Annotated in this window: 50 protein-coding genes and 1 pseudogene (1 of these 51 cut by a window edge); 23 read left to right on the forward strand and 28 right to left on the reverse strand. The window is 72.7% G+C overall.

Annotated elements, in window-relative coordinates; all coding sequences use genetic code 11:
• Window positions 1-226 precede the first annotated feature (226 nt).
• Together ACIPXM_RS01545 and ACIPXM_RS01550 are read left to right on the forward strand one after the other, a co-directional pair.
• A complete protein-coding gene (locus ACIPXM_RS01545; RefSeq protein ID WP_401652435.1) occupies window positions 227-301 on the forward strand; it encodes a putative leader peptide in 75 nt (24 codons plus the stop codon).
• Between the two features lie 80 nt (window positions 302-381).
• Entirely contained in the window at window positions 382-1,452 is a 1,071-nt protein-coding gene (locus ACIPXM_RS01550) for an isopenicillin N synthase family dioxygenase (protein ID WP_401650618.1), read from the forward strand.
• Here ACIPXM_RS01550 and ACIPXM_RS01555 read toward each other — a convergent pair.
• Window positions 1,431-2,531, reverse strand: a complete 1,101-nt coding sequence (locus ACIPXM_RS01555; RefSeq protein ID WP_401650621.1) for a citrate synthase 2 — start codon at window positions 2,529-2,531, stop codon at window positions 1,431-1,433. The genes ACIPXM_RS01550 and ACIPXM_RS01555 overlap by 22 nt on opposite strands.
• 234 nt (window positions 2,532-2,765) lie before the next feature.
• On the opposite strand from ACIPXM_RS01555, the gene pdxH reads away from it, so the two are divergent.
• The 4 genes from pdxH to griH all read left to right on the forward strand — a co-directional run bounded on the left by pdxH (window position 2,766) and on the right by griH (window position 7,348).
• Window positions 2,766-3,437, forward strand: coding sequence for a pyridoxamine 5'-phosphate oxidase (gene pdxH / locus ACIPXM_RS01560; protein ID WP_401650624.1), 672 nt, complete (start codon window positions 2,766-2,768; stop codon window positions 3,435-3,437).
• 509 nt (window positions 3,438-3,946) lie between these two features.
• Complete coding sequence (locus ACIPXM_RS01565; protein WP_401650627.1) at window positions 3,947-5,356, forward strand: aspartate kinase; 1,410 nt, start codon at window positions 3,947-3,949, stop codon at window positions 5,354-5,356.
• Window positions 5,353-6,138, forward strand: coding sequence for a 2-amino-3,7-dideoxy-D-threo-hept-6-ulosonate synthase (locus ACIPXM_RS01570; protein ID WP_401650630.1), 786 nt, complete (start codon window positions 5,353-5,355; stop codon window positions 6,136-6,138). The genes ACIPXM_RS01565 and ACIPXM_RS01570 overlap by 4 nt, the downstream gene beginning before the upstream one ends.
• A complete protein-coding gene (gene griH, locus ACIPXM_RS01575; protein ID WP_401650632.1) occupies window positions 6,125-7,348 on the forward strand; it encodes a 3-amino-4-hydroxybenzoic acid synthase in 1,224 nt (407 codons plus the stop codon). Before ACIPXM_RS01570 ends, griH begins: the two co-directional genes overlap by 14 nt.
• 150 nt (window positions 7,349-7,498) lie before the next feature.
• Here griH and ACIPXM_RS01580 read toward each other — a convergent pair whose 3' ends face one another.
• The 9 genes from ACIPXM_RS01580 to ACIPXM_RS01620 form a co-directional block, all read right to left on the reverse strand.
• Window positions 7,499-8,803 (reverse strand): MFS transporter, encoded by a 1,305-nt coding sequence (locus ACIPXM_RS01580; RefSeq protein ID WP_401650635.1) that lies wholly within the window; start codon window positions 8,801-8,803, stop codon window positions 7,499-7,501.
• Window positions 8,804-8,954: 151 nt separating this feature from the next.
• Entirely contained in the window at window positions 8,955-9,875 is a 921-nt protein-coding gene (gene griF, locus ACIPXM_RS01585) for a grixazone synthase (protein ID WP_401650638.1), read from the reverse strand.
• A 42-nt stretch (window positions 9,876-9,917) separates the two neighbouring features.
• Entirely contained in the window at window positions 9,918-10,319 is a 402-nt protein-coding gene (locus ACIPXM_RS01590; RefSeq protein WP_401650640.1) for a tyrosinase family oxidase copper chaperone, read from the reverse strand.
• 103 nt (window positions 10,320-10,422) lie between these two features.
• Complete coding sequence (locus ACIPXM_RS01595) at window positions 10,423-11,823, reverse strand: aldehyde dehydrogenase family protein (protein WP_401650643.1); 1,401 nt, start codon at window positions 11,821-11,823, stop codon at window positions 10,423-10,425.
• Between the two features lies 1 nt (window position 11,824).
• Window positions 11,825-12,886 (reverse strand): phenazine biosynthesis protein, encoded by a 1,062-nt coding sequence (locus ACIPXM_RS01600; protein WP_401650646.1) that lies wholly within the window; start codon window positions 12,884-12,886, stop codon window positions 11,825-11,827.
• A 191-nt stretch (window positions 12,887-13,077) separates the two neighbouring features.
• Window positions 13,078-14,433: an MFS transporter gene (locus ACIPXM_RS01605; protein WP_401650649.1), complete on the reverse strand. Its 1,356-nt coding sequence runs from the start codon at window positions 14,431-14,433 to the stop codon at window positions 13,078-13,080.
• A 160-nt stretch (window positions 14,434-14,593) separates the two neighbouring features.
• Window positions 14,594-15,958, reverse strand: coding sequence for an FAD-binding oxidoreductase (locus ACIPXM_RS01610; protein ID WP_401650652.1), 1,365 nt, complete (start codon window positions 15,956-15,958; stop codon window positions 14,594-14,596).
• Between the two features lie 145 nt (window positions 15,959-16,103).
• On the reverse strand, window positions 16,104-17,051 hold the full coding sequence (locus ACIPXM_RS01615) for a BTAD domain-containing putative transcriptional regulator (protein WP_401650654.1): 948 nt from the start codon (window positions 17,049-17,051) through the stop codon (window positions 16,104-16,106).
• Between the two features lie 55 nt (window positions 17,052-17,106).
• On the reverse strand, window positions 17,107-17,724 hold the full coding sequence (locus ACIPXM_RS01620) for an NAD(P)-binding domain-containing protein (RefSeq protein WP_401650657.1): 618 nt from the start codon (window positions 17,722-17,724) through the stop codon (window positions 17,107-17,109).
• A gap of 260 nt (window positions 17,725-17,984) precedes the next feature.
• Here ACIPXM_RS01620 and ACIPXM_RS01625 point away from each other — a divergent pair, with 260 nt between their 5' ends.
• The 3 genes from ACIPXM_RS01625 (at window position 17,985) to ACIPXM_RS01635 (ending at window position 24,683) form a co-directional block, all read left to right on the forward strand.
• Window positions 17,985-19,118, forward strand: coding sequence for a LuxR C-terminal-related transcriptional regulator (locus tag ACIPXM_RS01625; RefSeq protein WP_401650660.1), 1,134 nt, complete (start codon window positions 17,985-17,987; stop codon window positions 19,116-19,118).
• Window positions 19,119-19,352: 234 nt separating this feature from the next.
• Entirely contained in the window at window positions 19,353-20,684 is a 1,332-nt protein-coding gene (locus ACIPXM_RS01630; protein ID WP_401650662.1) for a PAS domain-containing protein, read from the forward strand.
• Window positions 20,685-20,789: 105 nt separating this feature from the next.
• Window positions 20,790-24,683, forward strand: coding sequence for a hypothetical protein (locus ACIPXM_RS01635; RefSeq protein ID WP_401650664.1), 3,894 nt, complete (start codon window positions 20,790-20,792; stop codon window positions 24,681-24,683).
• Window positions 24,684-24,824: 141 nt separating this feature from the next.
• Here the strand turns inward: ACIPXM_RS01635 and ACIPXM_RS01640 are convergent, their stop codons facing one another.
• Window positions 24,825-25,580, reverse strand: a complete 756-nt coding sequence (locus ACIPXM_RS01640) for an SIS domain-containing protein (RefSeq protein ID WP_401650667.1) — start codon at window positions 25,578-25,580, stop codon at window positions 24,825-24,827.
• Window positions 25,581-25,730: 150 nt separating this feature from the next.
• Here ACIPXM_RS01640 and ACIPXM_RS01645 point away from each other — a divergent pair, with 150 nt between their 5' ends.
• Together ACIPXM_RS01645 and ACIPXM_RS01650 are read left to right on the forward strand one after the other, a co-directional pair.
• Window positions 25,731-26,423 carry a metal-dependent transcriptional regulator gene (locus tag ACIPXM_RS01645; protein WP_401650669.1) on the forward strand — a complete coding sequence of 231 codons (693 nt, stop codon included), beginning with the start codon at window positions 25,731-25,733 and terminating at the stop codon, window positions 26,421-26,423.
• Window positions 26,424-26,948: 525 nt separating this feature from the next.
• The gene (locus ACIPXM_RS01650; protein ID WP_401650672.1) at window positions 26,949-27,800 is read left to right on the forward strand and encodes an alpha/beta fold hydrolase; all 852 of its coding nucleotides are present in this window, start codon (window positions 26,949-26,951) and stop codon (window positions 27,798-27,800) included.
• Window positions 27,801-27,824: 24 nt separating this feature from the next.
• Here ACIPXM_RS01650 and ACIPXM_RS01655 read toward each other — a convergent pair whose 3' ends face one another.
• From ACIPXM_RS01655 to ACIPXM_RS01680, 6 genes are all read right to left on the reverse strand, one after another.
• Window positions 27,825-28,310: a nucleotidyl transferase AbiEii/AbiGii toxin family protein gene (locus ACIPXM_RS01655; RefSeq protein ID WP_401650674.1), complete on the reverse strand. Its 486-nt coding sequence runs from the start codon at window positions 28,308-28,310 to the stop codon at window positions 27,825-27,827.
• Window positions 28,307-28,681 carry a hypothetical protein gene (locus ACIPXM_RS01660; RefSeq protein ID WP_401650677.1) on the reverse strand — a complete coding sequence of 125 codons (375 nt, stop codon included), beginning with the start codon at window positions 28,679-28,681 and terminating at the stop codon, window positions 28,307-28,309. The genes ACIPXM_RS01655 and ACIPXM_RS01660 overlap by 4 nt, the downstream gene beginning before the upstream one ends.
• A gap of 67 nt (window positions 28,682-28,748) precedes the next feature.
• Window positions 28,749-29,822: a DUF389 domain-containing protein gene (locus ACIPXM_RS01665; RefSeq protein ID WP_401650680.1), complete on the reverse strand. Its 1,074-nt coding sequence runs from the start codon at window positions 29,820-29,822 to the stop codon at window positions 28,749-28,751.
• An 85-nt stretch (window positions 29,823-29,907) separates the two neighbouring features.
• Window positions 29,908-30,714 (reverse strand): hypothetical protein, encoded by an 807-nt coding sequence (locus ACIPXM_RS01670; protein ID WP_401650682.1) that lies wholly within the window; start codon window positions 30,712-30,714, stop codon window positions 29,908-29,910.
• Window positions 30,715-30,863: 149 nt separating this feature from the next.
• Window positions 30,864-31,097: a DUF397 domain-containing protein gene (locus ACIPXM_RS01675; protein WP_401650684.1), complete on the reverse strand. Its 234-nt coding sequence runs from the start codon at window positions 31,095-31,097 to the stop codon at window positions 30,864-30,866.
• The gene (locus ACIPXM_RS01680; RefSeq protein ID WP_401650687.1) at window positions 31,094-31,918 is read right to left on the reverse strand and encodes a helix-turn-helix domain-containing protein; all 825 of its coding nucleotides are present in this window, start codon (window positions 31,916-31,918) and stop codon (window positions 31,094-31,096) included. The genes ACIPXM_RS01675 and ACIPXM_RS01680 overlap by 4 nt, the downstream gene beginning before the upstream one ends.
• An 81-nt stretch (window positions 31,919-31,999) precedes the next feature.
• On the opposite strand from ACIPXM_RS01680, the gene ACIPXM_RS01685 reads away from it, so the two are divergent.
• The gene (locus ACIPXM_RS01685) at window positions 32,000-32,413 is read left to right on the forward strand and encodes a hypothetical protein (protein ID WP_401650690.1); all 414 of its coding nucleotides are present in this window, start codon (window positions 32,000-32,002) and stop codon (window positions 32,411-32,413) included.
• A 48-nt stretch (window positions 32,414-32,461) separates the two neighbouring features.
• Here ACIPXM_RS01685 and ACIPXM_RS01690 read toward each other — a convergent pair whose 3' ends face one another.
• The 5 genes from ACIPXM_RS01690 to ACIPXM_RS01710 form a co-directional block, all read right to left on the reverse strand.
• The gene (locus tag ACIPXM_RS01690) at window positions 32,462-32,923 is read right to left on the reverse strand and encodes a subtilase-type protease inhibitor (protein WP_401650692.1); all 462 of its coding nucleotides are present in this window, start codon (window positions 32,921-32,923) and stop codon (window positions 32,462-32,464) included.
• A gap of 503 nt (window positions 32,924-33,426) precedes the next feature.
• Window positions 33,427-33,771 carry a hypothetical protein gene (locus ACIPXM_RS01695; protein ID WP_401650695.1) on the reverse strand — a complete coding sequence of 115 codons (345 nt, stop codon included), beginning with the start codon at window positions 33,769-33,771 and terminating at the stop codon, window positions 33,427-33,429.
• Between the two features lie 171 nt (window positions 33,772-33,942).
• A complete protein-coding gene (locus ACIPXM_RS01700; RefSeq protein WP_401650696.1) occupies window positions 33,943-35,625 on the reverse strand; it encodes a transporter in 1,683 nt (560 codons plus the stop codon).
• A complete protein-coding gene (locus ACIPXM_RS01705; RefSeq protein ID WP_401650698.1) occupies window positions 35,622-36,464 on the reverse strand; it encodes an ABC transporter ATP-binding protein in 843 nt (280 codons plus the stop codon). The genes ACIPXM_RS01700 and ACIPXM_RS01705 overlap by 4 nt, the downstream gene beginning before the upstream one ends.
• A gap of 104 nt (window positions 36,465-36,568) precedes the next feature.
• Complete coding sequence (locus ACIPXM_RS01710; RefSeq protein ID WP_401650701.1) at window positions 36,569-37,246, reverse strand: bifunctional DNA primase/polymerase; 678 nt, start codon at window positions 37,244-37,246, stop codon at window positions 36,569-36,571.
• Window positions 37,247-37,549: 303 nt separating this feature from the next.
• Between ACIPXM_RS01710 and ACIPXM_RS01715 the strand changes: the two genes are divergently transcribed.
• On the forward strand, window positions 37,550-38,932 hold the full coding sequence (locus ACIPXM_RS01715; protein WP_401650704.1) for a transcriptional regulator: 1,383 nt from the start codon (window positions 37,550-37,552) through the stop codon (window positions 38,930-38,932).
• 332 nt (window positions 38,933-39,264) lie between these two features.
• Window positions 39,265-40,593, forward strand: a complete 1,329-nt coding sequence (locus ACIPXM_RS01720) for a hypothetical protein (RefSeq protein WP_401650706.1) — start codon at window positions 39,265-39,267, stop codon at window positions 40,591-40,593.
• 89 nt (window positions 40,594-40,682) lie between these two features.
• Here the strand turns inward: ACIPXM_RS01720 and ACIPXM_RS01725 are convergent, their stop codons facing one another.
• Entirely contained in the window at window positions 40,683-41,987 is a 1,305-nt protein-coding gene (locus ACIPXM_RS01725; protein WP_401652437.1) for an ABC transporter substrate-binding protein, read from the reverse strand.
• Between the two features lie 296 nt (window positions 41,988-42,283).
• On the opposite strand from ACIPXM_RS01725, the gene ACIPXM_RS01730 reads away from it, so the two are divergent.
• Together ACIPXM_RS01730 and purU are read left to right on the forward strand one after the other, a co-directional pair.
• Window positions 42,284-42,733: a hypothetical protein gene (locus tag ACIPXM_RS01730; protein WP_401652439.1), complete on the forward strand. Its 450-nt coding sequence runs from the start codon at window positions 42,284-42,286 to the stop codon at window positions 42,731-42,733.
• 100 nt (window positions 42,734-42,833) lie between these two features.
• The gene (purU, locus tag ACIPXM_RS01735) at window positions 42,834-43,685 is read left to right on the forward strand and encodes a formyltetrahydrofolate deformylase (RefSeq protein WP_401650709.1); all 852 of its coding nucleotides are present in this window, start codon (window positions 42,834-42,836) and stop codon (window positions 43,683-43,685) included.
• A gap of 31 nt (window positions 43,686-43,716) precedes the next feature.
• Here the strand turns inward: purU and ACIPXM_RS01740 are convergent, their stop codons facing one another.
• Both ACIPXM_RS01740 and ACIPXM_RS01745 read right to left on the reverse strand, forming a co-directional pair.
• Complete coding sequence (locus ACIPXM_RS01740; RefSeq protein WP_401650712.1) at window positions 43,717-45,105, reverse strand: zf-HC2 domain-containing protein; 1,389 nt, start codon at window positions 45,103-45,105, stop codon at window positions 43,717-43,719.
• Window positions 45,102-45,698 (reverse strand): sigma-70 family RNA polymerase sigma factor, encoded by a 597-nt coding sequence (locus ACIPXM_RS01745; protein ID WP_401650714.1) that lies wholly within the window; start codon window positions 45,696-45,698, stop codon window positions 45,102-45,104. The genes ACIPXM_RS01740 and ACIPXM_RS01745 overlap by 4 nt, the downstream gene beginning before the upstream one ends.
• A 293-nt stretch (window positions 45,699-45,991) precedes the next feature.
• Between ACIPXM_RS01745 and ACIPXM_RS01750 the strand changes: the two genes are divergently transcribed.
• On the forward strand, window positions 45,992-46,366 hold the full coding sequence (locus tag ACIPXM_RS01750; protein ID WP_401650717.1) for an STAS domain-containing protein: 375 nt from the start codon (window positions 45,992-45,994) through the stop codon (window positions 46,364-46,366).
• A gap of 78 nt (window positions 46,367-46,444) precedes the next feature.
• Here the strand turns inward: ACIPXM_RS01750 and ACIPXM_RS01755 are convergent, their stop codons facing one another.
• Entirely contained in the window at window positions 46,445-47,953 is a 1,509-nt protein-coding gene (locus tag ACIPXM_RS01755; RefSeq protein WP_401650720.1) for a class I adenylate-forming enzyme family protein, read from the reverse strand.
• A gap of 145 nt (window positions 47,954-48,098) precedes the next feature.
• Between ACIPXM_RS01755 and ACIPXM_RS01760 the strand changes: the two genes are divergently transcribed.
• The 4 genes from ACIPXM_RS01760 (at window position 48,099) to ACIPXM_RS01775 (ending at window position 52,244) form a co-directional block, all read left to right on the forward strand.
• The gene (locus tag ACIPXM_RS01760; RefSeq protein ID WP_401650723.1) at window positions 48,099-49,289 is read left to right on the forward strand and encodes an amidohydrolase family protein; all 1,191 of its coding nucleotides are present in this window, start codon (window positions 48,099-48,101) and stop codon (window positions 49,287-49,289) included.
• A complete protein-coding gene (locus ACIPXM_RS01765; protein ID WP_401650726.1) occupies window positions 49,289-50,422 on the forward strand; it encodes an acyl-CoA dehydrogenase family protein in 1,134 nt (377 codons plus the stop codon). Before ACIPXM_RS01760 ends, ACIPXM_RS01765 begins: the two co-directional genes overlap by 1 nt.
• Window positions 50,423-50,430: 8 nt before the next feature.
• Window positions 50,431-51,357 (forward strand): acyl-CoA dehydrogenase family protein, encoded by a 927-nt coding sequence (locus ACIPXM_RS01770; protein ID WP_401650728.1) that lies wholly within the window; start codon window positions 50,431-50,433, stop codon window positions 51,355-51,357.
• A 437-nt stretch (window positions 51,358-51,794) separates the two neighbouring features.
• On the forward strand, window positions 51,795-52,244 hold the full coding sequence (locus ACIPXM_RS01775) for an ATP-binding protein (protein WP_401650730.1): 450 nt from the start codon (window positions 51,795-51,797) through the stop codon (window positions 52,242-52,244).
• A gap of 167 nt (window positions 52,245-52,411) precedes the next feature.
• Here ACIPXM_RS01775 and ACIPXM_RS01780 read toward each other — a convergent pair whose 3' ends face one another.
• On the reverse strand, window positions 52,412-53,338 hold the full coding sequence (locus tag ACIPXM_RS01780; RefSeq protein WP_401650733.1) for a cyclase family protein: 927 nt from the start codon (window positions 53,336-53,338) through the stop codon (window positions 52,412-52,414).
• A 124-nt stretch (window positions 53,339-53,462) separates the two neighbouring features.
• On the opposite strand from ACIPXM_RS01780, the pseudogene ACIPXM_RS01785 reads away from it, so the two are divergent.
• Window positions 53,463-54,374, forward strand: a pseudogene (locus ACIPXM_RS01785) (SDR family oxidoreductase); the annotation flags it as partial.
• Between the two features lie 161 nt (window positions 54,375-54,535).
• Window positions 54,536-55,585: a Zn-dependent alcohol dehydrogenase gene (locus ACIPXM_RS01790; RefSeq protein WP_401650736.1), complete on the forward strand. Its 1,050-nt coding sequence runs from the start codon at window positions 54,536-54,538 to the stop codon at window positions 55,583-55,585.
• Between the two features lie 55 nt (window positions 55,586-55,640).
• On the opposite strand, the gene ACIPXM_RS01795 is transcribed toward ACIPXM_RS01790, so the two are convergent.
• A protein-coding gene (locus ACIPXM_RS01795) for a GlxA family transcriptional regulator (RefSeq protein WP_401650739.1) crosses the window boundary here: on the reverse strand, window positions 55,641-56,478 show its 3' portion. The gene runs 167 nt beyond the window's last position; the window shows 838 of its 1,005 coding nt (coding positions 168-1,005); the start codon falls outside the window, past its right edge; the stop codon is at window positions 55,641-55,643.

Here is a 56,478-nt window from a genome sequence, read left to right on the forward strand (position 1 = left end):
GGTGGGGGTGTCCGGACGTAAAGGCGAGGGAGCTCGTGCGCAGCACGGCGGACTCGACAGTCCGGACACCCCCACCCCCACGGAGGCCCCGGCCCCCGCACCAGGTCACGGCCGGGTCAGGAACGCGAGCCGCACCCGGCACCGGCCCGCACCCGGCAACGCGGCCCGCGCCCACCGCGTGACCCGCACCACATCGCTCCCGCCCACCCCGCAGTACGCTGGTCGCATGCTTTCGCTCGTACGTCGCCGCCACGTGGACCTGCTCCGCGTCGCCAGCGCGGGCTGTCGCGGTCGTCACTGACCCCGCCGACAACCCACCCCACCGCCCCCTCACGGTCAGCATGATCGGGGGGCGCCGTACACCCCTCGCGGACGCACATCATGAGCACTTCGTCGTACCCGTCGACCCCGTCGACCCCCTCGTACCCCTCCCAGCTCCCCATCGTCGACCTCTCCGCCGCCGACCGCGGCCCCCAGGCCCGCCGTCTGCTGCACGCGCAGCTCCACTCCGCCGCCCATGACGTGGGCTTCTTCCAGCTGGTGGGGCACGGGGTGACGGAGGCCGAGACGACGGCCCTCACCGACGCCATGCACGCCTTCTTCGCGCTGCCCGAGGCGCAGCGGCTCGCGCTCGACACCACCGGGTCGCCGCACTTCCGTGGCTACACCCGGGTCGGTGACGAGCGGACCGGCGGGGCGCGGGACTGGCGGGATCAGCTGGACATCGGGGCCGAGCGGCCGGCGCACGTGCCCGCGCCGTGGGAGCCGCCGTACTGGTGGCTGCAGGGGCCGAACCAGTGGCCCCAGGCGCTGCCGGAGCTGCGGCTGGCCGCGCTGACCTGGGTGGAGCGGCTGAGCGGGGTCGCCGAGCGGCTGCTGCGGGAGCTGCTGGCGTCGATCGGGGCGGACCCGGGGTTCTACGCCGATGTCTTCGGGGCCCACGCCCACCCGCATCTGAAGCTGGTGCGCTACCCGGGGAGCAGCGGTGACGCGGGCGACGCGCAGGGCGTGGGCGCGCACAAGGACTACGGGTTCCTGACGCTGCTGCTCCAGGACCAGGTGGGTGGGCTCCAGGTGGAGCGGGAGGACGGGCGGTTCCATGACGTGCCGCCGTTGCCGGGCGCGTTCGTGGTGAACCTCGGCGAGCTGCTCGAGGTGGCGACGAACGGTTATCTCGTCGCCACCAACCACCGTGTGGTGTCACCGCCCGGGGCGACCGAGCGGTACTCGGTGCCGTTCTTCTACAACCCGCGGCTCGACGCCCGGATCGCCCCGCTGGAGTTCCCGTACGCGTCGGCCGCGCCCGGGGTGTCGGCCGACCCGGCGAACCCGCTGTTCGCCGAGTACGGCTTCAACGAGCTGAAGGGCAAGCTGCGGGCCCATCCGCTCGCGGCGGCCCGCCATCACGCGGACCTGCTGCTTGCGAAGGGTCAGCCGGCGATGTCGGCGTAGCCCTCGATCTGGCGCGGGTCGCGCTGGCCGGGGCCGGTGTAGCGGGCGGACGGGCGGACGAGGCGGCCGGTGCGCTTCTGCTCCAGGATGTGCGCCGACCAGCCCGCCGTGCGGGCGCAGGTGAACATCGAGGTGAACATGTGCGCGGGGACCTCGGCGAAGTCGAGGACGATCGCGGCCCAGAACTCGACGTTGGTGGCGAGGACCCGGTCGGGGCGGCGGTTGTGGAGCTCTTCGAGGGCGGCCTTCTCCAGGGCCTCGGCGACCTCGAAGCGGGGCGCGGCGAGTTCCTTGGCGGTACGGCGCAGGACGCGGGCGCGCGGGTCCTCGGCGCGGTAGACGCGGTGGCCGAAGCCCATCAGCCGCTCGCCGTTGTCGAGGGCCTGCTTGACGTACGCGGTGGCGTCGCCGGTGCGCTCGATCTCCTCGATCATGCCGAGGACGCGGGACGGGGCGCCGCCGTGCAGCGGGCCCGACATGGCGCCGACGGCGCCGGAGAGGGCGGCGGCCACGTCGGCGCCGGTGGAGGCGATGACGCGGGCGGTGAAGGTGGAGGCGTTCATGCCGTGCTCGGCGGCCGAGGTCCAGTAGGCGTCGACGGCCTTGACGTGCTTGGGGTCGGGCTCGCCGCGCCAGCGGATCATGAAGCGCTCGACGACGGACTGCGCCTTGTCGATCTCGCTCTGCGGCACCATCGGCAGGCCCTGGCCGCGCGCGGACTGGGCGACGTACGAGAGGGCCATGACGGCGGCGCGGGCGAGGTCGTCGCGGGCTTCCTCGGCGGAGATGTCGAGGAGCGGTTTGAGGCCCCAGACCGGGGCGAGCATGGCGAGCGCGGACTGTACGTCGACCCGGATGTCGCCGGAGTGGACGGGGATCGGGAACGGCTCGGCGGCCGGCAGACCCGGGTTGAAGGCGCCGTCGACGAGCAGGCCCCAGACGTTGCCGAAGGAGACATGACCGACCAGGTCCTCGATGTCGACCCCGCGGTAGCGGAGCGCGCCGCCCTCCTTGTCGGGTTCGGCGATCTCGGTCTCGAACGCGACGACTCCTTCGAGCCCGGGTACGAAGTCGGACATGGGGCGGCTCCTCAATCGAACGAGAACGGCTGATCGATGATCAATCATTCGAGGCTTGGCTTGGTGGAACGCAACAGGGATCCAGCGCCTGAGTCTGTACGGTTCCGATGATGCGGGGAAGCGTGACATCCGGCACAGTGCGCCGATCCGGCGAACGAGGGTTAACCGCGCGGGGCGCCGGGCACACTGGGGCGTCCGGGGCCCGTCGCGGTGCCGGAACCGCCCTGCGGCAGGATGGTGCCCGTGACCGAAGCTCTCGATCCCGCCGACATGCGCGAGCAGTACCGGACCATGGAGCTGACCGTGGCCGACCTCGCCCCCGAACCGGTCGAACAGTTCGCCCGCTGGTTCAAGGAGACCGCCGCGAACCCGGCGATCCACGAGCCGAACGCGATGGTCGTCTCCACCGCCGACCGGGACGGCCGCCCGTCCTCCCGGACCGTCCTGCTCAAGCACTACGACCAGGGCGGCTTCGTCTTCTACACCAACTACGCCTCGCGCAAGGGCCGTGAGCTGGCCGCCAACCCGTATGTGGCGCTGCTCTTCCCCTGGCATCCGCTGGCCCGGCAGGTCCTGGTCACCGGGCGCGCCGAGCGGGTCGGCCGGGACGAGACGGTGGCGTACTTCAGGACCCGGCCGCACGGCTCCCAGCTGGGCGCGTGGGCCAGCGAGCAGTCCTCGGTGATCGCCTCGCGGGCCGAGCTGCTCGGCCGGTACGAGGAGCTCGAGGCCCGCTATCCGGCGGGCGAGCAGGTGCCGGTGCCGCCGGAGTGGGGCGGTTTCCGGGTGGTGCCGGAGACGATCGAGTTCTGGCAGGGGCACGAGAACCGGCTGCACGACCGGCTGCGGTACGTGCGGGACGCGGCCGACCCGGAGACGTGGCGGGTGGAGCGGCTCGCCCCGTAGGCGCCGCCGACACGGAGAACAGACACGGAGAACGCAGACGACCCGTGGGCCTTTGGTCCCGTCCGCCTAGGTTCGGACGGGAGCCGGCCGGACTTACCGGCGGCCCACGGGTCGGGTGACTGCGTTGTTGTCGGCAGACTGGCCTGCCGAGGTGCACAAAAGAGTGCGACGGCAGGCCTTAGCCCGCAGTCACCTCACGAGTCCGAAAAGAAATCATGTTTTCGGATCACCTCCTTTCGCGTGTGACCACAGCCTAGGAAGCCCCGCCGCGCGGCTCAACTTCTTTTTTCGACGCTTCCTCTCCCGCTTCCTCGCGGGGCCCTCCCGCTCCCCTCGCGCCCCCTTCGCATCCGCCTCCCCACCAGGCGGAATGTCTCCGTCACGCTCCGATGCGGGTCCGATGCGCTCCGGATAGTCCGCGGGTATTCCAGGCGATACGGGACCCGATACGGCCCTCGGGTTGGCTCAGTGCCACGAGTTCACCGAGGTCACCGACGAGCGGGGGAGTCATGGCAACGGCCGCGACGGCAACAGTGGTGCAGAAGTTCGGCGGCAGTTCCCTGGCCACCACCGAGCACCTGCGCCGAGTGGCCCGCCGGGTCGCCCGGGTCGCCGCGAGCGGCCGGCGCGTCGCCGTCGTGGTCTCGGCCCAGGGCAAGACCACCGACAACCTGATCCGCGCGGCGGGCGAGATCAACCCCGACGCCGACGGCCGCGAGCTGGACCAGCTGCTCGCGACCGGCGAGTCCGCCTCCGCCGCGCTCACCGCCATGGCGCTGCAGCGGCTCGGCACCCCGGCGACCGCGCTGTCCGGCACCCAGACCGGCATCCTCGCCTCCGGCCCCGCCGGGTCGGGCGTCATCGTCGCCATCGACACCGAGCGCGCCGAGCGGCTGCTCGACGCGGGCCAGGTCGTGGTGATCGCCGGGTTCCAGGGCGTCGACCAGCACGGCGACATCATCACCCTCGGGCGCGGCGGCTCGGACACCACGGCGGTCGCCGCGGCGGCCGAACTCGGCGCCAGCCACTGCGAGATCTACACGGACGTGCCGGGCGTGCTCTCCGCCGACCCCCGGCTGGTCCCCGGCGCCCGGCTGCTGACCCGGCTCGACATGGACGTGATGGCGGAGATGGCCTTCGCGGGCGCCAAGGTCATGCACTCCAGGGCCGTCGAACTCGCCGCGCTGTGCGGCCTCGACATCCACGTCGGGCACTCCGCCGCGCGCTCGGTCGGCACCCGGATCCACGCCGCCGACCCGGCCCTGATCGGCGCGGGCACCGCATTGAACGTCACCGGAATCCACGCGACAGACGGAGACACCATGCTCGAGACGCAGGCCGCCGTCATGGCGGTCGTACACGACCAGGACGCGGCACGGGTCACCGTCCGTACCGCGCGGAACACCGGCACCGCCGAGAACCCGGCGCTCACCGTCTTCCGCGAGCTCGGCCGCCGGTCCGTGCCCGCCGACATGACCTCGGTGCACGAGGAGGCCGGCGGCGGCCACACCATCGCCCTGACCGTCCCGCACACCCGGGTCGCGGCGGTACGGGAGTTCCTCGCCGCGCACGCCGCCGACACGGCCGACGCGCTCACCGTCGACGACACCGTCGCCAAGGTGTCGATCGTCGGCAAGGGCCTGCTGAGCCGCCCCCAGTACGCGGCCCGGATGCTGTCGGCGCTCAACGGCCGGGGCATCAGCGCCGGTTCGTTCGCCGCGTCCCAGCTGCGCATCTCGGTGACCGTGCCGCGGGCCGAGGTGGACCGGGCGGTGCGGCTGCTGCACACCGAGTTCGAGCTCGACGCCGTCACCGGCGTCACCACCGCCGACGCCACCACCGCCGACGGCCCCGCCAGCGGCGCCACGACCGCCGACGGCACCCCGCTGACCCTCGCCTCGACCAGGGAGAACCGATGACCGACCAGGTGTCCTTCGCCCGCCGCTTACGGCTGCGGAGGCTCTACCACCACGCCACGGACCGGCTGCTGATCGTGCCGCTGGACCACTCCGTCACCGACGGGCCGGTGACCGGCGGCAGCCGGGTCGGCGCCCTGGTCGCGGACCTCGCCCAGCACCACGTCGACGCCGTCGTGCTGCACAAGGGCGCGCTGCGCCGGATCGACCCGGAGTGGTTCGCCCACACCTCGCTGATCCTGCACCTGAGCGCCAGCACCGTGCACGCCCCCGACCCCAACGCCAAGTACCTGGTGGCGAACGTGGAGGAGGCGCTGCGGCTCGGCGCGGACGCGGTCAGCGTGCACGTCAACCTGGGCTCCGACGAGGAGCGGCAGCAGGTCGCGGACCTCGCGGCCATCGGCGACGCCTGCGACCGCTGGAACGTGCCGCTGCTCGCCATGATGTACCCGCGCGGCCCGAAGATCACCAATCCGCGTGATCCCGAACTCGTCGCCCACGCCATCCAGTTGGCCGCCGACCTCGGCGCCGACCTGGTGAAGTGCCCGTACGTCGGCTCGGTCGACGCGATGCGCGACGTGACCGCGACGGCCCCCGTGCCGGTGGTCGTCGTCGGCGGGCCGCGCAACGACGACGAGGCCGCCACCCTCGGCTACGTCGAGGAGGCCCTGAGCGGCGGTGCCGCGGGCATCGCCATGGGCCGCAACGTGTTCCAGGCGCCGAACCCGGGCGCCCTGACCGACAAGCTTTCCGACCTGATTCACGGCCGCCGTGCCGGTTTCTAGCGCACCTCGCCCCACCGGCGCCACCCGTTCCACCCGTTCCGCCCGTACGGCCCGTTCCGCCCGTTTCGCAGCACAGCACACACCCACAGATCAGGAGAGTTCCGTGAAGATCAGCTGGCTCGACATCCGTTCGCTCGGCGAGGCCCGCGAGGCGATCCTCCAGGAGGCGCTGCACCACCGGGTGGAGGCCATCGTCGCCGACGACACGGCCGACCTGAAGGACCTCCCGCCGACCGTCACCAAGGTCCTCTTCCCGCAGGGCAAGGCCCTCCCGGAGGACTTCGGCGACGCCACCGTGGTCATCGTCGACCCCGCCAAGCACGGCGTGACCCCGGCCGAACTCGCCCTGAAGCACCCCGAGGTGGAGGTGGGCCGGTTCGTCGAGATCATCGACGCCCCGACCCTGGAGGACGCCTGCGAGTCGGCGCGCACCGAGAAGTGGAGCGTGCTGCTGTTCCGCGACCCCACCAAGATCCCGCTGGAGATCGTGATCGCGGCCGCCGCCCGGTCCACCGGTTCGCTGGTGACCGTGGCGCAGGACGTGGAGGAGGCCGAGATCATCTTCGGCGTCCTGGAGCACGGCTCGGACGGCGTCATGATGGCCCCGGCGAAGGTCGGCGACACCGCCGCCCTGAAGCGGGCCGCCGAGGCCGACGTCCCGAACGTCAACCTCACCGAGCTGCGCATCGTGGAGACCACCCACATCGGCATGGGCGAGCGTGCCTGCGTCGACACCTGCACCCACTTCCGCGAGGACGAGGGCATCCTGGTCGGCTCGCACTCCAAGGGCATGATCCTCTGCGTCAGCGAGACCCACCCGCTGCCGTACATGCCGACCCGCCCGTTCCGGGTGAACGCCGGTGCCATCCACTCGTACACGCTGGGCAAGGACGAGCGCACCAACTACCTCAGCGAGCTGAAGGCCGGCAGCAAGGTCACCGCGGTCGACGTGAAGGGCAACACGCGTCTGGTCACGGTCGGCCGGGTGAAGATCGAGTCCCGTCCGCTGATCTCCATCGACGCCGAGGCGCCGAACGGCCAGCGGGTGAACCTGATCCTGCAGGACGACTGGCACGTGCGGGTGCTCGGCCCCAACGGTGTCGTCCTCAACAGCACGGAGCTGAAGCCCGGTGACGTCGTCCTCGGCTACCTGCCGAGCGAGGACCGGCACGTCGGCTACCCGATCGACGAGTTCTGCCTGGAGAAGTAGGACCCCTCCCCGGGGCGGCGGCCCCAGGGTCGTGGATCCGGTCCAGGTGCTCCCGGCCGTGTCACCCGCGAGGGTGGCACGGCCGGGGCCGTTCCCGGCCCGATGGACCCGGCCCGATGGACTCGGGCCCTTGGACTCGGGTCCTTGGGCTCAGGCGGTGGCGGTGGCGGGGGAGGCCGTGTTCGCCGCCTCCTCGTCCCGCTCGTCACGCCGCACCGCCCGGCTCAGGAACACGGCGATCGCGCCGAGCAGACCGGCGCCCGCGAACACGAAGAAGCCCCAGCGGCCGTGCCCGTGGGCGAAGAGGTAGCCGCCGAGCCAGGGGCTGAGCACGGCGCCCAGGCGGCCGACCCCGGCGACCCAGCCGAGGCCGGGGGCGCGCAGCGCGGCCGGGTAGAAGCCGCCGGCCACCGCGTACACCATGGTGGAGGCGCTGTAGAGCCAGATGCCGGTGACGGTGACGACGATGTACGTGACGGTGACCGGCATCCGCATCGAGAGCACAAGGAGCGAGGCCGCGGTGAGCACGAACCAGGTCCCGGCCACCGGGACCGCGCCGAAGCGGCTGGCGACCCAGCCCGCGAGGAGCATGCCGACGATGCCGCCCGCGTTGACGGCCATCAGGAAGCCGACCGAGGAGCCGAGGCCGTACCCGGAGACCCGCATCAGCTGCGGGAGCCAGGTGCTCAGGCCGTACACGAGCATCAGGCCGCACGCGGAGGCCAGCCAGAGCAGCAGGGTCGAGGCGCGGCGGCCGGGGGCGACGAGCGCGGCCACCGCCCGCAGCCGCTCCCCGCGAGCACCCTCGGCGCCCGCGCCCGCGGTGCCGTTCTTGCCCGCGCTCCGCGCGGCGAGCACGGTCGGCGACTCGGGCAGGTAGCGGAGCAGCAGCGGTACGGCGATCAGCGCGGGCACGACACCGGCCGCGAAGGCCCAGCGCCAGCCGTAGGCGGGGGCGAGGCCGAGGCCGACGCCGGTGGCCGTCATGCCGCCCGCGTGGTAGGCGGACATCATGATGCCGGTGGCCAGCGGCACCTTGGCGGCGGGCGTGAACTCGGCGACGACGGCGAGGCAGACGGGGATGAGCCCGCCGAGGCCGAGGCCGGTGAGGAAGCGCCCGGCGCCGAAGACGCCGACGGACCCGGCGAGCGCGCAGACCCCGGAGCCCGCGGAGAACGCGAGCACACAGCCGACGAGGACCGGGCGGCGCCCGATGCCGTCGGTCAGGGTGCCGCAGCCGAGGGCGCCGATCAGCATGCCGAAGGTGGTCCAGCTGCCGATGGTGCCCGCGGTGGCCGCGGTGAGGCCGAAGGACGTGTCGTCGAGCATGTACGGCAGCCCGGCGCCGTACACCATGACGTCGAAGCCGTCGAAGAAGACCGCGGCCCAGCACAGGGCGAGGACGGCGAGGGGTGAGTGTTTGCGGGTGAGCACGGTGACCTCCACGGGAGTCACGGGAACGGGGGTCGACGGGAGTCGACTGGAGTCGACTGGAGTCGGTGGACGCGAAGCGGTGGACGCGAAGGCGCCGGACCGCGCGCCTCGGGGGTGAGGGGTCGCGATCCGGCGCCGGGGCCGGGAGGGAGGGGTCCTCCCGGAGGGGGTGCTACTGGTCGTACCGGTACCACTTGGTGTGGTCGATCAGGTCCTTCGGCGTCATCGTGTGCCAGGGACCCAGCGGGGTGTTGAGGTCGGGCACGTCCTGGGTGGGCTGCACCGGCAGGTACGGCGGGACCTCCGGGTTGCGCTTCTGCCACAGCGCCCAACAGCGGTCGATCATGCAGTGGTTGAGGAAGAACACCGGGTCGTTGGGGGAGCCGATGTACATCATGTGGCCGCCGACCCAGACATGTCCGGCCGCGTGCAGCTTGCCGGGGGCCTCCTCCCAGTCGAACTTGGTGTAGCCCTCCAGGTGGTTGCGGAAGCTGTTGTACGGCGCGACGCTGCCCGAGGTGTGGTTGAACGGCGCGGAGTCGTACACCTTCAGGTTGAGGGTGTCGTCCAGCTGCTTCGGCGTCGGCAGCTTGTCCGTCAGCGTGCCCATGTCACGTACGAGGAAGTCGCGGTCGTCGTGCGTGTAGTTGCCGTTCAGGGCCGGGTTCTCGTCGCCGACCGGGATCACGCTGATGTTGAGGACCCAGCCGTTGTCACGGGCGAAGGGGCCCGTCATCACGCGGCGGTCACCGGGACGGCCGTTGCCGCCCATGAAGTTGTCGGCCCACAGCGGGGAGTCCACGCCGTGGTCGGTGGACCAGTCCCAGTACGGCAGCGTCACCCGGGGGTCGACCTTCTGCAGCTCGCGCTCGAAGCGCAGCAGGTACTGGCGGTGCCAGGGCAGGAAGCCGGGGTTGATGTGGCCGAGCCGCTTGCCGGTCACCTTGTCCAGGTAGTCCTGGGAGTTGACGCGTATGTGGAGGTCGACGAAGCGGTCGTAGATCCCTCTGCGCTTGATCTCCTTGACCGCGTGGATGAACCTGCGCTTCTCCTCGGCGGACATGTCGAGGTGATTCTTGCGGACGTGCACCATGACGGAGCTCCGTTTCGGGCGTCAGACGTCGTTGGACGGTCTTCAGGCGGTCTTGGGGGTGGTGGCGTCCATGACGTGGGCGCCGTGCACGTTCGGCAGCAGGTGCGCGCCGCGCAGCTCCTCGACCGCGCGACGCGCGGCGTGCAGCGGGTTCGGCGCCATCTCGTAGTGGCACAGCGAGCTCAGGTAGGCGTCGTCGGCGAACTTCATCAGGTGCAGCGGGCGGCCGTCGATGTAGACCCCGCCACCGGCCGCGGCGGCGGCGACCCGGATGGTGCGGCCCTGGTACGTCTCCGTGTACTCGCCTGCGGCGGCGGAGTCGGCGGCCTGGGCGGGGGTGTCACCGGAGCCGACGGCCCCGGTGGCGAACGGGACGGCGACGGCGGAGGCGGCGAGGGCCGCGCCGGCGCTCAGTTTGACCATGTCGCGTCGCTTGATGGACACGGGGGATCCTCTCTGAGGGGTACGAGCGGTACGGGCGTTGCGAGCGGTACGTACGGTGCGAGGGGGGTGGCAGAACAGGGGGCGGTGCTCAGGCGACGGCGGCTCAGGCGACGGCCACGACGCCCTTCGGCTCAAGCAGGAACTGCGTGTAGTTGTCGTCGTGCGGGATGCCCGGCACCGCCGTCCACGGCAGCACGGGACCCCGGGTGACCTTGCGGACGCTCGGCTCGCGCACGGCCGCGTCGACCAGCTCCTCGTCCTGCGTGAACAGGTTCAGGGCCAGCGACTCGCGCAGCGGCGCCACCCCGTCGGCCGGTGCCCAGGGCGCGACGACCACGAACGGGAACGGCAGCTCGGTGCCGACCGCCGGGTGGTCCACCCGGTCCACGGACAGCACGAGCGGTCGCAACAGCTGGGATCCGTCGGCGAGTTCGACGACCGTCTCGGATCCGGCCGGGTCGTGCGCCGCGCTGTGGTCGGTCACCCCGGGCGTCGCCCGCAGCTCGTCGACCTGGCGCCGGATCCGCTCCGCCCGCTCCCGGTCGGCGACGAGCAGGGTCGCCCCGGCGGTGGTGACCGGCACGCTCGGCAGCGCGGCGAGCCGCCGGGCCAGCGCCTCGGCGACCTCGGCGGGCGGCCGGGTGGTGAGCACCGCCGACAGGTTGGTGCAGCGGGTGCCGCCGTCGAAGGAGGCGGCCGTCGCGAGGTGGGCGACGGTCGGCTCGTCGGGGTCGGCGTCGAGCAGTGCCTTGGTACGGCCGGGGCCGCGCACCGCGACCGTCTCGTCGCCCTGCCAGCGGCGCACGGCGCTGTCGCCGCCGTACACGATGCCCCGGTCGGCCTCCTTGAGCAGGAACTCGCCGGTCTGGTGCGAGGCGGGCAGGAACGCCAGCTTGTGCGGGGGCAGTCCGGCCTCAAGCAGGGCCCGGGTCAGCCGCAGCGCGGTGAACGGGTCGCGGCTGCCGGGCTTCACGGCCACGCTGTAGCCGTGGAACAGGGCCTGCGCCCACGTCACGTTGGGCGTGGGGTGGTTGCTGGCCATGACGGCGGCGAACACCCGGCCGCGCGGCACCCAGCGGGTCGCGAAGCCGCCGCCGAAGCCGGTCGGCGGCAGCTCGGCCGCGGTCGCCTCGGACAGCTCGCGCAGCTCGTCGACCAGGTCGCGGACGGACTGGGCGACGGCGGCGGCGGTGAGCCCGGTGGCGTACGAGACGCGGTCGGCGTACTCCTCGGGCGACTCGCCCGCGAGGGTGGCCTCCTCGAACAGCGTGGCGGCCCGGTCGAAGAGGTCCTGGCCCTGCGGGACGCCGTCGGCGTGCTCGCGCAGTTCGCGCAGCGCGGCGAGCGCCATCAGGCGCGGCGCGGCGCCGACGTCGGCGAGGTCACCGCCGCGCACGTCGGCCAGCCGGGACCGGTCGGAGCTGGTCACGGGCCGCCCGCAGACCAGCGGGTCGACGGTGATCAGGGCCGCGGGCGTCGCGGTGTGGTCGGCCTGGGCGGCCATCTCAGTACACCCCTTCGATGACGCGCACGTCGTCGACGGCGCGGTAGGTCTGGACGTCGGCGAGGCCGTCGACCGGGGAGCCGGGGCGCGGCGCGATACGGACGGCGCTGTCCCGCTCCAGGACGTTGGGCAGGAACATCTCCTCGGCGACCAGGTGCAGCCGGACCCGGCCGCGTTCCCCGTACGCCACCGGTTCGCCCTGCTCGTCGACGAGTTCGAGGCGGGTGGTGGCCGGGTAGGGCTCGAAGACGCAGGGGTGGCTGTCGCCGGGCTCGGCGGGCCGCTGCGGGGCGACGCCCATCAGGCTGTTGCCGTAGACGCCGACGACGGCGGCGTCCGGGAAGAACTCCTGGTCGAGCATCTTCAGGCTCTCGGCGCTGATCGAGGTGCCGGCCCAGATGATGCCCTTGACCTGGGAACGCACCAGGTCGTAGAGGGCGGGGCGGGCGCAGATCGCTTCGAGCAGCGGCGGGGTGGAGCTGAGGACGGCGACCTTCTGGGTGGTGAGGATCGTCTCGGCCTGGTCGAGCAGGTGCTGGACGTAGAGCTCGGCCTCGTCCTCGCGGCCGTCGCCGAGGAGTCGCTTCACCCAGCGCGGGTCGAGGTCGACGGTGTGGAACAGGGCGCCGGCCAGGGCGGCGTAGCGGGACACGTCGTAGCCGATGACGTGCGGGCCGCTGGGGCCGAGGTGCAGCCAGTCGCCGGTGGCGGGGATGCCGCTCGCGATGAGCCGGTCCCGGCCCCAGACGAGGAGTTCGGCGCGGGCGGCGCTGTCGACGATGCGCTTGGGGGAGCCGGTGGTGCCGCCGGAGTCGTACACCCGGAAGACCCGGTCGGCGATGCCGCGCGGTATGAGGTCGGCGACGGGCACGGTGCGCAGTTCGGCGCTGACGTCCGGGAACCGGGTCAGGTCGGCGAGTCCGTGGACGTCGGTGAGCGGGTCGAAGCCGAGGCTGTCGCGCTTGGCGAGCCAGAACGGGGAGCCGGTGTCGGCACCGAAGTGCCAGGCCATCGACTTCCGTATGTGCAGGTCGAATTCCGTGGTGGCCGGGGTAACGGTCATGGCGGGTGCTGGTCTCCTTCAACGCGAAGAGGCGCCGACGTCCCCATCCTTCGGTCGGCGCCTATCGCCGCTGTATTGGTCTTGTTTCGGCCGCCCTCGGCGGTCCTGGCATGGTCCGGGGCGGCCGCGGGTACGGGAACGGCCGCGGCCGGGACCCGATGGGGCCCCGGCCGCGGTGAACGTGCGGAAGGTCAGGCGGACTTGGATGCCCGCAGGGTGAGCGCGGCGGCCGCGGCGATCAGCGGGAACACCGCGACGACGGCGAGGACGCTGGTCAGGTCCATGGACTTCACCAGCGCTCCGGCGGTGGCGCTGCCGACGCCGCCGCCGACGAAGAACGTCAGGTTGAGCAGGCCCATCGCGCCACCGCGCAGGGCGGGTTCGACGTGCGCCGACATCAGGGCGGTGGTGATGACCTGGGTGACGGCGAAGGCGGCGAAGCCGAGCGAGGCGCCGATGAGCAGCGGCGTCGGGTTGGTGACGGCGGCCGACAGGGCGAGCACGACGGCCATGGCGAGGGCGATCAGGCTGAGCATGACGGCGCCGGTGGCGCTGCCCGCGAACTTGCCGGCGAAGCGGGACAGGACGGCGCCGACGACCGCGCCGGGCAGCAGCCACGTACCGACGGCGAGGACGCTCCAGCCGTGCTGGCCGACGAGGATCTGCGGCACCAGGTACATGGCGGCGAAGAGGCCCGCGTAGGCGCCGACGCCGGTGATCGAGGCGCGCAGGAAGACGCCGTCGGCGACGAGCTTGCGCGGCACGAAGGAGCCCTCGGTGGTGCGGACCCGCTGGATCAGGCCGCCGAGCGAGACGACCAGGGCGACGGCGAGGCCGATGACGAGGGCGGCGGACAGGCCGAGCGAGTACGACTGGATCAGCAGCAGGAAGGACATGGCGGCGACGGTCAGCATGACCGCGCCGGGCAGGTCGAGGCGGCGGCCGCTGCCCGCGCGGGCCGACGCGGCGCGCAGCACGAGCGGCACGACGAGCAGCGAGAGCGCGGGCAGGACGAGGGCGATGCGCCAGGTCACCCACTGGGTGAAGACGCCGCCGGCGAGGGTGGCGGAGGCGGAGAAGATCGCCATGGTGGCGCCGAATCCGCCGAGCACCTTGGGCCGGTCGGCCGGGGGCGCGGACGCGGACAGGGCGAGGGCGCCGGAGGTCATGGCGCCGGATCCGGCGGCGAGCACGAACCGGCCGCCGACGAGGATGCCGATGTTGGGGGCGAGCAGGCAGATCACGGTGCCGACGGCGAGCACGAGCGAGCCGATGAGCAGCGAGGTGCGGACGCCCTTGGAGTCGGCGAGCCGGCCGAAGAGGGCGGTGCCGACGCCGAGCGCGAGGGCGTGCGCGGTGAGCACCCAGGCGGCGGTGGCGGGGGTGGCGTCGAGGGCCTTGGCGACGTCGGGCAGGGCGACTCCGGCGGCGGTGACGCCGAAGACGGCGGGCCCGAACAGGGCGCCGTAGCGCAGCCCGGCGGACCGGGCGCTGAGGACGGCCGCGGGCTGCCCCGTGGGGGTGGTCACGGCCTGGTCGGTGGTCATGGGTCTCCTCCTGGGGAGACGAGCGGGTGGGCAGGAACGGGGGACGTGCGGGGTGGGGCGGATGGTGCGGGTGGGGCGCGTGCGGGGTGAGGCCCGGGCGGGCCCGGCCGGGGGAAGGACCGGACCGGCCCGGAGTCGAAGGGGGCCGTACGGCCCGGGGCTACGGAAGGAGCGCGTGCCCGACGCGGAACAGGTTGTGCGGGTCGTGCCGCCGCTTCACCTGGAGCAGCCGCGCGTACGTCGCCTCGTCGAAGCAGTCCCGGGCGGCGGCCGCGGTGTCGGCCCCGGCGAGGAAGTTGAGGTAGCGGCGTCCGGCGGACCAGTCGGCGAGCCGGTGCAGCACCACGTCGTCGGAGCCGGGCAGGGACAGCGTGGAGAGGGTGAACTCGCCGCTGCGGGCGACCGCGTTGGGCACCGGCGCGGGCCGGGAAAGCGCTCCGCCGAGGTGCCGGACCTCGACCATCGGGTCACCGCAGCCGCTGTCCGGACCGGCGGCGGCGACCAGCGCGGCGACCGCGTCCTCGTCGAACTCCCGGAGCACGATGTTGCGTTCGTGGTACGGCAGCGGCTCGGTCGGGTCCTGGTGGATGTCGGCGACCGCGCTGTACGGCATGTCGGCGACGGTGTCGGCGAGCAGCGTGCCGGCCGCCCGCAGCGGGCGCAGCAGCCGCTCGCCGTCCTCGGCGGTGCCCGCGTACGCGATCCGGATGTGGACGGCGAGCTCGCCCGGCGGGTGGTCCGGCACCTGGTGCAGTCCGGGCACCCGCAGCAGCGCCACCGACGAGGTCAGGGTCTCGGGCAGGTCGGCGGTCCAGGCGCGCCACGCGTCGAGGACGGTGGCGGCCTGGGCGCCGGGGAAGTAGAGGCCGCCGCCGTAGAGCCGGGCGACGGGCACCAGGCCGAACTCCAGGGCGGTGACGATGCCGAAGTTGCCCTTGCCGCCGCGCAGTGCCCAGAACAGGTCTTCGTCAGTGTCCCGGGTGACCGTGCGGTGCTGCCCGTCGGCGGTGACGAGGTGGATACGGGTGACCAGGTCGGCGGCGTAGCCGTAGAGCCGGCCGAGCGGGCCGAGGCCGCCGCCCAGGGTGTAGCCGACGACGCCGACGAGGTGCGAGGAGCCGTTGAGCGGGGCGAGCCCGTGGTAGGCGGCGGAGGCGATGACCTGGTGCCACTGGGCGCCCGCCTCGACGCGGGCGATCCGGGCGATCGGGTCGACGGCGACCGCGTTCATCCGGTGGGTGGTGACCAGGACGGTGTTCTCGGCGGGGGCCGCGATGCCGTGGCCGGTGGCCTGCACGCCTATGGGCAGGCCGAGTTCGCCGCCGAGCCGGACGGCCGCCGCGATGTCGTCGGCGGTGACGGCGCCCACGATGACCGCGGGGCGGTGGCGTCCGATCCGGTTGAAGCCGTCGAGCTCCGCCTCGTACCCCGGGTCGTCCGGGAGGAACACCTCGCCCTTGACCTCGGTGACGAGCCGGTCCACGACACTGTCCGGGACGGCGGAGTGCTGCGGCTGGCGAGCCATGGAACGGCCCCTCTCTGCTGCGGGCGGTCCTCGCGGACCGAACCTGGGAACGGCTCCGAGTCTTCCCTCGCGGGGCGGGCCGTCCCATCCCCTGCCGAGGAGGGAATCCCTCCCGGCCTCCCCCCTCAGCTGAGGGGGAGACCGGTCAGGGCCGGGTCCGTAGGGTGGCGGCCTGCTGGGCCTGTTGGGGCGGCTGCGCGGGACTCCGGGCGGTGCTGGTCCTGGCCGCGCCCGCGTGGACCGGCGCGGCGCCGAAGAGCAGCGCCTCGTCGGGGCAGGGGTGCTGGGCCGGGGTGGTGTCGGTGGCGGGCCGGGTGACGGGCCGCGGCGGTGCGGCGGTGTCGGTGGCGCCGAGGATCAGCGCCTCGATGGAGCGCAGCCGTTCGCCCGGCACGATGCCGAGCTCGTCGCGGAACCTGCGGTGGGTGTCGCGGAACAGGGCGAGGGCGTCGGCGGTGCGCCCCGACCGGTAGAGGGCGATCATCAGCTGGGCGGTGAGGGTCTCGCGGAACGGGTGCTCGGAGACGTGATGGGTGAGTTCGCCGAGGACCCGGCGGTGGTACCCGAGCCGTAACTCCAGCTCGTAGCAGTCCTCCAGGGCCGAGTGGTAGTCCTCGTGGAACTTCAGCGAGACGGTGTCGAGCAGCGGGCTGCCCAGCCCCTCGCCGAGAGGCCCCCGCCACAGGGCGAGGGCCTCTCGGTAGAGCAACGCCAGGTCGAGGTCCGGCCGTTCGGCCGCCTCGGCTCTGGCCCGGGATATCAGCTGTCCGAAGCGGTGCAGGTCGACGCCGGCCTCCGGCGTGCGCAGCCGGTAGCCCGTTTTGTGGGTCTCGATGGTCGCGCCGACCTCGCCGCCGGCGAACTGGCGGCGCAGCGAGGAGACGCAGATACGGATCTGGCTGCGGGCGGTCGCGGGCGGCGAGTCGCCCCAGATCGCCCGGATGAGGCGGTCGACGGCGACCACCCTGTTGCACTCCAGCAGGAGCATCGTGAGGAGAATGCGCTGGCGGTTTCCACTGAGCTTCACCTCGCCGCGTGAACCCTGCACGACAAGGGCACCGAGGACGAGAAAAACGGCGGGTTCTCTGGTCATGGAGCTTCCCCCAAGATCGGATGCCGGTGAATTGGACGATGGTCTGGTCGGCCGCTCACCAACTGGGGAGCAACTTTATTGCCCAGCCTTCAGGGGCGGCCAGTCGGTGGCTGATTTCTCTACCCAGAGATGTCAATTCGTCGAGGACCCCGGCCCGGTCGAGCCGTCCTGCGTCGAGTGCCCGCAGACCGGATCGATTGGCCAGTTCGATCACCCGGCACTTGGCCGATTCGTCGTCGGCGGCCACGAATACGTCGACCGGATGTCCGTCGATCAGACCGCGGTAGATGGACTCGGCGTCACCGGCCGCACAGGCCCGTACCCAGGCGGCTCCGGGTACGGCGGCGGTCAGGTCGGCCATCGGGGTGCCGTGCGGCTCGGTGCGTGGCGCGGTCGTCTCCACGAGCACCTTCCCGGTGAGCGAGCGGGCGTGGGTGTGCAGGAAAGGCAGGGTTTCGGCCCGGTCGAGGGCGAGGATCACGAGGCCGGGACGGAGCGCGGAGCGGATCGGGGCGACGGCGACGACCCCTGGTGTTCCGGCCATCGCCTCGCGGGCGACACGCCGGGCGCAGACCGGTCCGGGGTCGGCGAGGCGCACGTCCGCGCCCGCCAGCGCCGCCCGGCGCGCCATGGCCCTGCCCATCGCGCCGGCGCCGATGATGCCCACCCTCATACGCCTTCTCCACCGCCCGCCGGAAAGTATGTCAGCTTCGTATTGAGCATCTGTTTAGGGAATTCTCGTCCACGGTGGCCGGTGTTTCATCCCCCTATTCGAGGGGGTTGGGCGGCTCCTGGTCAATCACCCAAAAAGATCCGGCCGAACAGTGTCCGGGAGCCGCCCGCCAGCGGTTTAATCCGGTGTTAACGGGCCGCTCCGGCTTACCCCCCAAGTGAGGGGTTGGCGCTCCGCCGGAAGGCTGTCAGGATCGATGGGTGACCACTGGCAGCGTCTCCCACGCGTCCCGCATCGAGATCGGCCGTACGGAACTCCTCGCGAGGGCCGCGAAGAGCGCCGACCCGCTCGGCATGTTCGCCGAGGCGTCCCACCATGTGCGCCGCCTCGTGCCGTACGACGCCGCCGTGTGGCGGGTGACGGACCCGGAGACCGGCATGATGGCCGCCCCGATCCGCGCCGAGAACCTCGACGAACACGGCTGCGCGGTCTACTGGGAGACCGAGCTGTTCACCGAGAACGTCAATCTGTTCCGGGATCTGACGCAGGCGAAGGTGCCGGTGGCGGGGCTGCGCGAGGCGACCGGCGACCTGCCCGCGCGCAGCAGCCTCTACCACTCGTTCATGAAACCCCGTGGTCTGCAGGACGAGTTGCGGGCGGTGCTGCGGATCGGCGGACGCCCGCACGGCCACATCAGCCTGTTCCGGGCGCACGGCAGGCCCGCGTTCGGCGCGACCGAGACCCGGCTCGTGGAGAGCCTGGTCACGCCGCTCGCCCGGAAACTGCGGTCGTTCGCGGGCACCGCCCCGCAGCCGCTGCCGGACTCCCTGCACGGGCCGGGGCTGCTGCTCTTCGACTCCTCCGGCGCGCTGCTCTCCGCCAACGACGACGCCCGCGCCCATCTCGCGGACCTGCCCGAGGGCCCCGCGATCAGCGCGGCCGGACTGCGGGTGCCGGCCTGGGTGCAGGCCACCGCCCTGAAGGCGCGGGCCATCTCGCAGGACCGCGACCGCGGCCACGCGCGCGTGCGGGTCCGCACCCGCTCCGGGCACTGGCTGGTGTGCCACGCCTCCTGCCTGCGCGAGGCGGACGGCGGGCTCGGCCCGTCGGCGGTCGTCATCGAACCGGCGAAGACGTCCGAGATCGTGCCGCTGATCGTCGACGCCTTCGAACTGACCGAGCGGGAGACCGAGGTGACCCAGTGCATCGCGCGCGGGCTGCCGACCGGGAAGATCGCCGAGCAGCTGCACCTGTCGCCGCACACCGTCCGGGACTACATCAAGGGCGTGTTCGAGAAGGTCGGCGTGTCCAGCCGCGGCGAGCTGGTCGGCAAGCTGTTCACCGAGTACTACGCGCCGTTCGCGGAGCGCGGGATCGTCCGCGTCCACGACTGATCCGTCCGCGTCCACGACTGATCCGTCCGCGTCCACGACTGATCCGTCCGCGTCCACGGCTGATCCGTCCGCGTCCACGGCTGATCCGGCCGGGTCCACGGCTGAACCCGGCCGTGGACGCGCGCCCGCGCGGGCGCGCGTCACCCGGGATCCGCCCCTGATCCACTTCTTCTTTCCCCGAAAGGGCTGTGTCCTGGGTCACGTTCCAGTTCAATGAACCCGGGGGGTGCCGGGATGAGTGGCTCTGCGCGTGACACGGCCGACACGGCGAAGGTGCCCGGAGTTCCGGGCGCCGATCTGCTCGCCGCCCTGCTCGACGGCATGGACGCGGCGCTGTGCGCGCTCGACGCCACCGGCACCGTGACCCACTGGAACCGCGAGGCCGAACGCATCCTCGGCTGGCGCGCCCGGGAGGCCGTCGGGCGGCGCGGCTTCGACGGCTGGGCGGCCCGCAGCGCCGACGCCGACGACATCCTGGCCCGGCTGATGCGGGCGGCGACCGTGCCGGGCCGCCAGGTGCACGAGTTCGCGCTGCTCCGCAAGGACGGCGGCCGGGTCCTGGTGCGGACCCAGACCACCGGGGTGCGGGGCGCCGACGGCGCCCCCGCCGGGGTGTACTGCGCGTTCGGCGAGGTCCACGACCAGGTCGACCTGGAGCGCTCGCTCGCCCTGAGCGAGGCGCTGTTCGCGGACGCCGCCTGGGGCGTGGTGCTCGTCGACGTCGACCTGCGGCCGGTGGTCCTCAACGGCTACGCGTCCCGCGCGCTCGGCGCCGCAGGCGGCTCGCTGCTCGGCCGGCCGCTCGGCGAGCTCGTCGGGCAGGGCGTCGAGGACCTGGAGGGCGCCCTGGCGCACGTCCTGGCCGCCGGATCGCCGCAGGAGCCCGCCGACGTGTGGCTGACCGTGCGCGGCGCCCGGGGCGAGCGCCGCCGCTGCTGGCGCTGCGGCTTCGTCCGGCTCTCCTCGCCGCTCGCCGAAGGCCCCGAGCCGGTGCCGCTGGGCGTCGGCTGGCTGTTCCAGGACGTCACCGACGACCGGCTCGCCGCCCAGGACGCCGACCGGCTGCGGTTCCGCTGGAGCCAGCTGCACCGGGCGGGCGCGGCGGCGGCGGAGTGCGAGGACCCGGTACGGGCGGCCGCCGTGCTGCTCGACTTCGCGCTCGCCGGGTTCGCCGACCACGTCCTGGTCGACCGGGCCACCGCCGACGGCCGCCTGGTCCGCGCCCTGGCCACCCCGTCCGGCGCGCCGGGCCCGGTCGCCCCGGTCGCCACCGGCGGCATCCCGCTGCGCTACGCCCCCTCGCACCCCGCCCTGCAGGCCCTGACCCGGCAGGGCCCGACCCGCTCAAGCAGCCCGGCCACCGACCGCCTGTGGCCCTCCGACACGGCCCACGCCCTCTGCCTCCCGCTGCGCGCCAGGGCCCGCACCCTGGGCGTCGCCACCTTCCTGCGCGGCCCGTCCCGGCCGCCGTTCGAACGGGACGACGCGGTGTACGCGGAGACGGTCGCGGGCCGGGTGGCGGCGGCGCTCGACGGGGCACCGGGCTGGGCGCCGCACGGGGACTGACCGGCGGGCCGACCGGCCCTGTGGATAACTCGAACGGCATGTCGGCCGTGCGTGCGATCATGCGGTGAACTCATGATCCATCACCGTCCGGGGGGACCGGTCTCCATGCCACGCCCATCCCGTACGGCGCTCAGATCCGCGCCGTACACCGCCCTCGTCGCCGCGTTCACGCTGCTGCTCGCCCTGCTGGTCCCGGTGCTGTCCACCGGTGTCGCGGTGGCGGCCGGGCAGCCCGCCGCGCCCCAGGCCGCACCCACGGCCGATGCCACGCCCGCTGTGCGGCCCAAGCCCGCGGTGAAGCCCAAGGCCGAGGCGGAGCCCGCGCCCCGGGCCGCCGACGCGCCCGCCGCCGCCGACTGCGCGCCGCTCACGCTCGCCCCGTACGGCGACCCGGGCACGGCCGTCGCGAAGGCGAGCCTCGCCGGGAACGGCACGGCCTGCTTCACCTTCACCGCCGAGCGGCCCGGCCTGCACCGCGTGCTGCGGCTCGGCCACTACGACACATACGTCTACGTCTTCGACAAGGACGGGACGGCGCTCGACTGCTACGACTACGACTGGGGCGCGGGCTGGTGCGACCTGCCGAGCGCGGGCACGTACACGGTGCGCCTCGACAACCAGTCGGTCGACCCCGACGAGTCGTCCCTGACGGTCACCCCGCTCACCGGCACCGAGGGCTGTCTGCCCGAGGTCGGCACCTCCTGGGACCAGGCCCCGCTGACCGGCAAGGTCCAGCCGCTGGGCGTCTTCTGCCGGCCGTTCAAGGGCGCACCGGGCGAGCGCGTCACCTTCGACTACCACCTCGTGGAGTACGGCGACGAGCGCGGCTGGATCACCGACGCCACCGGCCGTGTCATCTGTGACCCGAGGGCGCAGGGCGTGGGCTGTGTGCTGCCCGGCACGGGCCCGTACCGCTTCCTCGGCGAGGCGTCCGACGCCCGCACCGAGGCCAGGGACTACGAGCTGACGATCCGCCGTCTCTCCGACCCGGAGGGCTGTGGCACCGTCCCGGTCAACGCGTACGGCTCCGCCCCGACCGCCGTCACCCCGGTGACCGGCTGCAAGACCCTCACGGTGCCCGCCGACGGCACGTACGACGTGTACGACGTGGCCGAGGAGGGCCAGCGCACCCGGCTCCAGGTCTTCGACCGGGAGGGTGCCACGGTCTGCGAGACCTGGGCGGCCTGCGAGCTGAAGACCGGCGTCCGCTACACCCTGACCACGGCCCGCCCGACGCTGATCCTGGACCGGGCGGCCACCGACGGCTGCCGGACCGTCACGCCCGGCGCCGTGACCGGCACCTTCGCCGTGCCCGGTGAGATCGACTGCCTGCTCCTGGACCTGCCGGAGAACGCCCGCGTGGCGCTCCCCGCGGACCTCGGCGGCACCGGGCCCCGTCCCGAGCTCCAGGTCGTCAAGCCGGACGGCGGCTACCTGTGCGGCGAGGAGAACCTGTTCGCGGGCACCTGCGCGCTGACCGGCCCCGGCCCGTACCGGGTCCTGGTCTCCACCGACGACCAGGAGCCGAGCACCGGGGAGTACCGGACGCACCTGTACCGCACCGACGCGGCGAACGCCTGCGCGGTCTTCCCCGCGGGCGACTTCACCGCCACGGGCGCGGTGGCCCGGCCGACGACCGGCGCCGGGGTGTTCTCGTCCTGTCTGACGATCCCGGCCGACGCCCACAGCGCCCAGGAGAACGTGCAGATCACGGCGGACGCCGGGGCTCCCGCCGCGTCGTTCTCGATCCTCGACACCACCGGCAAGCAGATCTGCAGCGGTGGCTCGTCCTACGGCAGCTGGACCACCTGCGCCCTGACCCCGGGTCTCGCGCACACGGTGCTGCTCGTCGGCCGTGGCACGCCCGCCGCCTACACCCTGGCCCGGCGGGACGTCACCGAGACGGCCAAGGGCTGCGTGGCGACCCCGGCGACGCCCGTCGGCGGGCCGTCCGCGACCGGCACGATGGCCGGGGCGGGCGTGCTGGTGTGCCGTCAGGTCACCACCGGCGACGCCGCCGACGTGCTGCACCTCGACGTCCGCGACGCCAACGGCACCGCGAACGTGCTGGCGTACGGCGCGACCGGCGACGCGGTCGCCACCTGCGGCTACCGCAACAGGTCCTGCCAGGTCACCGGCTCCACCCGCTACCAGGTGATGGTGTTCGTCCCGGCCAACCTGAAGGCGGCCGGGACGTACCGCTTCGACGCGCTGCGCATCGGCACGAAGTCAGGACCGGCGCCGGAGTGCGAGCGGGTCCCGAACATCGCCTACGGGCACGGCCCGATCACCGGGCGCCTCGACGAGGCGCACACGGCGACCTGTCTGGTGCTGCCGACCGCGGCCCGTGACCGCTTCGACGTGAAGACCACCGACACCCAGGGCCGCGCGGACATCGCCGTGCCCGCGCTCTACGACGCGAGCGGCGACAACAACTGCTACGCCTGGGGGCAGGGCACCTACCAGTGCTACCTCCAGGAGCCCGGCCAGCGGAACCCGTCGCCGAGCACCTTCGTGCTGAGCCTGCCGGAGAAGGCGTCGGTGACGGACTACAGCACCCTGCTGGCCTGCTGGTCCTCGCTGTGCGGCACCGAGGAGATCTCGGTGGGGACGGTGTCCCCGGCCTCCGCCCAGGGCGGCAAGGTGGCCACCCTCACGGTGACCGGCACCTCGCTCCGGATGAAGGACTACGTCCGGCTCTCCAGCGGTGGGAAGACCCTGAAGGCGACCACCGTGTCGGTGTCGCCGGACGCCCGGACGCTGACGGCGTCGCTCGACCTGACCGGAGTCGGTGAGAGCAGCTGGAGCGTCAGCGTGATCATCAACGACGGGTACGAGTACCCGCGCGGCAGCTTCAGCGTCACCAAGCCGGCCGCGGGGCTCGGCACCTTCAAGCCGGTCACCCCGACCCGGATCATGAACACCATCGACGGCACCGGTGTCCGCAAGGGCAAGGTCGGCCCCGGTGGCACGGTGGTGCTCCAGGTGGCGGGCCGCGGTGGCGTCCCGGCGACCGGGGTGTCCGCGGTGGTCATGAACGTGACCGCGACGGCCCCGACGGCGGCGAGCTTCGTCTCGGTGTACCCGGACGGCACGGCCCGTACCTCCGCCTCGAACCTCAACTTCAAGGCGGGGCAGTCCGTCCCCAACCTGGTGGTCGTGCCGGTCGTGAACGGCAAGGTGGCGTTCTACAACAAGTCCGGTTCGGTGGACCTGCTCGCCGATGTGGCGGGCTACTACGTCACGGACGGCTCGGGCGCCACGTACCGGCCGATCACGCCGACGCGGATCATGAACACCCTCGACGGCACCGGTGTCCGCAAGGGCAAGGTCGGTCCCGGCGGCACGGTCGTGCTGCCGGTGGCGGGCCGCGGCGGGGTCCCGGCGACCGGGGTGACGGCGGTCGTCATGAACGTGACGGCGGTCGGGCCGACGGCGGCGAGCTTCGTCTCCGTCTACCCGGACGGCACGGCGCGTACCTCGGCGTCGAACCTCAACTTCGTCGCCGGGCAGACCGTGCCCAACCTGGTGGTCGTGCCGGTCGTGAACGGCAAGGTGGCGTTCTACAACAAGTCCGGTTCGGTCGACCTGCTCGCCGACGTCGCCGGGTACTTCACCTCCGACGGCACCGGCTCCGCGTACAAGCCGATCACGCCGACCCGGCTGATGAACACCATCGCCGGGCAGGGCGTCCGGCAGGGCAAGGTCGGCCCCCGGGGCACGGTCGTGCTCCCGGTGGCGGGCCAGGCCGGGATCCCGCTGACCGGCGTCACGGCGGTCGTCATGAACGTGACGGCGGTCGGGCCGACGGCGGCGAGCTTCGTCTCCGTCTACCCGGACGGCACGGCCCGCACCTCCGCGTCGAACCTCAACTTCGTCACCGGGCAGACGGTCCCCAACCTCGTCGTCGTGCCCGTGGTGAACGGCAAGGTGAGTTTCTACAACCACGCGGGGTCCGTGGACCTGCTGGCCGATGTCGCGGGCTACTACGTGTCGTAGGACCTGACAGACAACCGGCGGAAGAACGCGGGGCCACGGCGAACATGCGCCGTGGCCCCGCGCTCATTTCCGGCCTCGGTGGCGAAATCCGAGGGAGAGCTCAGCCATGAAATCCGCCGGGGGAGGCCCGGCGGCGAGGGCTCAGTGACGGAAGAAGATCCGGTCGCCGTACTCCGCCATCACCCGGCCGTTCCACTCGTGGCCGCCGTCGACGTTGCCCGAGCGCAGCAGCGGCGGCTCGATGCCGATCCGGACCAGCTCCTCGGCCGCGGCGGCCATGGTGGCCTGCATCAGGGCGCTGGTGACGACCGTGGAGGCGGGCGCGAAGGGGGCCTCGATGCCCTCGTGGGTGAGCTCGGCGTCGCCGACCGCGATGTGCGAGTCCAGGACGATGTCGCAGTGGTCCTTCAGGAACGTCCCCGACACGTGCCGCGACTTCGTCTCCGTGGCGTACGCCACCGAGGTCACGCCGATCACGGTCAGGCCGAGGGCCCGCGCGTTCATCGCCATCTCGACCGGCAGCGCGTTCCGGCCGGACAGCGAGATGATGATCAGCACGTCACCGGCTCGCGCGGGGGACGAGTCCAGGACCGCCCCGGCCAGCCCGTCGACCCGCTCCAGGGCCGAGCCGAGGGTCGCGGGCATCACGTCGACGCCGACGACACCCGGCACGGCCAGCAGGTTCATCACCGCGAGGCCACCCGCGCGGTAGACGACGTCCTGCGCGGCGAGCGAGGAATGCCCGGCGCCGAAGGCGAACAGCCGCCCGCCGCCCGCGACCGCCTCGGCGATCACCGTGCCGGCCGCCGCGATGTCCGCCGCGTCCTCGTCCCGCACCTTCTGGAGCAGGCCGATGGCGGCGTCGAAGAACTGTCCGGCCAGCTTGCTCTCGCCCATGGCGGCTACCTCTCCTCGTCGAGTCGCCGATCACCGTGCGGTCTGGACCATTGCTCTGTCAATACCGCCTCGCACGGGTGAGCCCCGGTTGTCGGTGCGATGCGTCAGAATTGGTGCCAGGGCCAGCGCACGACTCATTGAGGGGCACGTATGTCCGGACTGATCGACACCACGGAGATGTATCTCCGCACCATCCTTGAGCTTGAGGAGGAAGGTGTGGTCCCCATGCGCGCCCGGATCGCGGAGCGGCTGGACCAGAGCGGCCCCACCGTGAGCCAGACGGTGGCCCGCATGGAGCGCGACGGTCTGGTGGCCGTCGCGAGCGACCGGCACCTTGAGCTCACGGAGGAGGGCCGCCGCCTGGCCACCCGCGTGATGCGCAAGCACCGGCTCGCCGAGTGCCTGCTCGTCGATGTGATCGGTCTGGAGTGGGAGCAGGTGCACGCCGAGGCGTGCCGCTGGGAGCACGTGATGAGCGAGGCGGTCGAGCGCCGCGTCCTGGAGCTGCTGCGGCACCCGACGGAGTCGCCGTACGGCAACCCGATCCCGGGTCTTGAGGAGCTGGGCGAGAAGGCCGAGGCGGAGGCGTTCCTCGACGACTCGATGGTGTCGCTGGCCGATCTCGACGCGGGCGGCGAGGGCAAGACGGTGATCGTGCGCCGGATCGGCGAGCCGATCCAGACCGACGCCCAGCTGATGTACACGCTGCGCCGGGCGGGCGTGCAGCCCGGCTCGGTGGTGTCGGTGACGGAGTCGGCGGGCGGCGTCCTGGTCGGCAGCAGCGGCGAGGCCGCGGAGCTGGACAACGAGGTCGCGGCGCACGTCTTCGTCGCGAAGCGCTAGGTCGTGGCAGTGGCAGTGGCAGTGGCAGTGGCAGCGGCAATAGTCGTGTCCGTGTCCGTGTCCGTGTCCGTGTCCGCGGCCACGGCCGTCTAGAGCGTGCTGCCGGTCCGGGGTTGACGGTTCCGTCAACCCCGGACCGGTCCCGATGCCGGTTTACGGCGGAATCGCCCCGCCCGCGCCCCCGCCGTGCCACGCTGGTGCGATGAGGGCCGCCCTCCTGTGGGAGACGAAGAACCCCGGCGCCCGTGGGCGCCGGGGTCCGTCCTCCCCTGTGCTGACCCGGAGCCCCGAGCTCCCAGGGTCATCCCCTTCGGACCGTTTTCCCCGAGCGGTCCGCCTCCCGTTGAAGATCTCCCCTCGGCCGCAGCCGTCAATCCTTGAGCCCTGTCACTCGAACGTGGGGTGTTGAGTGCCGGAAGCACATTTTCGAATAAGAGTTCGATAGTCTCGCGGGGTAGGGCAGAGCAGAGCAGCGCCACGCGTTCACGATCCACCGGTCCACGGGAAGAGGGGGTGCCGAGCAGCATGGTGCGACGAATCGATGTCACGGGCGCCGACGGCGTACGGCTGGCGGCCTGGGACTTCACCGAACGGCCGGCCACGCCGACCGGCCCCGGCGTCTTACTGCTGCACGGACTCATGGGCCGCGCCGCCCACTGGGCCCCCGCCGCCCGCCGCCTCGCCACCCGTCACCGTACGATCGCCCTCGACCAGCGCGGCCACGGCCAGAGCGACAAGCCCGCCGCAGGACCCTTCACGCGCGAGGCGTACGTCGCCGACGCGATCGCCGCCGTCGAGCAGCTCGGCCTCGGACCGGTCACCCTCGTCGGCCACTCCATGGGCGCCCTCACCGCCTGGCAGCTCGCCGCCGAGCGCCCGGACCTGGTGCACGCCCTGGTGATCTGCGACATGCGGGCCTCCGCCCTCGGCGCCGCCTCCCAGCGCGAATGGCAGGACTGGTTCCGCCGCTGGCCCGTCCCGTTCCCCAGCCTCGACGCGGCCCGCCGCTGGTTCGGCGAGCTCGACCCCTGGCTTGAGCGGCCGAACCCGGCGCGCGGCGCGTTCTTCGCCGAGACCATGACCGAGCACCCCGACGGCTGGCGCCCGGTCTTCGACCCGGCCCAGATGCTCACCTCCCGCGAGACCTGGGTCCACGACGCCCACTGGGACTCGCTCGCCCAGGTCCGCTGCCCCACCCTCGTCGTCCGCGGCCTCGACGGCGAACTCGGCCGCGCCGAGGCCCAGGAGATGGTCCGCGTCCTGCCCCACGGCGCCTACGCGGAGATCCCCGACGCGGGCCACCTCCTCCACTACGAGCACGCCGAGGCGTGGTGGGAGGCGGTCACCCCGTTCCTGACGGGCGTCCTGACGGCCTGAGCGGGCGGGTGCGGTGCGGCAGGGTCAGCCCTCGGCGTCGTGAATGTCGTGAAGTCGGCGGTTGAGGCTGTCGGCCCAGCCCTGGGCCCAGGCCCGGATGTCGGCCGTCTCGGCCGGGGAGACCCCGTAAGCCGCGAACTCCTCGTCGTCGGACCATTCCACGCCGGCCAGCCGGTCGCGGAGGTCATCGAGACGGAACTCGTCACGGGCGTGCCGGGCGCCCAGGCGCTCCAGTTCCGTGGTGTCGCGGTGGTGGGATGCCGCGTGGACGTCGATGAAGTCGCGGACGGCCCCGCGGTCGGCCAGAGCGCGGACCTTGGTTCCGACGACGGAGTCGAAGGGCAGCACGGGGCCGTAGGGGCTCGGTGTCGGGGCGGCCCGGAAGTGCTCCTTGAGGATGTCCACCTCGCAGTCGTCGCCCGTGACCGGATCGGTGATCACCAGTGGATACGGCTCACCGATGTCGAGGACGGCGGCGAGCAGCCTGCGGTGCAGGTTGCTCAGGTTCATGCGGCGGGGGTGGCGGGAGCGCTGATCGCCGTGAGCTCGGGAAAGGCGGCTTCCCATACGTCCCGCAGGTGCCTGCTGATCAGAGTCCGCAGGACGGGCCACTGATCGAGGAGGAGGTCACGGTTGAGGAGGCGGACCAGGTCCTCGCGCTGCCCTTCGGCCAGGACGGTGCGGTACATCCCCATCCGCAGCCGAGGGCGATCCAGGTCGTAGGCACGCAGTCCCGACCATGCCACGTGCAGGGGGAGGTCCACGGTGCCGTGTTCAGGCCCGAGGAGAGCGTCCAGGGACGACGGCAACCGCTGCGTGTACCGGGCGTGCAGCACAGCGGTCGCGGAGAAGCCCGAGCCGGGGGAGGAGCTTGTCGCCATGCCTCCGATTATTCCGCCTCCTGCCCGCCACCGACAGCGCGGCCGTGCCGCAGGCCCGGGTCCCCGCTCAGCCCGCCGTGCGCGGCCCGTCGCGCCTGGCGCCCTCCACCGTGCAGCTGGTGCCGCCCGCCGGGCACCAGTGGGTACGTCCGCCCACCAAGTGCAGTTCCAGGTCCGCGTCCGCCATGCCCGCGCCGTCGAGGGCGATCCGCAGGGCGGTCGGCGCGGGCTGCGGCGGCAGTCCGAGCACCCCGACGACGATCACGCCGTTACGGGCTTCCAGCGACGCCAGCTCCCACGCCCCCGCATCGGCCCACTTCTCGGCGACCGGCCGCGCGTCCGCCGTCAGCGCCCGGTCCCGGGCCACCGTCACCGTCCCCGCCGTCAGCGGCACCGCCACGAGCACCACGACCGCCAGCACGGCGGTGAGCGTCCGCCCCCGGAAACCGCCCACGGCGAGCCCCGCCGCCCGCGCCCCGTCCCGTACCCGGTAGAGCAGGAAGACCAGCGTGCCGGTGGCCACGATCGCCGCCACGTTGGTCACGAACAGCAGCGCCGACTGGCTCGCGTCGTGATAGCGGCCGACGGTGATCAGCAGCCCCGTCACGGCCAGCGGCGGCACGAGGGAGATCGCGATGGCGACCCCGGGCAGCGCGTCCGAGATGTCCGTACGGACCAGCGCGAACGCCCCGACCAGACCGGTCGCCAGAGCGGCCAGCAGATCGATGAGGCGCGGGCTGATCCGCGACGACACCTGGCTGTTGCTCGCGAACGCGTCCGGCGGCGACACGATCCACCCCAGCAGCATCCCGACGCACACCACCGCCGCCGCCCCGCCGAGCACCAGCAGCGCGCTGCGCACCAGATGCGGCCGGTCGGCCAGCACGAGCGCGAGCGCGCTGCCCAGGATCGGCGTCATCAGCGGCGCCACGATCATCGCCCCGATCACGGTCGCCGTGGAGTCCCCGACCACTCCGGCGCTCGCGATCACCGACGCGAGCACCAGCAGCACCCAGAACCGACTGGCGCTCGCACTGCGCCACGACCGCTCGATGAACAGCGAATCGGCCATCCGCCGCGCGGCGCCCGCGTCGGTCCTCGTCCCCGCCGCCGCGTTCGTCCCTGCTCCAGCCTCTGTCATCAGCCCATCGTGGGCCCCGCGGACGGCCGAGCCGGGGAAGCACCCGTTCGTGTCCCCGCCCGAAAACAGACGTCCTTGCGAAGCTTCAGCTCGCGGCGAGCGCCTTCCCGTCCGTCCCGCACGGCAGCGGCTCGTCCGGGTGGTTGACCCGGAAGTCCCGCTCGGCCTGCCGCTCCGCCTCGCTGATCGCGGTCGGCTGGACGTCGATGATCCCGCCGAACGGCCGGTCCACGTCCCGGATGATGCACAACGTCGTCGTCAGCAATGCCGTGATCACGGCGAGGGTGATCAACTGGCCCCGGTTGTTCCTGCGCGGCAGACAGAACCCGAGCGCCACGACGGTGATCGTGAGAGTGGCCAGCAGGAACCAGAAGATCGCGCTCGGGATGGACGCGGTGGCCTGCGTCAGCCGTTCCTCGCGCTCGTCCGACCGCTTGTTGTCGGCCGCGATCAGCATCCCGAACACCGGCTTGCCCTCAAGCTGCTTGAACGTCCGCCGGAAGTCCGTCGACCACACGCTCGGCACCGGCGACCCCTCCCCGTCCGCCATCGCCGGCCACTCCTGCACCCGCACGGCCCGCGCGTAACAGACCGCGTCCGCCTGGATCTTGGCCCGCTGTGCCTCCGGCGCGTACTCGGCCGTCTCCACGAGCTGGTCCAGCGCCCGCGCCTCGCCCCGCGAGGCGACCTCCGCCTTCCCGTACGACCCGTTGGCGGTGACCAGTACGAAGGCGAGCAGCAGCACGGTCAGCGTGAGCAGCGGCCCGACCAGGTCCTTCACGGCCATCCCGGACCCGTCGTCCTCGCTCCCCATCACCAGAGGCCGGAGAAAACGGTTCGCCGCGATCCCGGCGAGCAGGGCGAGCACGGCGACGACGATGACGAGGACCACGAGGGTCACCTCCGGGGCGGGGCAGGGCGAGAAACAGGCGCGGCGGTCTCCTTCCGCGCCCGGTTCCCGGCTCTAACCGCCGAAACGTTGGCTCGCCCTCCATCGGGCGACCCGCTTGGGCCGCCCGGCCCTGCGGCCCCGGGGGCCCGCTACTCGGCGGAGCTGAGGAACGCCGCCCAGGCGGCGGGGGAGACGGTGAGGGAGGGGAGGGCGGTGTCCTTGGAGTCCCGGACGTGCACGGCGTGCGGGCAGGTGGCGACCTCGACGCAGTCGCCGCCCTGGTCGCCGCTGTACGAGGACTTCGTCCAGGAGACGGCGACCTCGACGCACTCGCCCTGCTCGACGCTGTAGCTGCTCTTGAACCAGTTGAGGTCGGTGCTCATAGCTCTCGTGCCACCTGTTCGATCAGTCGTACGGAGTCCTCCGGCGTGAGGGCCTGCGCCCGCAGCATGCTGTAGCGGGCGAAGACGTCTGACACGTCCGGCTGTTCGCTCACAAAGTACCTGCCGCCTTGTCCTTCGACGTAGACGAGCGGCTTGCGCTCAGAGGTCTCCAGCAGCGTGAACGAACCGTTGAGTCCGGCGTGCGATTCGCGGTCTTCTGGGATCACCTGAATCGTGACGTTGCGCAGGTCCGCGCACTCGCGCATGTACATCAGACACTTCCGGAGAACGTCCTTGCCGCCGAGCGGTTTGGTGAGCGCGCCCTTCTCCAGGACGAAAGTGACCACTGGCGGTGGAGTGCGGAAGAACAGCCGGTGGCGGTCCATCCGGGCCGCGATGTTGGCCTCGATCTCGTCCTCGTCCAAGGCCGGTACCGCACCGGTGAAGACGGCACGTGCGTACTCCGGGGTCTGGAGCAGCCCGGGGACGAGCTGGGGCTCGAACTTGTGGATAACGGCGGCCTTGGCCTCCTCCTCCAAATAGTCCTCGAACCACGCCGCGACACCACTCGCCGTCACCTCTTGCGCGACCTCGATCAGTGCACCTTGTGCACGCAGGAACTTGTCCGCGACGGGGACGAAGTCCCCCCTCGCCTTCCGCTCGCCGCGTTCGATCATCGCCACCTGGGACTTGGAGTACCCGGTCACCGTCCCCAGCCGCTCCATCGAGACCTTCGCCCGCTCGCGATAGAACCTCAGCAACCGCCCGAACGCCTTCGCGGCCCCCGGACTCCCCTTGCTCGCCTTGCTTCCCTTGTTCACTCCCGACCTCCCACGTGCACAGTCCGCCACAACAGCTCTGTGGCGCTGGTCACAGTGAATCGGAGCCGGGAAGCTTGCGTCATGAATTCGCGCAAGTCACTTGACAAGGTGCCCTCTTGGGTACCGGCGACGGGCCACGCGCTCCGTCACACCGGCGTCCACTTCGACGCCGTCCGCATCGGCGGCTTCCTCGGGGAGGACGTGGCGTACCGGCTCATGGAGTTCACGGACTTCCACGCCGGGCCGATCGTCCGCGCCGACACCGGCCCCCGCTACCACTACTTCCTCGTCCCGCCCGGCTCCGCCGCCGCGCACGCCTGGCCCGCTCCCGTACGGGCCCTCGGGCGGGACGGGAGCGGGGGTGAGGCGTTCGTGGGGGTGCCGGCGCTGGAGGGGGTGACGTGGCCGTTGGGGTGGCGGTCGCGGCCGACGGACGAGGATCCGTTCGTGGAGCCGGAGTTGCTGCACATGATGGTGGGCCGGGCCCTCGCCTGAGCCGAACGGCTCGTACGACCGCTACCGCCGCTACCGGGGGCGTACGGCCTAGAAGCCGAAGACCGCGCCGCCCGCCGTCTTCGCGTGCATCTCGCAGGCGTTGCCGTACGTCGCCGACCAGCGCACCCGCTTGCCCTGCCAGACGCCGTCGCCGGTCATCGTGACCGGCTGCCACTCGCGCGTACAGGGTCGGCCGCCGGACGGGGCGGCGGCGGTCAGGCGGGCCAGGTCACCGCCGACGGAGGCGAGTTCGGAGCAGGCGGCGGCGGGGTTCGGGTGGGTGCCGGTGGCGGTCGGGGTGCAGGAGAGGGTGACCGCGCGGACCACGGAGGCCGTGGCGGGGCGCTCGCCGGGGCCGGTGGTGAGGACGAGGACCGAGGGGGCGTAGAGCCCGGTGGTGTCCATGGGGGCGGCCTCGGCCGTGCCGGAGCCGGCGAACGCGGTGCCTACCAGGGCGAGTCCGGTCGCGGTGGCGAACGCCGTGGCGCCGAGGGTACGGATGTGACGCATGGGGTTGTCCCTTCGCAAGTCACGTACGGGGGTCTCGTACGGGAGGTACGGATGTGACGGGGGGTGCGAGCCGATCGGCTGCGGTCCGGAGTCTTGCCGACGCGGAGAGTGATCGCACATCGGTCCGCGTTTTCCGGCCGCACGCGCGCGTGGGCGGTCAAAAGGCTGGGACCGACCGGTCGTTCGGGCATCGGGAGGAGGGGGTTCCGGTCCGCCGTCAGGCGCGCGGCGGTCGCCCTGACCACCCTCCCGGCCTACGGCTTCCTGGGAAGGCGGGGCGAGAGCTTCCACTTGACGCGCGTCCACACCGCGCGCGAACTCGCACTGGGAAGGGATCCGTGCTGAACGGTCGGTACGGGCCGGAGCGGCCGGTTAGCGAGGCGCACGCCCCGTACATGTGTCCGGATCGTGCCCGGTGTCGCCCCGACCGGCGCGGCGGGGAAACGCGAAGCCCCCGCCCCGCGCCCCTGAAGGGCCCGGAACGGGGGCTGTGGCTCAGCGGGTCACGACGCCCAGACGACTCCGCCGGTGCCGCCGACCTTGACCCAGCCGGGGCCGTAGGCGGAGCAGTACGCGTAGGACGTATTGCCGCCGCTCGTGATCACACCGCGCCCGGTCTTCTGCTGGCTCCCGTTCCTGCACGTCACCTTGGCGTAGTAGGCGCGGGTCGTGGCGCACTTCACACCGTAGGTGTAGTTGTCGGTGTCCCAGGGCGTGCACTCGGGCGGCAGCGCCTGCTCCTGTGCCGCCGGGCCGTTCACGGCCTGCGCCTGGGCCGGCAGCACGAAGCCGCCGGCGACGAGCGAGGTTCCCAGCATCAGACCTGCAAGAAGGTTGCGTGTGCGCATGGCTCCTCGAATCTGTGAGTGGACGGTGGTTCGCACGGTCGTCGGCGCCTCACCGCTGATCGCCGGGACCGACCGCCCAGAGCCTGTCCGCCGGGGAACCGCCGGCGGAAGGCCCGGGCCTGTCCGGGACATGTCCCGGACAGGCCCGGAACCACGCCCGGCGCCCTGACCTCAGCCCTTGCTGACCGCCGCCAGGATCTCCGGCAGCCGCTTCGCCATCCGCGGCGCCGCCAGCTTCAGCGCGCCCCAGGCGACCAGTGCGCCCCAGGCCGTGCCGATCGGCAGGATCAGCCACAGCAGCTGCTCCTGGTCGGTCAGGTGGAGGGCGATGTTCAGGCCGATGACCGGGGTGCAGAGCAGCGCGCCCGAGAACATGCCGCCGAAGATCGACATCCAGGCGAGCCCGCCCTGCCCCGGCGCCACGTTCTTGTAGGCGCTGTCCTGCGGGATCGAGTACGGGAAGCTCACCGAGGTCAGCGCGCCCGTCCCCATCATCGCGCCGAGCACCGCGAACGCCGTGCCGAGCGCCTCGGGGAAGGAACCCCAGCTGTCGCCGCCGATGACCAGCGCCGTCGCCACGACCACCAGGAGCGTGTACGGGACGGTGACGAGCAGCAGCGCCATGGCCCGGGCGCGGAGTTCGGCGTACGCGTCGGCCTTCGTCGAGATGGTCTGCGCGACCATCCAGAAGGCCGAGGTGTCCTGGCCGAACTGGTTGTACATCTGCACGCCGAGCATGCCGGAGGCGAAGACGGCGAAGTACAGGGTGCCGAGGCCCTGGAGGGCGTTGAAGATCGGGACGAGCGCGCCGACGGCGAGCGAGGTGACCCAGGCGCCCTTCGTCTTCGGGTCGCGCCAGATGTAGCGCAGGCTGCGCTCCATCACGGCGCCGGTACGGCCGCCGGGCAGGATCCGGCCGAGCCGCCCGCCGATGGCGCCGTCCTTGCCCTTCGCGCCCTTCTTCTTGTCCTTGCCCTCGGCGGAGGCGCCGATCGTGGAGCCGTCCGGCTCGACCATCAGCCGTACGAGGGAACGCTGCCACCAGTACGCGAGGGCGGCGAGCGCGGCGGCCGTCAGGAGCAGCTTCGCGGCGGCCACGCCGTAGTCGCCGGAGCCCGCCGCGTCGATCGCGGACACGGCCGCCGCGGGCGGCAGCCAGCCGATGACCTCGGCGGCCGGTTCGAGGCTGGACAGGCCGCCGGCCTGGCTGAGCCGCTGGGCGCCGAAGTTCACGAACTGCATGCCGACCGCGATCAGCAGGCCGGACAGGACCGCGAGGTCGCGGCCCTTGCGGGAGGTCAGCAGCCGGATGTTGGCCGCCGCGACGGCCCGGGACAGGGCGACGCAGGTGACCACGACGAGCGGTACGGCGAGCACGGCGACGACCGTCCCGGCCGCGCCGTGCCCGAGCGCGAGGGCCGCGCCGATCGCGAGGATCAGGGTGAGCGCGGGGCCCACGCCGACCAGCGAGGCGACGAGCAGCGCCCGTACCAGCGGCCGGGGCAGCAGCGGCAGCATCACGAGCCGCGACGGGTCGAGGGTCTCGTCGCCGCTCGGCACGAACAGCGGCATGACCGTCCAGGACAGCGTGAGCACGCCGACCAGGAGCACCGTGATGGTCGCGGCGTCGGAGTGGCCGCGCAGCAGCGTGAAGCCGAGCATCATGCCGGCCGCGAAGAGCACGGCGACGACGATCGAGGCGATGTACGCGGCGGTGCGGCCGCCGGACTGCTTCAGGCCGTTGCGCAGCAGGGCGAGCTTGAGCCGGACGAAGACGCCGGTGAGCGAGGGCGCGTCGGCGGGGCGCGGGGCCGCGCCGGGCGTCGCGGGGGCGGCGGGGGCGGCGGTGGTCATCGGGCCGGACCGCCCAGCCAGTCGAGCGTCTCGCCGTTGTCGCGGCCGTGGGCGCCGACCAGTTCGAGGAACGCGGCCTGCAGCGAGGGCGCGTCGCCCCGTACGGCGGCGAGCGGGCCCTGCGCGCGGATCTGGCCCGCGGCCATCACGGCCACCCAGTCGCACAGCGACTCGACCAGCTCCATGACGTGGCTGGAGAAGACGACGGTGGCGCCGGAGGAGGTGTAGCGCTCCAGGACGCCGCGGATGGTCTGCGCGGAGACCGGGTCGACGCCCTCGAACGGCTCGTCGAGGAAGAGGACTTCCGGGTTGTGCAGCAGGGCGGCGGCGAGGCCGATCTTCTTGCGCATGCCGGTCGAGTAGTCGACGACCAGCTTGTGCTGGGAGCCCGCGAGGTCGAGGACGTCGAGGAGCTGGGTGGCGCGCTTGTCGACCTCGGCGCCGGGCAGGCCGCGCAGCCGCCCGCTGTAGGCGAGGAGTTCGCGGCCGGAGAGCCGCTCGAACATCCGCAGGCCCTCGGGCAGGATGCCGATCCGGGACTTGACCTGGGCGACGGACTCGGGGTCGGCCCACACGTCGTGCCCGGCGACCAGGATGCGGCCCGCGTCGGGGCGGAGCAGTCCGGTGATCATCGAGAGCGTGGTGGTCTTGCCCGCGCCGTTGGGGCCGACCAGGCCGATGAACTTGCCCGCGGGCAGCACCAGATCGATCCCGTTGACGGCGATCTGCTGGCCGAAACGCTTCCAGAGCCCTTCGACCCGGACCGCGGGCACCGCGCCGGGTTCCGGCTGGCCGCCCTTCGGTCCGGACGTTCCGTCGTATGCCTGGTCAGGCACCATGTTGCGTCAACCCTTCGGTTGTCCCCGTGTAGACGGGCACCACCTTACGGCTGAGCGTGTTCGCGCCATATGGCTTATGCGGCCATGCGGCTGTGGGGGAGGGGTCAGGCGCGGCGGGAGCGGGAATCGGCCGCCTCGCGGCCGCACGCGTACGCCAGCGGGGAGATCAACTCCTCGACGTCCGGCAGCCAGCGGTTGGCGGCGGTGGGCTTACGGGCCCACTGCACCGCCCCGTAGCCGCCGACCCGGGTGGGCGGCGCGGCCACGTAGTACCCCTCGCCGCGGATCGACAGGTCGATCGCCGACGGCACCCAGCCCATCTTCAGCACCAGCTCGGGCACCTTGGCACCGGCGCCGGGCAGCACGAAGAAGAACATCCGGCGGTCCGGGGTGCAGGTGACCGGGCCGAGCGCCAGCTCCATGCGCTCCATCCGGGCGAGCGCCAGGAACCCGGCCGACTCGGGGACCTCCAGGGCGTCGAAGGTGCGGCCGGTGGGCAGCAGGATCGACGCCTTCGGCTGCTTCGACCACATCCGGCGGGCGCCGACGGCGCTCCCGGTGGCCTGGGTCGACCAGTCGGGCCTGGCCGGGTGCGCGCCGGGCGAAGGGCACGCCTCCGCGCCGCACGAGCAGCGTTCCCTGCCTTCGGCCGCCTCCAGCCAGGTCCCGGGGAACACGTCCCAGTGGCGCTCTTCCGCGTACCGCACGGCGCTGTCCAGAAGCAGCTCGCCTCGCTGCTTGGGGATCTGTGCGGCGTCCGTGACTCCGATGGTCTCTTCCACGTCGAAGACAACTCCCGCCGTCACCTGGGGTTACGGGCGTCGCGGAGCGTGGTGTGACGCATCGATCCTGCATACGGGGCGCACGGGTGCACGGGCGGGGGCGCGCGTGGGGCCGGGAGCGGTGGGCGGGTATCCACTGTCAGGGGGCGTCGGTGCCGCGTGCCGTGCTGCGGACGGCCGGCCGACGTGTCCGGTTTCGCGTGTTCACATCTGCATTGACCGGATATCTGTCGGGCAGTGATCAGCCAGGATCGTCCCAGGATCGTCCGTCGATCACCGCACCGGCCTCAGGGGGTAGTCATCATGGCAGCCAGGCCACTCGTCGCACGCCAGCCCAACGAACGGCTCCAGGCGCTCATCCAGGAAGCCGGCTGCTCCAACGCCGGTCTCGCCCGCAGGGTCAACATGGTCGGCGCGGAGCGCGGCCTCGATCTGCGGTACGACAAGACGTCGGTGGCCCGCTGGCTGCGCGGCCAGCAGCCGCGCGGGCGGGCGCCCGGCATCATCGCCGAGGCGCTGGGGCGCAAACTCGGGCGCACGGTCACCATCGACGAGGTCGGCATGGCCAACGGCCGCAATCTCGCCTCGGGCGTGGGCCTTCAGTTCGCGCCGACCGTGCTCGGGGCGATCGAGCAGGTCTGCGAGCTGTGGCGGAGCGACGTGGGGCGGCGGGACTTCCTGTCCGGCTCGACGGTCGCCGCGTCGGCGCTCGTCGAGCCCAGCAGGGACTGGCTGATCACCGGCGCGGACCCGCAGGTGGCCCGGTCCGCCGGGGCCCGGGTGGGGCCTTCGGACGTGGCGGCGGTACGGGCGATGACGCAGGCCCTCGTGGACCTGGACCGGCAGTTCGGCAGCGGGCACGTGCGGCCGGTGGTCGTGCACTACCTGAACAGCGTGGTGTCCGGGATGCTGTCCGGCTCGTACCGGGAGGCGGTCGGCCGTGAGCTGTTCGCGGCGGTGGCGCGGCTCACCGAGCTGGCCGGGTACATGGCGGTGGACACCGGGCAGCCGGGGCTCGCGCAGCGCTACTACATCCAGGCGCTGCGGCTCGCGCAGGCGGCGGGCGACCGGGCCTACGGCGGGTACGTGCTCGCCGCGTCGATGAGTCACCTGGCGGCGCAGCTCGGCAACCCGCGCGAGATCGCGCAGTTGGCGCGGGCCGCGCAGGAGGGCGCGCGGGGGCAGGTGCCGCCGCGCGCGGAGGCGATGTTCCTGGCGGCGGAGGCGCGCGGGCACGCGCTGCTCGGTGACGCGCGGGCGTTCGGCGAGGTGGCCGGGCGGGCGGAGCGGGCGCTTGAGCTGACCGAGCCGGAGAGCGGCGACGACCCGCACTGGATCGCCCACTTCGACGACGCGTACCTCGCGGACGAGCTGGCCCACTGCCACCGGGACCTGGGCCAGGCCCGGGAGGCGGCCCGCGCGGCCGAACGCTCCCTGGCCGGCCACCCGGAGAGCCGGGCCCGCCGCCGCGCGATCGGCCTGGCCCTGCTGGCCACGGCCCAGGTCCAGCAACGCGAGGTCGAGGAAGCCTGCCACACCGGCACCCGCGCCCTGGACCTCCTGGCCACCCTCCGCTCGTCGCGCGGCGCGGAGTACCTGGGCGACCTGAAGGACCGCCTGGAGCCGTACGCGGGCGAGTCGGTGGTCCGCGAGTTCGGCGCGCGCCTGGACCTGCACGCGGCGTAGCCCGCGTTCGCTCGTGTTCGCTCGCGTCGCTCGTACGGGGCCGGTGGAGGCACGGGGTGGTGCGGAGGGCGTACGGGCGGGGCGCGGGGGCCTGGCGGGCGGCCGGGCCCTGGCGGGCGGCGGGCGCGGGGTGGGCGCGGGGTGGGCTGTGCGGACCCGGGCGGGGTACCGGGCCCGCGCGGGCGGGGGTGGGCGCCGTGACGCCTGTGCGCTGTGTAGCAGGTGGGGAACAGGATGGTCGGACGTGTGTGCGGCGGTCCGGGGGTACCCGGTAGCGTGAGCCGACCATTCCGTAGGTCCAGCAGTCCATCCGTCCATCAGTAGGAGTCCCGGTGACGCACAGCGGACAGGGGCCGGAGCCGCAGTATCCGGCCGCCCAGCCCCTCCCCCCTGAGGTGACCCCTGGCGGCCCCTCGGACGCCCAGGCGACGCAGTACCTGCCGCCGGTCCCGGCGCAGCCCCCGGCCGCGCCGCCCGCCGCGTACGGCTACCCGCAGCACCAGCCCGCGCCGCAGCCCGGTTACGGCTACCCGCAGGCCGCGCCCGCGCCGCAGCCGGGATACGGATACCCGGGGCCGGACGCCCAGGCCACCCAGTACATCGCGCCGGTGCCCCCGCAGGGCCCGGGCGCGGGCGCGGACGCCCAGGCGACGCAGTACCTGCCGCCGGTCCCGGGCGGGCCCGCCGGGCCCGACGCGCAGGCGACGCAGTACATCGCGCCCGTACCGCCCCAGGAGTACGCGCCGCAGGCCCCGCACGCGCCGCAGACCCCGCACGTACCGCAGGTCCCGCTGCACCAGGAGCGGCCGCCGCTCGCGGACTTCGACAACCTGTTCCGCAGCGAGACACCGGCCGCTCCGCCGCAGCACCAGGCTCCGCCCCAGCACCAGGCTCCGCCCCAGCACCAGGCCCCGCCGCAGTACGCGCCGCCGCCCGGCTACCAGCAGCAGCCCCCGCCGCCCCCGCAGCAGTACGGCTACCAGGACGCCTACTACGACGACGAGCCCGAGCCGCCGCGCCGCCGTTCGCCGCTCGCGCTGATCGCCGCCGTCGTCGTCGGGTGCGCCGTCGTCGGGCTCGGGGTCGGGGCGCTGCTCAGCGGGGGTGACGACGACAGCAAGGACAAGGCGGCCGACAAGGGCGGCCAGAAGGTCGCGGCCAGTTCGGCCGCGCCGTCCGGGCAGCCGTCCGACGCGGCCGACGATCCGGCGAAGGGGCAGGCGCAGTCGCTGGACAAGCTGCTCGCGGACAGCAACAACAGCCGTGACGCGGTGATCCGTTCCGTCGACGCGATCCGCCGCTGCGACAACCTCGACCAGGCCGCCACGGACCTGCGCGGCGCGGCCAACCAGCGCCGTGAGCTCGTCACCCGCCTTCAGGGGCTCAAGGTCGACCAGCTGCCGGACAGCTCCGCGCTGACCGGCGCGCTCACCAAGGCGTGGCAGGCGTCGGCCGCGGCCGACGACCACTACGCGGCCTGGGCCGACCAGATGAAGAACAAGAAGGCGTGCAAGGGCGGCAAGGCCCGGTCGACGCCGCAGACGGTCGAGGCGACGAAGAAGAGCAACGAGGCGACCACCGCCAAGCAGCAGGCGGCCGGGCTGTGGAACCCGACCGCCGACAAGTACGGCCTCTCGAAGCGCCAGCCGAGCCAGCTCTAGCCGCTGGCCGCTAGCCGCTGTCCGGCCCGGGGGCCCGGCCGAGCTCCCCGGGTCCCGGCCCACGGTCCCGGCCCCCGGTCCCGGCCGCGTCACGGCGCGGTCAGGACCGTCTCGCCCACATCCACGAACCCGGGCTTCTGCGCCACCAGCTGACCCTGCCGTACCACCTGGAACGTCACGTCGTGGTTGACGATCCGCGGGAAGTCGCGGGCGCCGAGCAGATCGTCGTAGCGCCAGCGCAGCGGCGGGGTCAGACCGCCCGTGTCGATCTTCTCGCCCTGGTCGAGGGCGTGGCTGATCTGCAGCGAGGTGATCTTCTCGCTGTCCAGCGACTCGATGACCTGCTTGAGCACGGTGTAGGCGATCCACGTGGTCTGCACGCCCGCGTCGGTCGGGTCCACCCGGTTGTCGACGAACGCGTGCTCCTTGATGACCTTCTTCATCGGGTTCCACGCGTCGCTCTCGGCACTCGGGTACCAGCCGGTCACGTACGCGCCCTCGAAGGGGCTGTGCGCGCCGCCGGAGCGGTCGATCAGCGGCTGGCCGACGCTGCCGAGCACCGAGGAGATCCGGATCGCGTCCCCGTCGCCCGCCTTGCCCTCGCCGCCCTTGCCCTCGCCGTCCTTCCCCTTGTCCCCCTCGCCCGGCAGCCGCCGGAAGGAGTCGAAGAAGGTCTGGGTGCGCTCGCCGAGCACGGCGGTGACACAGCCTTCGTCGTCGCCCGCCTTCGTCCGCGCCTTGTCCGCCGACTCGGTGTACTCGGCGGCGTCCTCGCGCGCCGGGATGTCGATCGCGTTGCGGTGGCTGGCCTTGCGCAGGCCGGAGTTGAGCAGGTCCGGCAGCTTGTCGCCCGCGATGGTGTCGGGGCGGACCAGCGAGACCTTCCGGCAGCCGGACGCGAGCTGCATCCCGTGCCCGGCGAGCAGCGCCGCCTGGCCGCCGTTCACGGGGTAGGACAGCGGGCTGCTGAACTCGTCGTCGGATATGCCGTAGCCGCCGATGTACGGGATGCCCGCGGCCTCCAGGGGCGCCATGAAGGCGCGCCCGAACTGGCTGTACGAGCCGACGACGGCGACCGCGCCCTCCTTGACGGCGCGGCGGGCGCAGGCCGAGGCGCCCGCGTTGGTGTTCTGGTCGTTGCAGGTGAGGATGCGCAGCTGGTGGCCGTCGATGCCGCCGTTGGCGTTGACCCACCGGGCGTACGCCTGGGCCATCGCGGGCATTCCGGGCATATTGGTGGCGCGCGTCTGGTCGGGGGCCCAGGTCATGACGGTGACGGGCTCCCTGGAGCCCCCCGTGGCACCAGGGATCACGCCGCAGCCGGCGAGCAGCGACGCTCCGGCCGCCGCCGTCGTGACGTACGCGAGGAGTGAGGAAAGTCGCCTACCGGTCATGGCCATGCACAATTCCGCCTCATGGGTAACGCGACAGTGAGCGAGATTCAACGCAGAGTGTCGCGGAGGTGAATTGCGGGGGTCGGGTGAACCGGATCCGGGGTGGAGAACGTTGTCGGTTCGGCGGAACGTACGATCGAAGCGTGTCCAGCACCGCCCCCGACTCCGTCGCCCCGGCCCACGAGTCCACCCCCGAGTCCACCCCCGAGTCCACCCCCGAGCCCACCCCCGAGCCCGCCGCCGTCACCACCTCGCGACCGGCGAACCCTTCCCGTCGCGGGCGTCGCTCCTCCACCATGGGCGGCATGCCGCTCAACGACATGCCGTGGTGGCGCTGGCGCGCCAATGTGCGCTCCGCGCTACACATGCTCTCCGACCCGGGGTTCCACGAGACGACCTGGCTGGCCGGCCAGGACGGGTTCGGCGACGTCACCGACGCCGTCTACCGCCTCGTCGAGGACACCTGGCTCGACAACTGGTCCGCCGAGAAGTACGTCGGGACGGTCTTCCGCGACTCCGGCGAGGCCGCCCTGGTCGACGTCGCCGTGCTCCGGGTGCTGCGCATCATGCACCAGGTCGGTCCGGACGCCCCGGTCTCCGCGTACCTGGAGCACCACGGCTGGCCGGAGGCCGTACGGGCCGCCCGCGAGGCACACGTACGGATGGCGACGGCCGACGGCGAGGACCCGGACGTGCCGCCGCGCTCGCTGGAAGTGCTGCGGATCATGACCAGGGCCGCTTCCTGAGACCGCGGTCGTCTGCTGAGGCGGCGGTCGCTTCCTGAGGCGGCGGTCGCCTGCTGAGACGGCGGACGGCCGGGCGCACGGGGTGTGGCACGCTAGGTCAATGACCGACCAGTACGTCCTCACCCTCTCCTGCCCCGACAAGCAGGGCATCGTGCACGCCGTGTCGAGCTATCTCTTCATCACCGGCTGCAACATCGAGGACAGCCAGCAGTACGGGGACCGGGACAGCGGTCTCTTCTTCATGCGGGTCCACTTCTCGGCCGAGTCGCCGGTCACCGTGGACAAGCTGCGGGCCAGCTTCGCCGCCGTGGGCGACTCGTTCACCATGGACTGGCAGATCCACCGCGCGGACGAGCGGATGCGCGTCGTCCTGATGGTGTCGAAATTCGGCCACTGCCTGAACGACCTGCTGTTCCGCTCGCGGATCGGCGCGCTGCCGGTCGAGATCGTCGCCGTGGTCTCCAACCACACCGACTTCGCCGAGCTGGTCGGCACGTACGACATCCCGTTCCGGCACATTCCGGTCACCAAGGACACCAAGGCGGCGGCCGAGGCGGAACTCCTCGACCTGGTCCGCGAGCAGGACGTCGAGCTGGTCGTGCTCGCCCGCTACATGCAGGTGCTCTCCGACGACCTGTGCAAGCAGCTGTCCGGGCGGATCATCAACATCCACCACTCCTTCCTGCCGAGCTTCAAGGGCGCCAAGCCGTACCACCAGGCGCACGCCCGCGGTGTGAAGCTGATCGGCGCCACCGCCCACTACGTGACCGCGGACCTCGACGAGGGCCCGATCATCGAGCAGGAGGTCGAGCGGGTCGGCCACGAGGTCACCCCGGACCAGCTGGTCGCCGTCGGCCGTGACGTCGAGTGCCAGGCGCTCGCCCGCGCCGTGAAGTGGCACGCCGAGCGCCGCATCCTGCTCAACGGCCGCCGCACGGTCGTCTTCGCGTAGCCGGGCCCGGCCACCGGCCCGGCGACCGGCGCTACATCCGGCTCAGCGACGCCGCCGCGAACAGCACGTCCCTGATCGCCTCGCGGTCGCCGTCCTGTCCGGCGGCCGCGTCCTCCGGCGGGATGTGCCCGGCGAGCAGCTGGCAGAACTCCGCGCCGTCCATCGCCACCTGCGCCACCGTGTGCTCCCGGGAGCCGAGGGCGGCGGGGGAGTCCAGGGCGATGTACCAGTGACCGCCGCCCGCGCCCTCGATCTCCAGGTGCAGCGAACGGCCCGGCGCGCCCGCCGCGACCAGCTCCCGCGCCGGGTTCGCGAGTCCGGTGCGACGTCGGCCGGCGAGGGCCGCCGGGAGCATCCGGGCGGCGAGGTCGATCATCCCGTGCAGATGGGTGCCGGAGGGCGGGTCGTACGGGTACGCCACCGCGTTCGCGATGTCCTCGGCGTGCACCCAGCACTCGAAGGCCCGCTCCAGGAGCGAGTCGCGCAGCGGCAGCGCGAAGTCCCCGTAGGTGACGGTGAGGTCCGCGACCCCGCGCCCGGCGAACGACACCGTCCGCACCAGGGTGTGGCTCTGCTCCCGCCACGGTTCGCGGACGGAGCGGGTCGGCGGCCGGTGCGAGGCGGTCCACCAGGCCTCGGTCCGCTCGGCGGGCGAGAGCTCCGCGAACGAGGCCGCCGACCGGCCGCCACGCGGCCCGCCCGGCCCGCTGGGGCCCGCGTCGGCGGCGAGCGGGTCGTCGAGTCCGAGCGAGGCCGCGACCAGGCCGTCCACGGCGAGCAGATGGCCGATCACCCCGGCCACCGTCGTCTTGCGGTCCACCCGGCGCTCGTCCTCGAACCACTTGAGCCGCACCGGCGCGTGCCACTCGGCCTCGCCGATGTCCCGGAGCAGCGCGTCGAGCCGGGCGGTCTCGGCGTCGTACGGGGTGGCCCAGACGGGGACCGGGATACGGGCCGGGCGGCGGCCCAGACAGTTCTCCAGGACCCGGGACCGCAGCAGCGGGTCCAGGTCGAGGTCGCGCTCGGCCTGGAGCAGTCCGACCGCGTCGCGCAGCCGCAGGGCCTCGTCGGCGCACGGCGCGCACTCGGTGAGGTGGGCCTCGACGGCCCGGGTCTCGGCGGGCGAGCAGGCGGCCAGCGCCCAGGCGCCGAGCAGCGACTTGAGGGTGCGGTGCGGGAGTTCCGGTACGGGCTCCGGTACGGGCTCGGGGCCCGCCTCGGGAGTCTCGCCCGTACCGCCCGTACCGCCCGTACCGTCCGCGAACACGTCGTCCGGGGAGCCGCCGTCGGCGTCGGTCACCGGCGGCCGGTCCGCGGACGGCGACCGCCGCAGGTCCGCGTGGTCGTCGGCCGCCGGGCGCGGTCCCGGTATCCAGGGGGCGCGTGCGATCTCCTCGGGATCGTCGTTCGCCGCGGTCACAGGGCCCGTCCGTAACCGCCGCCGTGGCCGGGCGGCGAGGAGCCCTCCAGGGGGCGGGTGTTGGCGGTGGACAGGAGCTGGAGCCCGAGCCGCAGCCGACGGCGGGCCTCGTCCTCGGTGACGCCGAGGTCGGCCGCCGTCTGGCGGTAGTCGCGGCGCTGGAAATAGGCCAGTTCGAGGGCCTGGCGCAGCGGGGTCGGCATGGAGGTCACGATGTAGTCGGCGCGGGCCGCGACCGAGGCGCGGCGTACCTTCTGCTCCAGCTCCTCCGCGGTGCCCTCGCCGCGCTCCGCGTACGCCATGGCCTCGGCCTGGCGCAGCCGGTGGACGGCCTGGCGCTGGGTCAGCCGGGCCACCCAGGCGCGCATGTTGCCCTGCTTGGGGTCGTAGGCGTCGGGGTTCTCCCAGATGTAGCCGAAGACCTCGCGGGTGATCTGGTCGGCGTCGTCGTCGTCGTCGAGGACCCGGTGGGCGAGGCTGTGCACGAGGGAGGCGAATCTGTCGTAGAGCTCGCCGAGGGCCGCGGCCTCACCGCGCGCCAGCCGCTGCTGCATCCTGCGGTCCCAGCGCGGTGGTGTGTCCTTCGTCGCCATGCGACACCCTCCCGACGGCCTGCCCGAGCGTTCTCCGAGCCTTCTCCGGGGCTCGGATCTCCCCGGCTTCCCCTCCAAAGTAATGCGCCCGGACCCGGCGCACGCCTCTTTGCCGCAAGTGCGCCCTTGACGGGCCGCCCGATGGTAAGGAACCCGACAATCTCGTCATCGGGGGTTTCGGGAGGGTGTGTCGGGGCAGCCGGAGGGGACAGGAAGCCCCGGCTCCGGTTGACCGCCGGGTCGACCGCCGGGCCTCGCTCCACCCCCTTCCCGATGGCTGAAAGGCGCCGCTCGTGACGATCCAGGTCGACGAGGACGAGCAGGAACCGTGGTCCGTGCTGAGGATCAGCGGGGAGTTGGATCTGGTCACCTCCCCGGTGATCCGCAAACGTCTCCACGCGGCGGTGGCGGGCGGCCGCCGTGACGTGGTGCTCGATCTGTCCGCCGTCCGCTTCTGCGACTCCAGCGGGGTCGGTGTGCTGATCGCCGCCCGCCGTCTGATGCGCTCGTGCGGGGGCCGGCTCCGTCTGGTGCTGCCCGCGCGCGGCGCGGAGGAGGACGCCCATGTGAACCGGGTGCTCGCGGCCCTCGGCGTCCGCCGCCTCTTCGACGTCTACCCGGACGCCCCGGCGGCGACGGACGACACCGCCCACCCACTGTCCGCCTGAACACCGGCCCCCCCCGGGCCCGGGGCCCGGACTCCTGCTCCTGCCCCTGCCCCTGAGCCCTCAGCCCGAGGGCCGCCGCTACGCCCCGAACCGCTCGCGCAGCCGGTACTTGAGGACCTTCCGCAAGGTCTCGTTGCGCGGCAGCGCGTCCACCACCTCCAGTTGTTCGGGGAGTTTGAAGGTCGAGAGGCCCGCCTTCCGCAGGAAGGCGGTCAGCTCCGGGAGGGTGAGCGGGGCGGCGCCCGCGGGCTGTTCGATCACCGCGCAGACGCGTTCGCCGCGTTCGGGGTCCGGCAGGCCGATGACGGCGGCGTCGCCGACCCCGGGGTGCTCGGCGAGCAGGTCCTCGATCTCCTTCGCGGAGATGTTCTCGCCCTTGCGGATGATGACGTCCTTGAGCCGCCCGGTGAGCACGAGATGGCCGCCGTCGGTGAGGTGTCCGACGTCGCCGGTGATCAGGAAGCCGTCCTCGTCGAAGGCGGCGGCGGTCTGCGCCGGGTCCAGATAGCCCTGGCACACCGCCTCGCCGCGCAGCCGCACCTCGCCGTTCGGCGCGATGCGTATCTCCATCCCGGCCGGCGGGCGGCCCTCGGTGGTGGCCAGGTTCTCGGCGGTGTCGGTCGGGTCGCCCATGGTGATCATGGGGACCTCGGTCATCCCGTAGCCGTGGGTGAGCTGGCAGCCCAGCTCCCGCACCACCGCGTGGTAGACCTCCGGCGGCTTGGGCGCGCCGCCGCCCGCGAGCAGCCGGAGCGTCGGGATGATCGGCTCGTCGGGCCGCTTGCGCTGCTCGGTGAGGAACATCGAGTAGAAGGCGGTGGAGCCGCCCGCGACGGTCACCCCGTGCTTGCGGTAGTCCTCCAGGGCGTCGGGCAGCGCGAACTGTTCGAACATGACGGCGGGGAACCCGTACAGGAGCAGCATCACGGTGTAGTCGGGCCCGGCGATGTGCGCGTACGGGAAGGCCATCGAGCCGACGTCGGACGCGCTGAGGTGCAGCGCGTGGGCCAGGCAGGAGCCGCCCGCGATCAGTGAACGGTCGGTGTGCAGCACGCCCTTGGGGTCGGAGGTGGTGCCGGAGGTCCAGTAGATCCAGCGGACGTCGGTGCCGGAGGCGGGCGGCGCGGGCAGGACCGCCGGGTCGCCGTCGGGCAGCGAGCCCTCCTCGTACGCCTCGAAGACGCCCCGCGCGCCGAGCCGCCGGGCCATCGCGGTGTGGTCGAAGCCGCGCCAGACGCCGGGCACCGCGAAGAACTCGGCGCGCGACTCGCGCAGTGCGAAGCCGACCTCCTTGTCCCGGTAGAAGGGGATGACCGGGGTCTGTACGGCGCCGAGCCGGGCGAGCGCGAAGCTGAGCACCGCCGTCTCGATGCGGGTGGGCAGCTGCCAGGCGACCACGGTGCCGGGGCGCACCCCCATGGCGTGCAGTCCGGCGGCGCAGCGCTCGGCGCGCGTCCGGAGTTCGCCGAAGGTGAGGGTGCGGTCGCCCTGGAGCAGCACCGGCCGGTCGGGGGTGAGCGCGGCGCGGCGCTCGACCAGCTCCCAGAGGGTGCGGGCGGCGCCCAGGGCGTGTGCGGTTTCGGTCATGCCCGTTCTCCTTCAGCTGACGTGCCGTCAGATGGCGTGGAGAGCGTAGAGGGATGCTCCTTGTCGGTCCAGGGGTGCGGGGCTAGCCTGACTGCGTCCGGATCTGACGATCCATCAGAAAAGTTGTGGGAAACCTGGAGGGGTCATGACGGAACTGCCCCGCATCATCAGCGTCGACGACCACGTGATCGAGCCCGCCCACCTCTTCGAGACCTGGCTCCCGGCCAAGTACCGCGACCGCGGACCGAAGCCGCTGACCGCCGGGATCGGCGAGCTCGCCTACGTGGCGGGCAAGTACCAGATCACCATGGACCCCGAGGGCCCGCCGACCGACTGGTGGATCTACGAGGACCTGAAGTTCCCGTACAAGCGCAACATCGCCGCCGTCGGCTTCGACCGCGACGACATGACCCTGGAGGGCATCACCCGCGAGGAGATGCGGCGCGGCTGCTGGGACCCCAAGGCCCGGCTCGCCGACATGGACCTCAACCACGTCGAGGCGTCGCTCTGCTTCCCCACCTTCCCGCGCTTCTGCGGGCAGACCTTCGCCGAGGCCCACGACAAGGAGGTCGCCCTCGCCTGCGTCCGCGCCTACAACGACTGGATGGTCGAGGAGTGGTGCGGCGACAGCGGCGGCCGGCTGATCCCGCTCTGCATCATCCCGCTCTGGGACATCGACCTCGCCGTCGCCGAGATCCGCCGCAACGCCGCCCGCGGGGTCAGGGCCGTCACCTTCTCCGAGATCCCCACCCACCTCGGCCTGCCCTCCATCCACTCCGGCTACTGGGACCCCTTCTTCGCGGTCTGCCAGGAGACCGGCACCGTCGTCAACATGCACATCGGGTCCAGCTCCCAGATGCCCGCCGCGTCCCCCGACGCCCCGCCCGCCGTGCAGGCCAGCCTCAGCTTCAACAACGCCATGGCCTCGATGATGGACTTCCTCTTCTCCGGCGTCCTGGTCAAGTTCCCGACCCTGAAGCTCGCCTACAGCGAGGGCCAGATGGGCTGGATCCCGTACGCCCTGGAGCGCGCCGACGACGTCTGGGAGGAGCACCGCGCCTGGGGCGGGGTGCGCGACCTCATCCCCGAGCCGCCGTCCACGTACTACTACCGGCAGATCTTCTGCTGCTTCTTCCGCGACAAGCACGGCATCGCCTCGCTCGACGTCGTCGGCCGCGACAACGCCACCTTCGAGACCGACTACCCGCACGTCGACTCGACCTTCCCGCACACCAAGGAGGTCGCCCTCGACCACGTCAAGGGACTCGACGACGAGACGATCTACAAGCTGATGCGCGGCAACGCCATCCGCATGCTCGGCCTCGGAATCGTCTGATGGAGCTCGCCCACTCGGAGGCGGACGAGGAGTTCCGGGCCCGGCTGCGCGCCTGGCTCGCCGCCGAACTGCCGAAACTCCCCGACCGGCCCGACCCGCTGGACTGGCCGGGCCGCCGCGCCTACGACTGCGGCTGGCAGCGCAGGCTGTACGACGCGGGGTACGGGCACGTGCACTGGGACGCCGCCCCCACCACCCGGCTGATCTTCCTGGAGGAGACCGAACTCGCCGGGGCCCCCTACGTCGGCGCCAACTTCGTCGGCCTGCTGCACGCCGGGCCGACGATCGCCGCCGAGGGCACCGACGAACAGCGCGCCCGCTGGCTGGAGCCGGTGCTGCGCGGCGACGAGGTGTGGTGCCAGGGCTTCAGCGAACCCGAGGCCGGCTCCGACCTGGCCGCCCTGCGCACCCGCGCCGTCCGGGACGGCGACCACTACGTCGTCACCGGCCAGAAGATCTGGACCTCGCACGCCGAGGCCGCCGACTGGTGCGAACTCCTCGTCCGCACCGACCCCGACGCGCCCAAGCACCGCGGCATCAGCTGGCTCGCCATGCCGATGGACGCCCCCGGCATCACCGTACGGCCGCTGCGCACCCTCGCCGGGTCCACCGAGTTCGCCGAGATGTTCCTCGACGAGGTGCGGGTGCCGGTCGCCAACCGGGTGGGCGCGGAGCACGACGGCTGGCGGGTCACCATGGTCACCCTCTCCTTCGAACGCGGCACCGCGTTCGTCGGCGAGGTCGTCGCCTGCCGCCGGGTCCTCGGCGAACTCGCCAGGACCGCCCGCAAGAACGGCCGCTGGGACGACCCGGTGCTGCGCCGCGCGCTCGGCCGGCTCGGCGCCGAGTTCCAGGCGCTGTGGCGGCTCACCCAGTGGAACGTCAGCGAGGCCCAGGCGAGCGGCGGGGTGCCCGGCGTCGGCGGCTCCGTCTTCAAGCTGCGCTACTCGCACGCCCGCCAGGAGCTGTACGACACGGCCGCCGCCGTCCTCGGACCCGACGCGCTCGACCTGGCCAGGGAGTGGAACCTGGACCGGCTGTCCTCGCTGTCGTACACGATCGCGGCCGGCACCTCGCAGATCCAGCAGAACATCGTCGCCGAGCGCATCCTCGGCCTGCCGAAGGGCCGGTGAGCCGCGCCATGGACTTCCGACTCAGCGAGGACCAGCGGGCACTGCGCCGAGGGGTACGGGAGCTGCTCGACGGGCGGTTCGGGCGCGAGGCGCTGCGGGCGGCGGTGGACTTGGCGGTGGACGCCACCGAGGGGCCGGGGCCGGGGCCCGTGCTTGATCGGGCGCTGTGGCGGGAGCTCGGTGCCGCCGGGTTCTTCGCGCTGCGGCTGCCGGAGGAGGCGGGCGGGGTCGGGCTCGGGCTGCCCGAGGCCGTGCTCGTCTTCGAGGAGGCGGGCCGGGCGCTGCTGCCCGGGCCGCTGATCGCCACCCACCTGGCGGCGGGCCGGGTGCCGGGCGCGGCGGAGGGCGAGACCGTCGTCACCGCCGCCGACGGGTGCCTCGTCGAATGGCGGGACGCCGCCGACGTGGTGCTCGGCGACGCGGCGGACGCGGTGCCGCTGCGCTCGGTCGACCCGCTGACCCCGCTGCACCGGCTGCCGGACAGCACCGATGAGGGCGGCCTCGACCTGGACCTGGACCTGGACCTCGACCTGGACCTGGTCACCCTGTTCACCGCCGCCGAACAGCTCGGCAGCGCGGGCCGCACCACCGAGCTCGCGGTGGCGTACGCCCGTACCCGCGAACAGTTCGGTCAGCCGATCGGCGGCTTCCAGGCCGTCAAACAGCTGTGCGCGCGGATGCTCGTACGGACCGAGCTGGCCCGCGCCGCCGTCTACGCGGCGGCCGTCACCGCCGACCCGGTCGAGATCGCGGGCGCCCGGCTGCTCGCCGACGAGGCGGCCGTCGACTGCGCGCGCGACTGCCTCCAGGTGCACGGCGGCATGGGCTTCACCTGGGAGGCGGACGTCCATCTGCATCTGAAACGGGCCTGGGTACGGGCCGAGCGCGGGCTCCCGGCCGCGGCGGCGGAGGAACGGGTGGCGGCCCGGCTGTGAGCCGTACGGGTGGCCGTCCGGGCGGTCGTGCGGGCGGCCGTCCGGGCGGTCCGTACGGCCGCCCGCGGACCGCGAACGGCCGTGTCACCACGGGGTCGTGGGGTCACCCAGCGTCGATACCGTGTTGTGTCCTTCGCGGGGGTCGTCACGCGCCGGAGTCGGCCCGCCGCTCCGGTACGCTCCGTGGGATGCGAGAGCTTGCAGGCCCGGATCGTGCCGGTGCCGCCCACGCGGTGGCTCCGGCGCCGGGAATGTCCGCCGTTCGCGCCCCGCGTTCGACTCCTCGCGGCGTGCGTCGCACAGTATGGACCATGCGTACTCCTTCGCGCTGGAATATGCCCGAAGCGCTTGTTGCGGTGACTGTACGTCAACCATGCTGTCTCACAAGGGAATCACGTTCCGTAAAGGTGTGTCCGCCGGTTCGGATGGTGTGAACGGTGCAGGTGCTTCAGGTTCAGTTGGAGGTCGGGCCCGACCCGGCGGAGGTGGGGCGCGCCCGGCGATGGGCGCGCTCGCGGCTGGTCGGCTGCGGCATAGGGGACGACGAGCCACTGGCGGAGACGCTGGTGCTGCTCATCTCCGAGCTGGTGACCAACGCCGTGGTGCACACGGGCTGTCCGGCCGTGCTGCGGATGCTCTTCGGCGGTGCCGGGGTGCGGGTCGAGGTCGCGGACCGCAGCGACCGCCCACCGGCCCCGCGGCACGCGGCGGGCGAGGACACCAACGGGCGCGGGCTTGAGCTGGTGGACGGCCTGGCCGACCGCTGGGGCTGGCAGCGCGAGGGCAGCGGCAAGAGCATCTGGTGCGAGGTGGACCGGGCCGCCCCGGCCGCTCCCGCGGTCCCCGTGACGGAGGGGTCGGTGTCACCCTCGCGGGTGCACTGTTGACGGTTCGTGGCGAATTGATCACCCTTGGGTGAGCGATTCGTTCTGCGAGGGGAGTCGAGGGGCGTGGCCCCTCGACGAGCGCGGGTCGTGACGGGTGGCGGCTGCCGTGCCGTGCTCGGGGCGCGCGCGAGCGCGCCGCCACCCGCGGTTCCCCGGGGTGCGACGGCTCAGAACACCGCCACCGGCGCGACCGGCGTCCCGGTGCCGCCCACGAAGGGCTCGGGCATCGCGGACAGCAGGAAGGCGTAGCGGCATTCTTGTGCACAGGCTGTGGACAACTCTTCGAGATTCCAGTTCTGGCCCTGCAGCATCCCCATCTCGACCAGGTCGAGCGCGTGCACCGGCAGCCACAGGTCCTCGATCTCCGGCGGGAAGATCTCGAAGGTGAGGGTGTCGTTGGCGACCGCGGCGACGTCCCGGGCGTGGAACCACTCGGGGGTACGGACCGAGAGCCCGGGCGACGGGAACGCGTACCCGTGCGTGTCCCCGGCCAGGTAGGTCCGGATCTGCCCGGTGCGGACCAGGACGACGTCCCCGGACCGTACCGTCACTCCGCCGAACTCGGCGGCCTCGTCGAGGTCTTCGGGTGTCACGGCGTGGTCGCCCGGCAGCCGGTCGACGCCCTTCGCGGCGGCCACGTCGAGCAGCACCCCGCGGCTGACCAGATGGCGCGCGGTGTGGATGCCGCTGAACTCGGAGCGCCCGTGCGCGGTGACGGTGGCGGCGGGGCGGCCGTTGTAGATCCGGCCGCCGTGCGAGACATGGGTGAGGGCGTCCCAGTGGGTGGCCGCCTGCAGGCCCATGGTCACGGCGTCGTCGCTGGTGGCGACGGTGCCGGGGCCGAACAGCTCCTGGTTCACCTGGACCATCACGTGCAGCGGGTTCACCCGGCCCGGGATCATGCCGCTCTGCACGCCGTCCTGCTTCAGGTCGAGCGCGAGCGGGACCCGGCGCCCGGTCCGTACGGTCGCGGCGGCCTCGCGCACCACCTCGTCGGTGATGAGGTTCAGCGTGCCGATCTCGTCGTCCTGACCCCAACGCCCCCAGTTGTTGACGCGTTTGGCGATCTCGTGGAATGCGGGTGGAAGGGGCATCGGACGCCTCCGGGGTCTTTTGTTTCCGGTACCGGGGTCTTGTTCTCCGGTATCTGACGGGCCGTAGAATCCTGCCGACGCACGAATCTAACGGACCGTCAGAAAGCGCGGGAAGGGGCCGGGCGTGGGGAACTTCTTGGCAGGGAAGGTCGTGGCCGTCACCGGCGCGGGGCGGGGGATCGGCCGCGCGGTCGCCCTCGCCTGCGCCGCCGAGGGGGCGAAGGTCGTGGTCAACGACTACGGCGTCTCCATCGAGGGCGGTGAGCCGGCCAGCGAGATCGCCGAGGCCGTCGTGAAGGAGATCGAGGCGGCGGGCGGCGCGGCCGTCGCCGTCGCCGACGACATCTCGACCATGGCGGGCGGGCAACGGGTGGTCGACGTGGCGCTCGCCGAGTACGGCCGCATCGACGGCGTGGTCTGCGTGGCGGGCATCCTGCGCGAGCGGATGCTCTTCAACATGTCCGAGGAGGAATGGGACCCGGTGGTCGCCACCCACCTCAAGGGCACCTTCACGGTCTTCCGGGCCGCCTCCGCCGTGATGCGCCGCCAGGGCTCCGGCACCCTCGTCGGCTTCACCAGCGGCAACCACCAGGGCTCGGTCGCCCAGGCCAACTACTCGGCCGCCAAGGGCGGGATCATCTCGCTGGTCCGCAGCGCGGCCCTCGGCCTGCACAAGTACGGCGTGACCGCCAACGCGGTGGCCCCGGTGGCCCGTACCCGGATGTCCGCCAACGTGCCGATGGAGCTGAAGGAGATCGGCGAGCCGGAGGACGTGGCCGCGCTCGTGGTCTACCTGCTCTCCGACCGGGCCAGGGCGGAGCGGATCACCGGGCAGGTCTACACGATCGCCGGACCCAAGATCGCCGTCTGGGCGCAGCCGCGCGAACTGCGCGCGGGCTACGCCGAGGGCGGCGCCTGGACCCCGGACCGGATCGCGGACTTCCTGCCGGGCACGGTCGGCATCGACCCGATGCCGATGCTCCAGCAGCTGGAGGAGATGGCCCGCGCGGCGGCGGCCGGTGACCGCCCCAACTCCGGGAACGGTCCGGACTCAGGCGTCCGCCCGAACTCCGGGAACGGTCCGGACTCAGGCGTCCGCCCGAACTCCGGGAACGGTCCGGACTCAGGCGTCCGCCCGAATTCCGGGAACGGTCCGGACTCAGGCGTCCGCCCGAACTCCGGGAAGGAGAACGGCTCATGAGAGGTGTCGTCTTCGACGGCAAGGAGGTCCAGGTCGTCGACGACCTGACGGTCCGCGACCCGGGCCCCGGCGAGGTGCTGATCGCCGTCGCCGCCGCCGGGCTCTGCCACAGCGACCTGTCGGTGGTCGACGGGACCATCCCGTTCCCGGCGCCCGTGGTCCTCGGCCACGAGGGCGCGGGCGTCGTCGAGGCGGTCGGCGCGGGCGTCACCCACGTCGTGCCCGGCGACCACGTGGCCCTGTCCACGCTCGCCAACTGCGGCGCCTGCGCGGACTGCGACCGAGGCCGCCCGACCATGTGCCGCAAGGCGATCGGGATGCCGGGCCAGCCCTTCTCGCGCGGCGGGAACCCGCTCTTCCAGTTCGCCTCCAACTCCTCCTTCGCCGAACGGACCGTCGTCAAGGCCGTCCAGGCCGTGAAGATCCCCGCCGACATCCCGCTGACCTCCGCCGCCCTGATGGGCTGCGGCGTCCTGACCGGCGTCGGCGCCGTCCTCAACCGGGCCAAGGTCGACCGTGGCGAGACCGTCGTCGTCATCGGCACCGGCGGCATCGGCCTCAACGTCCTCCAAGGCGCCCGGATCGCGGGCGCGACGACGATCGTCGCCGTCGACACCAACCCGGCGAAGGAGGCGGCGGCCCGGCGGTTCGGCGCCACCCACTTCCTGACCTCGACCGACGCCGTACGGGAGATCCTGCCGACCGGCGCCGACCACGTCTTCGAATGCGTCGGCCACACCGGCCTGGTCCGCACCGCGATCGACCTGCTCGACCGGCACGGCCAGGCGATCCTCCTCGGCATGACCGCCCCGAAGGCCGAGGCGACCTTCCTGCCCGCCGCGATGTTCCTCGACAAGTCGATCCTCGGCTGCCGCTACGGCTCCTCCCGCCCCCAGAAGGACATCGCGCTGTACGCCGAGCTGTACGGCGCGGGCCGCCTGCTGCTCGACGAACTGGTCACCGCCACCTACCCGGTGGAGGACTTCGGGCGGGCGGTGGCGGACGCGGAGGCGGGGAAGGTGGCGCGGGGGGTGCTGACCTTCTAGGCCGCGTCTTTTGGATCGGGCCGGGTCAGGGGGCGGCGGGGGAGGCGCCGTCCGCTCAGCCGGGGGAGGTGGCGTCGGCGGCCGTCGTCGCGCGGAAGGTGCGGCGGTAGGCGGTCGGGGTCACGCCGATCGCCGCCTGGAGGTGGCTGCGCAGCGACTGGGCGGTGCCGAAGCCCGCGTCCCTGGCTATCCGGTCGACCGGGAGGCCGGTGGACTCCAGGAGGTGGCGGGCGCGCTCGACCCGCTGCTGGGTGAGCCACTGGCCGGGGCTGACGCCGACCTCGTCGCGGAAGCGGCGGGTGAAGGTGCGCACGCTCATCGACTCGCGGCCGGCCAGGTCCCGCAGCTGGATCGGCTCGTGCAGGTGGGCCAGCGCCCAGGCGCGCGCCGCGGTGGTGGTCGAGGCGCCGGGCTCGGGCAGCGGGCGGGCGATGTACTGGGCCTGGCCGCCGTCCCGGTGCGGGGGCACGACGGTGCGCCGGGCCACCTCGTTGGCGACGGCCGTGCCGTGGTCGCGGCGCACGATGTGCAGGCACAGGTCGATCCCGGCGGCGACGCCCGCCGAGGTCAGCACGTCCCCGTCGTCGACGAACAGCACGTCGGCGTCGACCCGCACCCGCGGGAAGATCCGCTGGAAGTGGTCGGCCGACGCCCAGTGCGTGGTCGCCGGGCGCCCGTCGAGGTACCCGGCCGCCGCGAGCACGTACCCGCCGGTGCAGATGGAGACCAGCCGGGTGCCGGGCCTGACGTGCGCGAACGCCGCCGCCAGCTCCTCGGTGAGCCTGCCCTCCTCGTACACGGGACCCAGCTCGTACGAGGCGGGCACCACGACCGTGTCCGCCGTGGCGAGCAGCTCCGGGCCGTGCTCGACGTGCACCGAGAAGTCGGCGTCC

The sequence above is a fragment of the Streptomyces sp. NPDC090025 genome (assembly GCF_044748125.1).
Taxonomy (GTDB): domain Bacteria; phylum Actinomycetota; class Actinomycetes; order Streptomycetales; family Streptomycetaceae; genus Streptomyces.

Coding starts and splice junctions, on each gene's coding strand:
- ACIPXM_RS01760 (WP_401650723.1), top strand. CDS start 48,099: ATGACGGAACTGCCCCGCATCATCAGCGTCGACGACCACGTGATCGAG.
- ACIPXM_RS01650 (WP_401650672.1), top strand. CDS start 26,949: ATGGTGCGACGAATCGATGTCACGGGCGCCGACGGCGTACGGCTGGCG.
- ACIPXM_RS01715 (WP_401650704.1), top strand. CDS start 37,550: ATGGCAGCCAGGCCACTCGTCGCACGCCAGCCCAACGAACGGCTCCAG.
- ACIPXM_RS01695 (WP_401650695.1), bottom strand. CDS start 33,771: ATGCGCACACGCAACCTTCTTGCAGGTCTGATGCTGGGAACCTCGCTC.
- ACIPXM_RS01745 (WP_401650714.1), bottom strand. CDS start 45,698: ATGGCGACGAAGGACACACCACCGCGCTGGGACCGCAGGATGCAGCAG.
- ACIPXM_RS01550 (WP_401650618.1), top strand. CDS start 382: ATGAGCACTTCGTCGTACCCGTCGACCCCGTCGACCCCCTCGTACCCC.
- ACIPXM_RS01565 (WP_401650627.1), top strand. CDS start 3,947: ATGGCAACGGCCGCGACGGCAACAGTGGTGCAGAAGTTCGGCGGCAGT.
- ACIPXM_RS01640 (WP_401650667.1), bottom strand. CDS start 25,580: ATGGGCGAGAGCAAGCTGGCCGGACAGTTCTTCGACGCCGCCATCGGC.
- ACIPXM_RS01770 (WP_401650728.1), top strand. CDS start 50,431: ATGGACTTCCGACTCAGCGAGGACCAGCGGGCACTGCGCCGAGGGGTA.
- ACIPXM_RS01570 (WP_401650630.1), top strand. CDS start 5,353: ATGACCGACCAGGTGTCCTTCGCCCGCCGCTTACGGCTGCGGAGGCTC.
- ACIPXM_RS01725 (WP_401652437.1), bottom strand. CDS start 41,987: ATGACCGGTAGGCGACTTTCCTCACTCCTCGCGTACGTCACGACGGCG.
- ACIPXM_RS01765 (WP_401650726.1), top strand. CDS start 49,289: ATGGAGCTCGCCCACTCGGAGGCGGACGAGGAGTTCCGGGCCCGGCTG.
- ACIPXM_RS01635 (WP_401650664.1), top strand. CDS start 20,790: ATGCCACGCCCATCCCGTACGGCGCTCAGATCCGCGCCGTACACCGCC.
- ACIPXM_RS01780 (WP_401650733.1), bottom strand. CDS start 53,338: ATGCCCCTTCCACCCGCATTCCACGAGATCGCCAAACGCGTCAACAAC.
- ACIPXM_RS01700 (WP_401650696.1), bottom strand. CDS start 35,625: ATGACCACCGCCGCCCCCGCCGCCCCCGCGACGCCCGGCGCGGCCCCG.
- ACIPXM_RS01685 (WP_401650690.1), top strand. CDS start 32,000: ATGAATTCGCGCAAGTCACTTGACAAGGTGCCCTCTTGGGTACCGGCG.
- ACIPXM_RS01690 (WP_401650692.1), bottom strand. CDS start 32,923: ATGCGTCACATCCGTACCCTCGGCGCCACGGCGTTCGCCACCGCGACC.
- ACIPXM_RS01675 (WP_401650684.1), bottom strand. CDS start 31,097: ATGAGCACCGACCTCAACTGGTTCAAGAGCAGCTACAGCGTCGAGCAG.
- ACIPXM_RS01660 (WP_401650677.1), bottom strand. CDS start 28,681: ATGGCGACAAGCTCCTCCCCCGGCTCGGGCTTCTCCGCGACCGCTGTG.
- ACIPXM_RS01655 (WP_401650674.1), bottom strand. CDS start 28,310: ATGAACCTGAGCAACCTGCACCGCAGGCTGCTCGCCGCCGTCCTCGAC.
- ACIPXM_RS01620 (WP_401650657.1), bottom strand. CDS start 17,724: ATGAGGGTGGGCATCATCGGCGCCGGCGCGATGGGCAGGGCCATGGCG.
- purU (WP_401650709.1), top strand. CDS start 42,834: ATGACCGACCAGTACGTCCTCACCCTCTCCTGCCCCGACAAGCAGGGC.
- ACIPXM_RS01555 (WP_401650621.1), bottom strand. CDS start 2,531: ATGTCCGACTTCGTACCCGGGCTCGAAGGAGTCGTCGCGTTCGAGACC.
- ACIPXM_RS01615 (WP_401650654.1), bottom strand. CDS start 17,051: ATGACCAGAGAACCCGCCGTTTTTCTCGTCCTCGGTGCCCTTGTCGTG.
- ACIPXM_RS01605 (WP_401650649.1), bottom strand. CDS start 14,433: ATGACCACCGACCAGGCCGTGACCACCCCCACGGGGCAGCCCGCGGCC.
- ACIPXM_RS01705 (WP_401650698.1), bottom strand. CDS start 36,464: ATGGTGCCTGACCAGGCATACGACGGAACGTCCGGACCGAAGGGCGGC.
- ACIPXM_RS01630 (WP_401650662.1), top strand. CDS start 19,353: ATGAGTGGCTCTGCGCGTGACACGGCCGACACGGCGAAGGTGCCCGGA.
- ACIPXM_RS01610 (WP_401650652.1), bottom strand. CDS start 15,958: ATGGCTCGCCAGCCGCAGCACTCCGCCGTCCCGGACAGTGTCGTGGAC.
- ACIPXM_RS01665 (WP_401650680.1), bottom strand. CDS start 29,822: ATGACAGAGGCTGGAGCAGGGACGAACGCGGCGGCGGGGACGAGGACC.
- ACIPXM_RS01645 (WP_401650669.1), top strand. CDS start 25,731: ATGTCCGGACTGATCGACACCACGGAGATGTATCTCCGCACCATCCTT.
- griF (WP_401650638.1), bottom strand. CDS start 9,875: ATGGTGCACGTCCGCAAGAATCACCTCGACATGTCCGCCGAGGAGAAG.
- ACIPXM_RS01600 (WP_401650646.1), bottom strand. CDS start 12,886: ATGACCGTTACCCCGGCCACCACGGAATTCGACCTGCACATACGGAAG.
- ACIPXM_RS01595 (WP_401650643.1), bottom strand. CDS start 11,823: ATGGCCGCCCAGGCCGACCACACCGCGACGCCCGCGGCCCTGATCACC.
- ACIPXM_RS01755 (WP_401650720.1), bottom strand. CDS start 47,953: ATGACCGAAACCGCACACGCCCTGGGCGCCGCCCGCACCCTCTGGGAG.
- pdxH (WP_401650624.1), top strand. CDS start 2,766: ATGGTGCCCGTGACCGAAGCTCTCGATCCCGCCGACATGCGCGAGCAG.
- ACIPXM_RS01730 (WP_401652439.1), top strand. CDS start 42,284: ATGGGCGGCATGCCGCTCAACGACATGCCGTGGTGGCGCTGGCGCGCC.
- ACIPXM_RS01790 (WP_401650736.1), top strand. CDS start 54,536: ATGAGAGGTGTCGTCTTCGACGGCAAGGAGGTCCAGGTCGTCGACGAC.